We start from the raw sequence: 53403 nt of genomic DNA on the forward strand, positions 1-53403 counted from the left end.
ATCATTCATGTAACCCGGAAGCGGGACGGAGAAATAGCGGTGCGCATCGGAAAAGATACGCCCGCCGGTTGCCAGGCTCTCCCGGAAGACCGGATCCACCTTTTCCAGATAGTCTCCCTTATCCGGCAAAGCCGCCCGGACAGCGGCGAACCCCTCCGCGACCAGAAAGCAGCGGCATCCCCATTCGATCGGCGGTATCAGCTCCGGAGGAAACTCGGATTTGCGGAAGGAAATCCCTTCCAATGAAAGATGCCAGGCACGTACCCGTTCATCGCCTTGTGTCATGTAGGTAAGCACGGTATCCATATCCACCGCCATCCACCATGCGGCCATCGAGGCCGCGAAGAATACCTGGTTGTTCTCTTCCTCCGCATGGACGAGGTTATACCTGCGGCATATCTTTTCGTATGCTTCCATGTCCTGTTCATCCGCTGTCTCGGGCAGTTCCCCGAGCATGGCATACTCCTCTGCCGCGGCAAAATCCACCAGGTTGTCTATAGCTGCAATCAGGATGTCACGCTGCTGCCGTTCCCTCTCTGTTGTAAAGGAGTTGTGATTTTTCAGTATCTCCAATGCCCGGTCCATATCGATTCGCAGACCTGTCAGCGCACGGTCTATGAGGAAAGAGGCACGCAGGGTGATGATGTCCTCTATAATGTCGAGACGTTCCGCGCTGTTCTCCCAATAGAGGATCAGCCTGCGGAATGCATCGAAAATGACACGATACTCCTTTTCCGTATCGGATTCCGTGGTTGCAGATGCCCTGACAGCCCTGAACGGAGCGTTGTCCGGGAGCGGAAGACGGGCTTCTATTCCGCTCCCCGCAGAAAATTTCCGACCTTCGCCCCCCGGGGGCGTCCGTAACGCCGGAAATACTCCTCGTCCGACATGATGCCCCGGTCGTTGTGGCTGAGACCGGATGAGCCGCCTTCGGCTCCGAAACCTAATCCCGGGATAACATTGAGCTGCCGGCCCACATTGATACCGAACTCTTTCTCGATCTCATCGGCCGCCACTTCATATTTGTCCGTGATCAGCGAATAGAGCTTGATGCGGTCCTCGTTGCTCATCTCTATCCGGTTCGAATACCGGAACTCCAATCCTCCGGGGATATACCCGATAGCCACCAGGCGGGGGATTATCTCCTCGTTCATGACGTTTTCGATATACCGACGGTAGACTTCGATACGGTCGCGGAAAATGTCCTGGTGTGCTTTCGTGGAACCCACGTACGACTGCATCCCTCCGGCCATCGACTCGGAGCCGAGCACGAGGTTGGCAACTTCCTTGTTCACAAACTCGATAAGCCCGGTATATATCTTTTCCGAGTTGGACATGGTGAATGTCTTGATATCGACCTCGTCCTCAATGCCGGTAACCACCACCTTGTTCTGTGCCGCGTTGGCTATCTCGTTAGCCAGCCTCTTGCGGTCGGCGTTGCTCTCGCTGACCGTCTTTCCGTGGATAATCGGCTGTCCGTAAGTATGGGAAAAGTTCACATAGTTGGCCACCGTGAATTTCTTGGCCAGTATCAAAGGGGTCGTGGCGGAAAAAAGTCCCAAGTCGCCGGAGTTTACCAGTACATAACAACGGTAATATGCCGGGTCATGTAAATCCCAATGCGGCTCCCACAGTCCCTGCCGCTTCAGTACCGTTTTCTGGTCCGGCAACACATTACGCCGTTCGATGATGTTGACTTCCGCCAGCCTGCCCGTTCTGGGGTCAGTATGCGGCATGATTTCAAGCAGGGTGTACCCGTAGAGCTTGGATTCCACTATGCCCTTGATTATCTTGTCGAACTGCGAACCCTGTATCTTCAGGGAGTTCGCCACGTCCTTGATGTATTTTCCCTTTTCGTTTACACGGGCAAGCATATAGCGGTCGCCGAGAATCTGGCTTTCCAGTGTCTCGACAACGGAACGTATATGAGCGTCCTGTTGCAGGCAGGCTTCATACAGGTCAATGAGCCGGGCGCGGTCATCGAGAATATATCCCGAGCCGGTATCCTGACGGCATGAACGGTAGCGGTTGTTGCGCTCGATTTCGCGGACATACTCCTGAATTGTCTTTTTGGAGGTCTTAAAAATACTCTCCAAGAGTTCCCCGTTAAATGATTTGTCCGATGTAGCCATAATTTTTTTGTTTCTTGTTCAAAGAGTAGAGACAATCCTCAAGAGAGGTTTTTACGGCTAAAAGAATATATGGAGAACGGGACTCTTAATGCTTGATTTACAAACCGAAATATACAACTTAAATATATAGATATTTCGGTTTTATTTGTGTTGTAAATATCTTATTATCAGTGATTAACAATTTATTAAAAGTGTAATTTATGTATATATTTATAGTGTATTTCATATTAAAAAGATATATCTTTGCACCACGTTAGATACAAATCCAAGAACAATGAAAAAGAGAACATGAAAGCTGAATTCAAGTTACAAATGCAACGGAATTCATATTAATAATTTGTTTAAATTTTTCGTTTGGTGTGAGGTATCCAAGTCTTTTACGAGGTCTATTATTTAGATTGTTTTCAATCCATTTAATACGCTTGTTGGTTACTTCACTAAAGTCCGTACCCTTTGGGATATACTGCCTGATAAGACCGTTAGTATTTTCATTGGCACCACGCTCCCAAGAGTGGTATGGCTTACAAAAATAGAAATTAATATCTAGTTTTTGTGATATATCCTCGTGTTTTGCAAATTCTTTTCCATTATCAGCCGTTATTGTGTGTATTAAGTTTTTTACTTTTCGCAATGCCCATACTGTAATCTTTGCTACAGGGATGGCTTCTTTCCCTGATAGCTTACGTATCCAGACTCTGCTTGTTGCTCTATCATTAATGGTTAGAATAGCACCTTTGTGATTCTTTCCAATAATTGTATCTATCTCTAAATCACCAAATCTTTCTTTTTGCTCTACTATTGAAGGTCGCTGGTCAATATCAACCCTATTGGGAATAAATCCTCTACCTGCGTTTTTAGAACCACGCTTTGAATATTTTCGCCCTTGCCTTCTAAGATATTTATGGAGATCCCCACCTTGTCGTTTATCATTCCATATCCAACAATATATAGTTTCGTGAGATACCATAGCTATATTTTCTACTTGGCTTCTGCCCACTATCTGCTCTGGGCTCAAATCCTTTCGTAGAAGCTTTTTTACACGCTTCTTCATAGCTTGTGTAAACACCTCCTTTCGCTTCTTTTCAACCTTACGTTTATCTGCCTTTCTTTGAGCAAGATCAGGGTTGTATTTTCCACTACGAATATCGCAATTGCGTTTTATTTCCCTATAGATACTACTTTTATCAACGCCAATAGCTTCAGCTATATCTTTTTTACTCATAGGAACTTGCAGCATCTTAGAAATTGCATACCTTTGCTTTTCGGTTATATGTTTACTCATCTACAACTTTTATTTCTTTGGACGGACAATAAAAACAAAGATAGTAACATTATCCATTCAGCAGAGAACAGAGGGATTTGTCTCTCTTTTCTCTCTGAAAAAATATTACTTATGCAGCTATTAATCCTGTACCAAAAAGTTGCATTTATAACTTGAACTCAAGAAAGAAGAAAAGATTCCCTGCCGGATAATCCGGTACAGGGAGTTCCCCGATCTGCTTTTCGGAACGTTACGGGAAGACGGACCGGTCTATTTCGACGCGACACGCTTCATCCAGGCCAAAGGAGATGCACGCCGGCATAATGTCCGTGATTTCCGTGTCGCTTTCCATCACTGGGCAACGGCGTTGGCAGACGCCTACGGAATAGACAGGGAAAAGATGATCATCCGTGACGAGGCGTCGGGACACCTGTTAATTGATGAATGTCTGGCTCTATTATTTGTCGTTTACATCGATCCCGCGTTCGGTGTCTACCTTCTGGAGCGCGTGGACGAACTGCTGTCCGGTGGATTTACGGTTTCAGACACTTGGCTGGTACAGGCTGCCGGTCTTAGATTTACAAAGGAGGAATTAACGCAAATTTTAGAACAACATGAGACGCAGCACATTTAAACGACCCAAGATGGTGCTCATCTTCAACGGGGCACAGGTTCTTGTAGCGGTCACGCGCTCGCTGCACAGCGCGGCGGAATTGACAAAAGGCAACTTGCAGGCTATCTCATTCTGTTGCACGGGCAAGTATGTATGCAGCGGCGGACTCTATTTCAGGCATCTGCATCCGGATGTGGAAATCGAGCTGGCCGACCTCGGCACACTGATGCTGAAAGATTATGACGCCCTTTGCGGCGAGAAACGCACGTACTATCCGGTGCGCAAGATGGCACATAAGAGAGCCTTGCTTGAAAACAAACGTAAGTCTGATAACCAAAAGAAAGGAGGAAATACCTATGAGGGAAAATAGGAATGTTCCGTTCCGGGACTGGAACATAAGGGTTTCCCGGAACCATAACGGCCAGCTCCATATCTGCGCCGTGGATATATGCGATATACTCAAGCGGGACGAACTGCTTGAAAACGGCGCCATCGCCCGTGTTTGCCCGACGGCATTGAAAATCAGTTTCCGGAAAAACGGCAGGGAACAGTGGGGTTTCCGTCCCATCGATATGCGCCGGCTTTTACAACTGGTACGCAAGGAGACTATTATACCCCGTGACCTGCTTGATGAATTGGAAGTGTGGGGCAACAAGCTTCTGGAACTGGAAGCCGGGGAGCTGCACGCCGTCCCGCAGGACGACATCGTCATGCACTTCGAGGAAGGGTTCCCCGTCACGTTCCGGCGTGTCGGCGACAAGCTGATGGTCAACGCCACGCAGATCACGATGCACTTCGGGAAAATCCCGTCTGAATGGCTACGCATCGCTTCCACGGATATGCTCCGCAGGGAAATGGCCGGCAACGGACATACCGGGAAATACGAGTCGCAAGTCTTCACCACACGGGGGCGGGGGCACGGTGCGACCTGGTTGGAATCACCGCTTGTCATACCGTTGGCCAGATGGATCGCCCCTGACCTGTCTTTGGCGGAATGGTTGGGCGAGGCTATCGGCAAACTCTCCGTGAAACGAGGGAAGACAATCGTACGCGAACGCCCCAGGGTGGCGGCACCCGGTCTGCCCTGTATGGATTGTCCCATGCCGCAGGATATGGAATCGGCGACGAGACTGATTCTGGAACTGCGGAAGGTGGTGAGTGAATCCCTGCCGAAAATCGTATTCTACGAGGAGTTTATCGAGAACAGGGACTGGTTCAAGAGCACGCGCATCGCTGACGAACTCGGCATATCGCCGCGACAGTTGCACCAGTTCCTTGCCGAAGAGGGCATCTGCAAGTACGAGAAGCGGCAATGGGTGGTCTTTCCTTCCTGCCGGGCCTGGCAATGCGATGTGCCTTACACGTGGGAGAACAGCCGGGGCAAGGTATATACTTTCGGATCCACCAAACGATGGACACAGGCCGGACGGGAGTGTATCATAGAACTGTGGCGCAAGAGGAACCCTGAATACTGCCCACCGGGTGCATAGCGATGGAAACGGCATTACAGCGGATCATCCGCAAGACAGGAAGACGGCCGGTAGAGTGCCGTTGCCGTCTGTGCAGGCAGCAATGCCGGATACCGTGCCTCGGTACGCCGGAAGACATCCTCCGGTTGCTGAAAGCCGGATACAGGGAGCGTCTTGCACCCACTCGGTGGGCGGTAGGCCTGCTGTTAGGAAAAATCCCGTATATCGTGCCGATGGTACAGGCGAAACAGGAAGCAGGCGGGTGCACATTCTTTCAGGACGGACTGTGTGAACTGCATGCGGCAGGGCTCAAGCCCACTGAAGGCAGGTTGTCGCACCATACCATCACCATGGAGAACCTGAAGTTCGGAATGTCGCTCTCGTGGAACGTGGCCAAAGAATGGCTGGACGAGCGGAACTTCGACACGATACGGGAGATTGTCCGGATAATGGGAAAATAGATGAGGGACGGTTTCATGAATGAAGTATCAGTATAACCGGTTGATTCCTCCTTTGCCGATTTCATGGAACCGCCTCTTATTAATTCATACCATTTGCAAACAGTTCGTATTAGTCGCGGCTATCCTTTATCAGGAAAACATTTAAACGCGAATGATATGAAACTGAAAAGCAGAATGACCGTCGGGGAGATGTCGGAACACCTGACGGAACATACCGGCAAGTTCGCCAACCGCGTATCCGTGGGGCGTTACGCCAAAAAACTGGGATACGCCGTGTATAAACCGATGATAAACGGCAGGATATGCCAGTTCTATGTCAATCCGTCGATTAAGGATGACGGGGAAGCGGAAACATTACGGACGAACGAACGCGAAAACGGACATGAAAGGGAATGACGACAAAAGGCAACACGTGATACCGTTTATGAAATGCTTCACCGGGCTGGTCGGCGCGTTCACCCCGGAAGAGGTCATCTTCATGCTGTACATGGCAGACCGTACACGCCTGCGTGAAAAAGGTTACGACACCTTGCGCAGCAAGCGGTACTACATGGAGAACATGGAGATGGGTTCGCGGATTTTCGACAAGTGCGTGGAAAAGACAACGCGTATGGGATTGCTTGAACGGGTGCCGGTCAGCGGGATGTACGATTACCTGTGGCACATGGATTCCTACAACCGGCTTGTAGGGATATTGGCGGAACTTGGAAATCCTTTTTCTACCAGGGCATTCTGTCATCGGATGTTCGATGTGGAAAAAAGGACCGTGGCATCCGTCTCTGACGAAGAGGTCAGCCAATGGAAAGAGAGACACCGAAAAGTTTGAGCGTATCTGTCCACGGAACGTAAATGAATAAAAACAGACGGCATCGTTGTGATTTGCCGTCTGTTTTTGTGTTTTTGCGACATAAAATCCGATAAAACCGGAAGGAGGTGGTAGCCGGGTACAATATTATCCGGGCAAACGACAGAATATGCTAAATATACTTATTCAGTTCTTCCACAAGAAGATGCACCGTTGTCGAAGATTCCGCCTGTGCCGGCGGTATTCCCTCCATTCGGCGCAATACGGCTTTTGCGTTCGTGATGGCCTGAGCCTGTTTACCGCCCAGCTCCCTGAAAACACGACCGCCTGTACCGGCTTCCTTGTTGTAGGAGAAGCCCAACAAGCCGGATAGCTTTGTTTCATACTGATTTCTGTGCATCGGGCCTTGTACCAGGTTATAGTGCAGCAAGAACCAATACTCGAAAGCCTGGTTGCTGTATGCCACCCTCATGCCACCGGCTTCCGCCATACCGATAGCCCGGTTGAAATCCCGATCGGGAAAGTCATCCTTGTCAAATACCACCCAGCACTGGTCATACTCGCGTCCTTTCTTCCGCTCTTCTTCTTTCATCCGTAAAGCCTTTTGGACAAGACCTACCGTATTGAGTCCCTGGCCTACCGCTTTAATATTGGCGGAAGTCAGGCGAAATGCATTGAAATAATCCGGTTCCGTATTTACCCCCTCGCAGATGATCAGGAAGGATTGTTTGACCTCACGGACAAAACTGATACGCCTGAGTGTCCGTGCCGCGCGTGGATCACGCTTGTTCGTCCGTGCTGCCATATTCTTCCTCCCTCAGGTCAAATAACCGTTCAAACTGGCCGATGACAGGGATACCGCCATATTTCCCCATCAGGTACTCCTTTTCGAAAGGTGCACTGTTGCGAACCTTGTATTCCGCCAACGAATAGAGTTCCGAGGCTCCAAACGAATCTTTCTGTGTAAACCAGATCTGATCCCTGCGGAACAGGCTTGCATTAAGCAGGTTGGTGTCATGTGTCGTGAAAATCAACTGTGCATTCCTGGGATTTGTCACTCTGGAATTGAACAGCCCGATGATGCGACTTGTCAACAGAGGGTGCATTTTCGAGTCGAACTCGTCGACAACCAGCCTTTTGCCATGATCCAACGCGTCGATTATAGGATAAGCCAGCGAGAAGTATTTGATCGTACCCTCCGATTCGTTTACGCGGAACGGGAAAGTGACCGTCTTCGTGGCGTTGCCCTCCTCGTCATATTGCTGGTGTGAACTGATGACTGTATTGTCAACCTTGCGTATGTCGTCGATTCCGAAGTCTGCAAACCGGGCAAACTCCACAATACGCCTTTTCATGGACGGATCATCGATCTGGGCTATCGCCATTTCCCAAATCCGCTCGTCGCTGCTGCCAAGAACAATCGTGGTGTTGGCCAACCATCCCATGATTTCCACCGAGACGCTTTCGTTGAACTGTGCTGCCACGGAAAGAAGCAGCGCATTGTCGCGCACCATTTTTTTGGCGACAACCTCTTTGCCGACCGAAAATTTGGGATGCAGTTCATACTCATCGCCGTCACGCAGGAACAGTTCCACCTCCTTTGCCTTGCGCTTGTTGCCCTTTTGATAAAGCCACTCCCGGTGTACACGTTTTTCATCGACTTCGAACCCATAGCGGTATTGGACCGTTTCGTCGGCAAAGACCGCCTCAAAATAACTGGGCTCCTGTTCCGTCCTCCGGTTGAGACGGAAACTTTCCACCCGTATGCTTTCGCCGGACTGCACGCCTTTGGAGGAATTGATGACAAACCATTTGAAGAAATCGAGTGCTTTGACCAGATTCGATTTCCCGCTGGCATTGGCCCCGTAGATGACCGCACTCTTCAGCAAAGAGAGGTTCGTACCTTCAAGCTCAAAAACAATCTCATCGGACCGGGTCTGTTTTTCTTTCAGCGCGGAAGCAGCCAAAGACAAGGTCGCCGGCTCCTTGAACGAAAGGAAATTTTCGACTGTGAACTGAATAATCATATTATATCGCAGTTATATGTAAATTTTATGCAAATATAGGGGATATTTTTCATATATAGATGTTTTATCGGATCTCTTTTTGCGGTTATTTTCCTGCACGTGAAAATCAGACCGTTTTCGTTCTTGCAATGCTGCCCTGCAAAAGGCGACTGCAATTTTCCGAAGCGGCAACATCGGCTTGCGATTCATGCTCCCGATAGTGGAATTTGGGTGGAAAGACGCGAAATTCGCCACATCTTTCCCCTCAATGTGGTACAAATGTACCGTGTATCTGACAGGAGGGGTGTTACAAATGTAGCAACAATACTATAAGTAGTATTATACAAGAAGAAAGAAGAAAGATGTACTTTTTTCTTTGACGCAAAGAAAAAAGATACCAAAAAAGAAACAAATCATGACAGACGGCACGCCGTCTGTTTTTTTGTTTTTTTGAATCGGAAAGTGTTGAAAACGGATAAGATGAGGATTAAAGGACCACTTCCTCCCCAGATACAAGAGAGAGAAACAGAACGAATACCTTATACCGTCACCCTCTTACCGTCTGGCATCCTTGTCGCGGTTCAGCCTTACGACAGAGCGCACGCAGTCACGTACCAGTTCGGCATCCCTCCGCTCCATGAAATAGTTCCCGCATTCCAACCGTTTCCTGTCCGCCGGCCTGTTGTTGTCCCTGCATTCACGGATTTCCAGTATGTCATTCAGGTAATAGTACTTGTCACCGCGTCTGACACGTGTTGCCAGCCGTTCGAGTTCCTTCAGCCGTCCGTTCCATGCAAGCCCTTTCTGGCGTAGAGCATCGGAAAGCCTGCTACGGCCACTGGTTCCGATAGGCAGTATCTGGAGATTCACCGCGTACCCGACTGTTTCATGCAGGGAATAGCGCAGGCTCCCGTCTTCGTCCAGCAGGCAATACAGCACAACACGTCCTTTTGCGTCGATTTCCTTGAAAGCCCCCAGTATTACATGCTCATCCAGGATACTGAGTTTTACCAACTGTCCGTCTTTGGGAGCATAGAGAGATTCCGAACATACACCCCGGCGCTTGTCCCATGCAAGATGGCCTTCGTTCAGCAGGCGTTGGAGGGCAATCTTTTGCTCTGCGCTCGCTTCCCGGCAATCATTCAGAAACATGACCGCGTCATCGGTAACGAGTTCTCTGCCCGCAGTCATCCTTACCGGAACCGACACGCAATTACCCGTGACATCTCCCACAAGTCCGGTTTCCGATGTCCCACCGTTGAAGACGACCATTCCCTTGCGAATGGACGACCCACCCGTGCTGTCTTTCGGAATACTCCCGATTTTCTTCTTATGATATGATTCCATTCTTTCGATTCTTTATCCAGATATTTCCTGTAACAGCAAAATGCCATACTTCATACATAAGTGGATACAATACGGCAAATATACGTATAATTCACCAAAAAGGCAGGTGACTGAACCCCATTTCTTCTGCATTTCCACGGTTTCCTGTATAAAGTCACAAAAACCGTACAAATAAGTCGGAATCCATGTGGATAGCTTCGTTCTGTATATTCTATATGATTAAGGAACAAAACATTACAAGATTGTCCGATTGTGAAAAGCATATCCGAACATACTGAATGACAGGAATACACATCCTCCTTTTCCGTCGTCCAATCCGGTTAAGAACAGTCAATATACCGACGTGTCTCTATATATTTTTTGATGCGTTTTCAGCGTATCTAAAAAACAACTTCAAGCCGGAACCCGGAAATCGTGCAGAAAGTCTGTACACCCGTGAAAATTGAAAGGACAGGCATCCACAAATGAGAATATTTCAAAAATATGGGACATGGTGAACACCAGCACCTTAAGCAACCATGATAAATACAAGTACTTTACTGTATATTTTTTGATACCTGCTTACAGTTTCAATCCGAAAGCCGCATTTTGAGCCATTTTGGAAAACCGGACTTGAAAAAACGGCCCGAGGACAGAGACCGAATCCGCACCCGAGGGTACACCCTCCCTAATCTTTTTATTTTTATTACACCATTGAATATCAATAATTTATTAGGTTTACTTTTGTATAAAGTAAGCCTAAAAACGTCTTTTACATTATCTTTGCTTACAAATTGAAAGTAAAAAAATCTTTTCAGTCCTATTTTATCCATTTTAAGCAGCTAATAATCTGATAATCAATAGACAAAACTGATTTTGATTTTATACATACGTTGAAACGGGGCTTTTTTGATTTTTGCAAAGGAAAAATTTTTTTCAAAGAAAATCATTTTTTCTATTTTATTGATATTCAACTATTTACAAATTCACTTCGCGCGCGTGCGTTCCATATTCGCAAAAAGGCTGTTTTTGGAACGTTCCAAATTTTTTTTCTCAAAAAGTTTTGCAGTTCTGAAAAACGGTTTTATAATAGTCATGTACTCGAAAGCCAAACAAACGGCAAACAAGTACGGAGAAAAACGAATAAAAAAATAGATAGTAAAAAACAGAATTAAAAAACAGAAAAGCAAAGACCGCCGAGAGCGAGAAACAAAAACGGCGTTTACACGAAAGTGAGTTGTTGAGCCGTCAAAGGGTAACACCCGAAACAACACCGTGTGCGTTTAGGTACGCTTAAAGAGTGCGTTAAATAACCACGCTTCGCACGGGGCAATAATACCAGTATTGCCAACCTACGAAAGTAGGGAAATTTATGGAACGGGATAAATCGTATTTATTCCGAGTGCCGGAAATACGTCAAGACTTTTGCAAGTCGCTGGGAGTATTGAGAATACCGCCACTGAAAAGGACGTGCAAGAATAATGCCATAATTGCGCCCTTGTGCGCACGGAGATAAAATGCACGGTAGCGGAAAAACAGTCCGCACGGAGCTTGAGAAAAGAGCATTGCCAATGTTATGCCCATAATCACCAGCCGCCCACCGCCTTACTGTTAGCTGCCGGATTGGAAAAGATCCGGAACGTGCCAGAGAAGCGTCTTGCCGAAATTGGAGTAAAGCAGCGCAGAGCCACGACACGATGAGTAGAACTCGTGCAAAGATACGATATGCCGAAAATGCGCTCATTTGGATAGCTCTGCTATGGGGTACGTTTTAAGTGCGACAAAGTTACGAAAAATTTTGCCGTGCAGGGTGAAATGCACGGCAAATTTTTGGGCGCGTGGCAGGAAATGCCACACTTTGCGCTATGGTGCAAAGTTCGGGGTTCGACTCCCCGAGTGCCCGCAATGCGTGATTTTGCGCAGTGTTTCTAAAATTTTATCATTATGGCAACTTCTAAATTGAACAAGGAACAGTATGCAAACATCGGTTCGTTTGCAGGTATCATGTTGGTTTACAACTCTACCAACAAGGACGGTGAACTCGTGCAGACGGCACAGCACTTTTTCGGTGCGGACTTTGAGCCTGCCGACAAGTCGGACAACGAGATTTTCCGTGTGATTAAAAACATGGTCGCAACTATGTGGCACACCATTGCGGAGGAAAAGAAACTGCGTGCCGATGCCGACGGCATACGCTCGAAATTCCGTGCCACAACCCCTGCGGAAATCATCATCTGCGAGAAGTCGGGAAATCGTATCAAGAAGTACGACCTTACCGACAGCGTTTGGGCGCGTATCGGTCTTGTGCCGACCAAAGTAGACCTCGAGAAGTCAAACCGTGATTTCCAAAAGACAATCCATGCCGCTGCAAAGGCTATCCGCAACGCCATGGATTTCGCCCCGAACCTCGCCAGCCTCGAAAAGCCAACCGAGAAAACGACCAAGACCGGCAAGGCTGAAAAGGTGGCGGAACAGCCTGCCGGAACGGTTGCCGACGAAAGCAAAAAGGCGGCATAAGGGCAACGGAGTAACTGAAACCTGCCCGAAAAAGGCAAAAGGACGGCAGGCAGCCCGCTGAACGTGTGGGACTGCCTGCCCTTTTCGTATCTGCCGTCGTAAGCGCGTGTTCTTGTGACGTATGCCACGGATACGCGCTTTTCATTTCGGGCGAAAGCAACTGTAACGTGATAGGCGAAAAGAATTTCCCGGCAAAAAACGGTGCCGGGACTGTACCTCCGCCGCAGGACGGGGAGTACACCGTGGACGACCTGAAGACCGCTCTGGAAGAGTCCGAGCGGTCGCTGCATGATGCCGTCTTCATAGCCCGCCAAGTGTGGGAGAAGGACTGCGATGCCGTGAAGTTCGACATCGACGACCTTGTGCAGATAGAATCGGCATTGCAGGAGATATGCAACATCACCGCAGGAATTGACAGCGGGGACGATGGCGAGTGACATGACGCGCACACGTGCTGCGGAAACTGCGGGGCGTGCGCGCTTTTTCGGGCATTGATATACACTGTGTCAGGATTGCACCCTGAAATGCCCGCACTTTTCTAAAATTCCCTCCGATATGACTTCCTTGCGCCGTGAGGCGTTGTGCCTACCTTGTATATAACACGGTTAAGCACGGTCTGGCGTTCTGCGGAACCGCCTGCCGTGCTTCCGCTGTTATCCTGTGCGGGGAAGCGGAGAACGGATGTGCCAATAATAAAACGAATAAATATGATAGAAGTGTTTGACGCAAAGCGCACCCGCAGTTACGGGTGCTTTGCCAGTTTCAAGGCTGCCACCGATACGCTTGACAGCCTTGCCGCGACGGGACAGCTCGGAAGTGTGCCCGCTGTCAGCGTGGCGGCGTATTGCAGCGGCGTGTTACAACGGGAATATGAAGCGGTGTTTGTCGGTGGGAAATGGCGTGTGCCGAAATCTCCGAAAAGGCGGATGCCGGAAACGAGACCTGCCCGTGGGAGACGTCGGCGGAAATGGTGCAAGGAGTACGCTACGGCGGAGCTGATGTTCCGAGAAGGGTTTCCCGACCATTTGAACCGCAGTTATCCGCTCTCGGCGGACAGCCTGAGACGGTGCAACCGGAAATGCAGAATTTATATGCAATAATAAAAACGCAATGAGTATGAAAACATTAGCAGACGTGAAACGGAAAATGACGCTTGGCTCGAAGTGGCGGTGTGTCCGGCTGTTCGAGGGCGGAAAAGACCTCGGCGTGCGTGAGGTCGGGAAAGTGCAGGGTAATGCCGTGGCATTCCTCAAACCCGACGGGAAACTCTCGTGGCTATGGTGGCCAAAGGCAAAGGACGTGCAGGTGGAAGAAAACGCCTTCACCGTGCTCCAGAACGGAGTGCCCAAGCTCAAGTACATCTATGCCGGATAGGTGTTCCGGAAAAAATCATGCAAAATAATATGAATTAATAACAACTATGGGGGCGGAATGCCCCTATGCTTTTATAAACGGATAAAGAAAATGACAGAAATAACGAGAAAGCAGATATCTGGTCTGCGGGTAAAGATGTATTAACGGCTATGGGAGAGGAACATAGAATCAACGAGATAAAAGGTGTCATCATCAGCCGTGCCCTGCTCAAGGAATACGGGTATGATGGCGATATGCCCACCGACAAACAGATGCAGGTCATCGGCAACGGGTTACTTGAATACTGGGGCGTAAGCGACGGTTTCAAGGAAGCCCTCGCCAGTACAATGGAGAACATGTTCGGTGTAAAAGCAAAAGATTAGGTCTATGGAAACGAAAGAACTTACTACCCACCAGCGTGGTGTTATTCTACGCGGCATCTGCGGCGGGGCTGCATTGAAAGACAAGTCGCCGCAAATATCTGAAAACAATACCGTCATAACCTGCGCCGGAGGGTTGGAGATTTGGGACATCTGCTGCATCAGCAGTGATGCCGAAGCCTTCGGCCTGAAACCGTCCTTCGGTTATGACGGGCACACGAGAATCACTTTCACCCCCAAAGAATAAGCGGAATGAAATCATATTACTACTTGGACTACCTGCACCGTGAAATCTTCCTTGAAGAGGAGGATATTCAGACCGTTCCGGAATCAGGCAGGGCGGACGATGCCTGTTCCGCCATTGCCGAAAAGCCGTATGTCGTGGAGCAGTTCATGGCGGACTCTTTCCGGACACTCAAAGATGTGGCCAGCCGCCTGTGCGATTCCCCTGATATTAAAAGCCGCCACGATGCGCTGATGTATATCGTGTGGAGGGTGGCACTGGACATCAAGGAGTGGCGGACTCTGAGCCATAGCGAAGCCGCCGTCAAGGTAACCCGTGAGGACGGTTTCGTGTGGCTGCTTGTATCGGCGGAAAATGCCCGGAAGCTATGGGAGGCAGACGTATTCTCCCTGTACAGGCTTTATGCCGATGATTCGGAATCCCTGATCGAAAGCGAGGCGGAGCTGGAATCGACTATCAAGGGCGGATACCAGATAGGTATCGAGGTGGGGTTCGCCTCTGTAATGGACCATGCCGCCCGGATGAAGCAACAATAAAAATCGGAAACAATCAAATAACGAAATCAAGAAGAAAGGTATGGAAACAACATTATTGACAAAGGAAAATGCCCATCGTGTGACCATGGTGCGGCGTGTGGATGCCCCGGAAAGCGAACCGGTAGCGTTTCTTTTCAGGGGAAAGAGACACGGGTATTGCAGCTATTCCCATCTTGTAGGGAATCCGGGCAAGGAAGAAATCCTCGCCCCGGCGGACTTCAAGGACTGGGAAGTTGTGGAAGTGGCGCACCCGGGCTATCTGGAAGAATATTTCAAGCAGGCGTGCAGCTCCTACAACCTCACCTCCTTCTCACCCGACGAGCGGGGTGAGTCAGACATCGCCTCGCACGAAAAGGAACTGCACGAGGATTTGCAGTCGATGCCCGAGCAGCAGCGGGAACGTTACATGGAAAACTACAAACGCTATTTCTCTGCCATGATCGCCGCCAACAGCCGTTGTGCCAGCGCGATGATTACGGGACCTGCACGCTTCAACACGGGCCGCAACGAAAAGGCCTGCAACAGCCACGCCAAGAGCGTCACGGCGTTCCGGGAATGGCGAGAACGTGCACTCGAAGCGATTCGCAAGGCTACCGAAGCGGCCAAGCCCGAAGAACAGCGTCTCGAGGAGGAGTGGCAGAAGGTCAAAGCCTTTATCGACGATGCCGCCTCGACCATTCACGGTATCGATACGGGTACGGCACGAGGCTATAGCCGGGCTCTCTTCGTCAGCAACCTCGCCGGGCGACTCTCCACCTATGTCAACCATGGCAACGTGGAAATCATCGACCGTGCCGTCGCTCGTCTGCGAGAGTGGAACGACAAAGTCAAGAAACCTGTCGTCACGGCACGCCATTCAATCTTCAAGTATCCCGAACTCGTCCGCAAGGTGCGGGAAAAGCAGCAGGAACGGGCAAGCCGTGAAAATCGTGAGATTCCGTTCGATGGCGGCAAGGTGGTCTACAACTTCGAAGAAGACCGCCTGCAAATCCTCTTCGACAAAATACCCGATACCGATATGCGTACAACCTTGAAGCGTAACGCTTTCAAGTGGGCGCCACGCAACCAGGCATGGCAGCGCCAGCTCACCCGCAATGCCGAATATGCCGCCGGTCAGGTGTTGAAAATAACCATTTAATCCAGTGCCCATGAGATACATCATCGATTCACGTTATTTCGACGGGACATGCCTCACGTCGATGTCGGATGACATGCACAGCGACTACGGCGGCGAGACGCTGGAAGCACTGCGCGAAAGGGAGAAGAACCCGTACCTGGTCGCTGTATCACCGGTACGCATGACACTGCTTGTGAAGCGTTATACCCGGGCACTTTGCAAGCCCTTCCATGAAATTACGGAGGAACGTTATTACGAACTGCTGGAATGCCTGCCTCCGGCCCGCATGCAGAGCGACTGGTTCTTTGTCGGGGAACCGTATTACCGAAACCTGTACGCGCTCTGTTTCGAGTCGGACGGCAGGTATTTCCGGGCGGAACGTCCCATACGTCTTTCCAATGCGGAAATCTACCGCCAGATTCGGGAACACATGGAGAAAGTAAACCTGCATCCCGCCATCGTCAAGAAGGCTTCCTTTGTCAAATATGTCAATTGGTACAAAAAGACGGTCACCTACATACCGTACTATTTCGAGTATGGAGGTAAAATATATTTCCTGAAGAACCTCGCCACTCGGACGGGATCCGAATTTGGCGACCGCCGGGAACGGAACGAGATGGCGGCATTGCTGAGGAACCTGCGCGGAAACCGCTACGAATACTGCACTTTCTACTCCCAAAAGAAGGACATCTTCGAGTTTTTTGACTGGCTACGGAAGAACAAATACACGCTGGAAATCCAGGGCGACTTGTTCGACTTTGCGGATGACCGCTCCCACGTGGACTTTCACGGCAATGTATGCGAGTATTCGGCTGTGTTCCATTATCGCATCTATTCACGCGAGCTTTTTGGCCATATCATTAACCAGCTACGCACCGTGAAACGGTATCACGCGTGGCATAAAAGGAGGGAAATACGATGAAAATCTCAAATGAACCTACCCCATACCTCCTGCTCAAGGCAGGAACTGACAGTGCATGGGATTGCTGCGACTTTGCAATCGTGTACCTGTCAAAAGAGTGGAGACAGACACAGTCCGGCAGGCTGGAAGCCGTCAAGCCATTCAAGGATGACATCAGTTTCCAGTCTTTGAACTTTTATGACATATCGGTTGGTTTTTACCAGCCGGACGAGGACGGGATACTGGGCAGCGAGGACTTGCCGGAAGACAATAACTGGTGCTTCGTGGAACTGACCGAAACGGAACTGGAAAGGTTGGTTCCGCCGGACAATGTGCTGGTCAGCCATATCTTGGCGGTATTTGCAAACGGGGAAGCCAGATACCGGGCGTACGGCAAACATACCGACGAGCGATTCTATACTGAAAAATTCCCTTTGCAACAGATTTTGGATATACTGGCGAGTCATGAATCTTAAAATTTCAAAGCAACTATGACAGAAATCATCAAAACGGACGGAACACGCCAACCCGTGCAGCCAGCCAATGGCTCAGACTTCACGCTGGAGGAGATGCAGGCGATTGTCGGCGGCTACATCGAACTGGTGGAACTGGACGGGAGCACGACAATGGTCGTCAACGAGGAAGGCAAACTTATCCCTCTGTCCCTCAATCTTGAAGCGAGCAGGATATTCCGTGCTCATCACCCGGCGTCGAAAGACTTCATCGTTGGGGACGTACTTGTGTGCAATAACAATCAAATCAGATAAAATTATGGATAAAGAGAAAGCAAAAGCGCTCAGCAAGACCCTCGCATGCTACAAAGAATTACAAGAGAATAACAGTGTAAACCTGATCGAGTTCCATACCGCTGACGGGCAGAAACACGGTATCGGCAACCCGGAAGCCATCAAGCTGTTGCTTTCGGTGGCCGTCATCGAACTGGAACGCCAGCTCCGGACCGCACAGTTCGGTGATATTCCGGAAAGCCTGGAGAACAGCCGCGAGTACAAGGCGGCCAAACAGCTGGAATACGCCATGAACGATTTGGGATTCAAGTCCGAACGTTTCGCCCAGGCTCTTCCTTATTTCCACAAGACACTGGAACAGACATTCTTCAGAACGGTAAAGGCTTCCATTACCGCTATGGCAGGGCGTGATTCACGCTGCATTGACGACCGCAACCGTGCTTCATACGAGATGTGTCAAATGCTGGCCTCCATGCTGGAAGATACCCGTCTGCCCTTTATCTAAATGCCATGTTCATAGACGAGAGGACACAAAACCGCCTCCATGCCGTGCCGGGAGAGAGTATCTCCCACGGCACGATGCGCACGCAGGACCTGATTCCGGCGTTCTTGGACGTTATCCGTGACACACCGGAGTACGTGCAGGTGATGAATGCCATCCCCGCCCATGCCATGGAGGACAAAGAAGCAGACTGGTGGAACAGCGATGACGCGGCGGGATTGCTGGAATCGCTGTTCGACACGCTCGATAGTTACTCACCGGAGGGGTACTATTTCGGTGCTCATCTCGGTGACGGGTCCGATTACGGATTTTGGAAAATGGACAAGTGAATGTCGGAACATGGTACGGATTACAAAAGACAAGCGGCATGACATTCTCAAAGACGGGATTTGTATCGGGCAAATCTATCTTGCCCGTGCCGAAAGCAGGAAATTAAGATACTGGGCAATCTCTTGCATGAGTGGAATCGGCTTCAACACTTTCAATGAAGCCCGCAGTTATGCCAAGGATTTCCTTTAATAAAAGAATCGCATGAAAAATTGGATACAACAGATGCTTTTGTGGCGTAAAAAGACGGACAAGGGCAGAATGACACTCGGAAAGGTGCAGAAAGAGTATCGCGAGAATGACGTATGCATGGGAGAACTCCTTGATGCCCTTCCCGCCGACGGCCTTTCCATAGAGGAAGCTTTCGAGCTGGCTATCACCGCCAAGAAGTGGGCGGACGGAGACCGTTTCTACCGGAGTATCAACGATGGAGAACCGGAAGAATTGTAAGGTAAATAACAATAAACAATAATGACAAATGAGCAGATATGATTTTATAAGATTCGGCGGCTTTGTCAACTGGGCGGACGAGGACACGGACACGTTCCGGAAAATGAAAGTCTGCCTGCCGGTAAAGGAGCCTGTCGAAGATGACACGAAAATAGGACTGATTTCCACGGACGAGGACAATCCGGAAGAAATCGCGGTTTCCTATTCCGTCAGGGCAGCCGAACTCATCCCTTGGACGGACTCATTCCAGGAAGGATACTGGAAAGCCCTGATAGTGGCAGAGGCAAACGGAGCAGGCACGGACGTATTGCTGCCCATGCTCAAAGATGCCGGACTATGCCTGATGGAATGTGTCTTCCTGATGCTCCGGAGCGATGCCTGCAAACTGTTTCCGGTCCTGTGCCGGCTGTTCCCGGAAGTGGAGGAAATGTTTGAGATTATCACATGGAATGACAGGGAATATTTTGTCAGGGAACTGACGCTGTTCCGTGGAACGGGCGGGGAATACAAAACCCTAGTCTCTGTAACGGGTCTGCAAGACGTGCTGGTCGGCAAAGACGGCGCACCCATATCGGACGAGGCGGAGGCCGTGGACCGGAAAATCTGCTATTACTTCACGGACGAGGAGTTCCTGCTGCCGGAAGAGCGGCTTGTAGCCCTTGCGGAGGATGCGTGAGAAATCATAATGTATGTACAAAGACCAGAAAATGAATAAAAGAATGAACAAACAGCAAACCACTCCCGTTACCGACACTTTTAAGGGGATGCTACTTATGTCAATGGGTGTCCCTGTAGGAAACATCCGTCCCTACCGTTTGAAGTCGGCACCTTCCTGCCTCGGCGGTTTCGAGCGCATGAGCGTAGCGGCAGCACGAGCCTCGGGAATGGATATCCCGGAGACGGAGAAAGAGAACGATGAAGTTTACATATGCCGCTTGGGACCCGCCGTCTTCCATAAATGGATGCCTGTCTGGATGTTCGAAACCGCTTTCGAACCGGTTCCCGAGCAGAGACGCGGTGACCGCATCCGAACACTTACGGAAGAGATGAACAACCATCACGTGGCGGAGAAAGCCCTGAATGAAAAATGTTACGCCCTGTCCGTGGAGCTGCTTTCCGAGTGTGGCGGCAGCCTTGATGACAACGGTGAACAATCCTCGACCTATCTCCATGTTGTGGACCGTGACCCCGTGGAACTGGTCATCACGAACGCGTCGCTCCGGAAAGACGGGAAAATCTTCATCATGGGTTACAGTTACTACACGGGCGAGGAGTACGAGCAGGAATGTGACGTAGAATCCGGCATGGACATACTGAATTTTATCCTTTCCCAAAAAAGTTTTGAGTGCTATGAATGAAGACAAGATATTGCAAATGTTCTTCGACATAGGCCAGTGGACGAAGGCCATTGAGAAAGGCGTGCTGAAAGACATTAGGAAAGACCAACTTATTCGGCTGACCGACGAGCATACCCGTATGGCGATGGCCTATGCCATGCGCCGGGGAAAGTACGAGATTTCCCCTCCCCACACGGCGCAGATACCCAAGGACAACGGTGAGTTCCGCACAGTGTACGTAAACGAGCCGATGGACCGCGTAGTACTGGGTATCGCCAACGACCTGCTCTTCGAGTTGATGCCGGAGATGCTGCACTCTTCGTGCAAGTCCTACCAGACCGGTATAGGGTGCGGCAAGGTAGTTACGGAAGTCAGCCACCGGATGACAGAAACCGGCAATAGCGGCTGTCTGGGCTGGAAGTCCGACCTTTCCAAATACTTCGACAGTGTTCCGATACGGTTCATCGACGAGGCGTTCGACAAGGTGGAGGCCAAACACGGCCAGTCTGCCCTGATAGACGTACTTAGGAAATATTACCACTCGGACCTCTATTTCGATGAAGATAACCGGTTGCAAAGCAAGTATCAATCCTTGAAACAGGGTTGTGCTGTGGCTAGCTGGCTGGCGGATGTACTGCTCTACGACCTAGACAGGGAACTGTCACAAATGAACGGCTACTACGTCCGGTATTCCGACGATATGCTTTTTATCGGCAAGGATTATGAAAAAGCGATGGACACACTCCAAAAACGCCTGGAAGATAAATCCATGAAGCTAAATCCCAAGAAAGTGGAATACCTGGCAGCCGATGTCTGGTTCAAGTTCTTAGGATTCAGTATCAAGGGCGGCATGGTCTCGCTCTCGTCATCACGCATCAAGACCTTCCAGCACGAGATCGAGCGGCGGACAATCCGCTGCCGGGACACGACACTGGCAAAAGCCGTGGACGCCGTGAACCGTTACCTGTACAAGGGCGAGTTCAGCTGGGCGATACAGGTATTGCCGGTCTGTAATGTGAAGAGTGACCTCAACGAGCTGAACAAGTTCGTGATGGACTGCTTTAGAGCCATTCAGACGGGCAGGTGCAAGATCGGCGGTCTGGGATATGTCCGAACCAAACCGGATGGCTGCATCGTCCGGGGACGGGGACGCAACGTGAAGGCCAACCGCGATAAAACAGACCGGGACATACCGGGTTACCTGACTGTCGGCTGCATGCGTAACGCCCTTCTGACCAGCCGGGCGGTGTACAACACGCTGGTGGCATCGCTATAAGTTACGCCGGGCACACGGCAGAACGGGTGGACGGGCAGGCTATTCAACGTTACAGGCTTATAACCAGAATCCATATCGAGATTAACCGGTCTAACACCCGGTTAATCCCATCTCGATTCTGGCTGCGCCTGTAATGTATCGGGAAATTAAAGTCATGTGCCGTCTGTCCCGCACCCGTTACCGGAGCACACCGGGAAAGTTCAAGGAATAGGTTTGGGCATCCCGCGTACCAACGTCTTCTTTCCGAGTCTGAAGGCGGCTGACCGTCGCCTTCGGACTCCGCAGAAGACCCATACGCGGGATACATCGGAAGCATAAAGCCATGTGCCGGTATTATGAGAACTTTCAGTCTGTTCCAGCACGGGAACGTGCGGTTCGGGGGAATGGATTCAGCCTGCTGTCCCCGATAAGCCCGTCTCGCGCCGTCGTATCCCTAACGTTATACGACGGCGCCATTCCGGCTTCCGCCACAGCAGACATCGGACCTGTAAAGGAACGTGCCGGCATTCCGGGAACCGCAAAAAGAACAGCACAGGGCAAAGGGGGCAAGGCCGGGATTTCAACAGAGCCGCAATTCACACGGCTGGAGCCTGTGTCATCTCCTGCTAACACGACAGATGACACAGGTTCCAGCTGTACTCGCGGCCCGTATCAGGTTTTTAAAGGGATGTGCCGTCCGGATGAGTCCCCTGAACAGAAGGTAGCGCGACCGCATATGCACGAGGGACCCAAATTCAAGATACAGTATTCAAGCTTGGTCCTGAGCCAGGCAACTACCTGGTTCAGGACCGAAGTCCTACTGTATTTATCAGGACTATAAAGATACGCGCTAGGGGTTTGAGTGCCATTAATTGTAAACAGGTGAGAAAATGGAAGATATTTACCGAGAAACCGTCACCGCCATAGAAAACGGCGCAAATTTCCGGATTGATTTCCAGTCCAGAAGTTTAAAAGTAAACGGGAGACACATGATACGGAACGGCAGGTATGATGGCGCTCCGTGGTTGCCGGAGTACGGCTGCGGGGATTTTTTCACGGATGTGGAGGAGCTGTACCGCCGCTATAAACATTCGATACCATCGGAGCGCAGCCAGAGCAAGTCCCGCCGGTATTTCATGGCATTGCCCGAAAGTGACCTCGAGGACGGGGACATGCTGTACGGGCAACACCGGGATACCGCGCAATTCGAGCTGGAATTCTATATCCTCTGCCGGATTATAGGCGGGTTCACATGGAATCCCGAAACGATGGGCAAATGGTTCTGGCAAAGCGAAAAAGACAAGGACCTGGTGATACTCAGAAAATGGGTGGAACCCGGAAGTAATCAACTATTAACAAATTCACAATGAGCAGAAAGAAACAAGAAACAAAAGTCCTGTGCCCCGGATGCGGCACGGAATTCGCCATCGCGGACAAGGAATTTGCCGCCACGGGCACCGTTATCGGCAAGAATTCGGATTTGGGCACCGTCTATCCGGTGGTGGCCGGCCATAATTCTCCCGCCGGACTTCCCAAAGGGGCGCGGGAGCGTATCGAGGCACTCCGCGGTGCCGGTGTGGACGTGAGCTGCCTGTTCGCCATGCAGGGAGCCGAGGGCGGCGAGTATATCGCCTCCAACAAAGACGGGAAACTTACCATCCTGGATGACAACGACCCGATATTCGGCAGCATCATGGCACAGGGTACCGTTCCCAACAACCGACTCTTCCGCCGGTGGGTCATGGCACAAATGTTCCATATGATGTCATACACGCATTACCGTGAAAAAGAGCCGGCAGGGGTGACCGAGATGATTCACCGGAAAGGCTATGATTACCAGTGGAAAATGCTCTTGAACGAGCTGCACGCCCAGATGAAGATGGAACACAAGGACATCACGGGTTTTGCCGAGAGAAACCGCTGGTTCAACCGTGATGTGGTTTTGGCCATCGCGAGCGACTATGTCAACGCGCTGAAAAAACACGTGGGCAACCTGGAAACAAGAAAATGCAAGGGAGTTCCCTACAAGCGTATACACGGCCGTAATATTTTCGTGGAGGACCTGCAATCCAAACTGTACTACCCGCTTTCCATCGCGATAACCCACATCAGGCACGCGTTGGACGCCACACAGCTTTACAACGCGGTCAGACAGTTCAATGACCGTCGTATCCGGCTGCCATGGGGCACTCCTCAAAGCAAGGCATGGATGGATGCCTATAAGGGAGCCGGGGCGTTCTTTACCATGCAGAACCTGATTCGTTTCCACGGTTGCACGGCTGTCAATGACCGGGGTCGGCGTCTGGACAAGTACCAGTCACTGGCGTTCCTGTCAGCCAAGGCGGAAGAGTATAAAAACGGAGAAGGCTGGCGGTTGCTGGCAGTCCTGAAAAAAATGCTGGCGGACAACAATATCAACATCAAAAAGAAGATGGCGGCATGGCGTAAGAAATAGGCCGTCATCTCCATCCGCCCGGTAGGCGGCACGGTGTGGCGGGTCAGAATAAATTAGTACTCCCTCCATTGAAATGATGCTCATCCCTGTTAACACAAGATGAGCATCTTTCAATGGAGGCATTACATCGAAAACGTAAAGAGATGCCCCTGTTTGACGACCACACCGCTATTCTAATCAAAACGACATAATCCTTTATACGATGAGCAAGAAACAACTACGACGCAGGGCCTACCTGCTGTACCGGTTACGAAAACAGGGTATCCGATGCCTGACACGTTGCCGGACCATCTTCTACCCTTACGGGGAGGATCCTAAATCAGTACCGCAGATCTGCAGCCTGATAAGCGAATTCCATTTCCATGTCCAGTTTGAAATACCCGCCTGACATGAAACCGGGAGACATTGCAACGCTGAAAGTGCCCTACAAGGGCTATCGCCGTATAGAGCTGTTGGAACGGCTCCAATACACCTGGCTGGTACGCATCTGCGAGAGCGGGAAGGAGATCGAGGTCTATGAAGACGAGTTCGAAACGGATTAAAGGCACGGAACAATGAAAGGAGAACAACAGGAAGAACGCATACCGAACTTTATCGGCAATGCCGTCATTATCCTCACAGCCGCCCATCTGGGCTGCGAGGTGGAGATGCTCGCCACCGCACAGGAGGTGTGGCGGACGAAACGCCTGCCCGAGGCGGTACTGCTGGGCATGTACGAAAAGGCCGCATGCGATGCCGTGTCGGCTGTCCGGAAGAGAGGTCTGGCGGAACAGGCTGACCGTCTCGGAGAGATATTTTACAGGACGGGGGAATTTCCCCCGCCGGAAGAAGACAATACATAAAAAGGAGTAACAAATGAAAACAAGGACTTTTCAGGAAATATATGATTTCTGCCGTACGGACGATACCTACCGGAGCTATTTCGAGGCATCGGACGAGTCCCGCATTACCGGAGCAAGGGCAAGAAAGTACTATTACGGCGACATCCGCCGAGGCCAGTGCCGCGTGGGGACATTCATCTACTGCCAGTCGATGCGGCAGCTTGAAAGGTTCCTCGAGGGCGCAAGGCAGGACCACTACATCCATGTTGACCCGCCGGCCTGCCGGGAAGTGAGCCTCAAGGACGATATGTTCCCCGGCCAGACCGCCTATATCGTGGTACATGTCAGGAGGCAGGGTGTGCAGATTGAAATCGAACACCCGTTGCATGGTGGATGGGTGCATTTCACGGCACGCTCCCACCGTCCCTTCACCAGGGAGGGAATCATAGCCGAGGCGAAGTCCTACATTGACAGCCACATCCTGCTGGCACCGGGAAGATACCGGGACTTGCAGCTGGAACATATGGTTTCCAAGGAACAGTTCCCCGCATGGTACAGGCAGTATAAAATGAGGCTGCACGACCGGGCGGAAGCCGAACATCGGGATATGGTGGACAGATACAGGCACAGGAACGACCTTACCTACGGAGAAGCCCGTGACATGCTCGCGGCTTCGGGTATATTCTTCGACCTGAACTGCGACGAGTTCGAGCGGGACGAGATTACGGAACAATTTGTAAGACTTTGTAACAAAACATAATACCCAGGCAAATGAATCTATATAATCAAATCAAATATAACGGGTATCGCATCAACATCTATTATGATGATGACGCCCGAAGCCCGCGTGAAGCGTATGACAATCTCGGTACGCTTTATACGGCACATCGTCGCTACCGCCCGGAGAAGGAGTTTGATGACCACTTCGATATCGACAAGGTTTTTGAAGGGCATATCGGAAATTTCCGGGAATCGTTCCTGAAGGAATATATCGCCCTGCCGGTCTACCTCTACGACCATGGCGGCATTACAATATCCACCTCGCCGTTCAGCTGCCCGTGGGATTCCGGATTTTTCGGAATCATCGCGGTACCGTTGGACAAGGTGCGCCGGGAATACGGGTGGAAGAACATCACCGCGAAACGCAGGAAGCGGATCGAGGGATACCTGCAAGACGAAATCAGTACCCTTGACAACTACTATACCGGGGAAGTTTTCGGGTATCGCATCATGCCGGAAAGTGACGATGACAATGAACTGGACAGTTGTTGGGGATTCTATGGTACGGAATGTATGAAAGAACTGGAAGCCGAATGCAGGCATATTATCGACGGGCAGAACAAAGCGGCAGCATAAAATAGAAAAATACGCATAATAACTGGAAATACAATGAAGACATCATACGGACTTGAATTTGACACGGTAACAGAAATCAATCCTGAATGGAGCGACTATGACAAGACGATAGCAGGATGTCACCTGGCCAATGCCAGGGTGGTCATCGTGGATACGGAATACGGGCAACCGATAGACAATGAGCATGACCTTGAAGAAATCTACCGGATTCTCGAAAAGAAAAAGACAGGCCATACTAAAAATGAACGACATGGAAGAAAAACGAGATAACAAGGAAATCAGGGTACGCCTGCACCATATCGACCGTGGAAACTGCACGGAAGTATGGGAGGTGCAGACAGAGAAGGGGAAGCCCAGACGCTATCTGGGACGTGACGACGGTTATGGACCGAAGGAGTGGTACACGCTCTGCGATGCTCCCTACGGCTATTGCGAACGCGACTGCCATGTGAGGGAGGACCTCACCCTCATTGTCTGCGACAAAGATTGGAACGAGGTGTTGCGAGACGGAACGGACAGGGAACGCTTTCCTGAAAGTTTCCCTTCACTGGATGAAGCCTGCAACGAGGCATGGAGCAAGGTCGTGAAAGTGCTTCCGCATGTCACGCACAAAGGTTTCGGGCAGTGGATCACCAAACAGTCATTCCTCCCGCTCAGCCAGACCGAAGAATTGAATTGGCGGGATAGCTACTATGAGGAAGAAGCGAGTGAGATACTCTCACGTTTTACATGGATCGGTGAAGAGTATGCCATATTCAAGGTTACCCAGAGGCACACCAAGTGCGACGCCCAATGGTACGAGTATTACGCGGGGAAGACAAACCGGCAGGAACACGAGTGGTATACCCGTTTCTTCGGTTACGAGTACCATGACCGGCATATCAGCGACGTACTCCGGACACTCGGAAGGCGGTGCGACGACATCATCCGTACTGCGGTGGAAACCCGCACGGACCACTATTACGGGCGTACGGTTTCCTGTTTCATGGACGAGTTCATCGGTTACGACCTGTCCCATGAACAGGTCCGTGACGCCAAGGAATGCAGATTGCGCAAGGCACGGGAAGACTACGACGAAGCGAACGCCTACTATTACAAACTGAAAGAGAATGAGGAAAGCATCCGTGGTATCGAATTGATGCTGCACTGCATAAGACAACAAATCCGAAAAATGAAAAGATAATGGCCAGAAAACTACATGTAGCCAGAGTTTGGCAAATCGAATACAAATATCCGGGTATGTATGGCGGGGACGGTCAGGATATCTTTTATGATATCCTGACAATGTTCGAAGTTGATAACTCCGCAGAAGACGCCTATACCGATGACTTCGAAATAGCCCGTTCGGGTCTGCAGCAGCTAAGAAAACATATCTCAGAACAGGATGAAACCTTCCGGCAGAATGCCGAAGAATTTTATTCCTGCCTGGCAAAGGTCGGGATGGACCGGGAAAAGTTTATCGAAGTACTCGATTGTCTAATCAACGGCAGTGACCAAAGCGATGCCTATGTGCATGTCTCATGGTTTTAATGATATGCCATGAAGGCGTTTCGAGCAAACCTGCCGTAACATCAAACCTGTATGAAACCTAAAGATAACGGGCTGGCCAACCTTCATGACCGGAAACGTGAGGAACGCGGTTTCTGCTGCATGCAACTGATCATATTCCTTACAGACAATGGAGTGAAGAGCTGGGATGAATGGCACCGGGCGCATACCGACGCGGCCCGGGGCGAATGCAGATACCGCAAGCGGTGCCCGGTTTATGGACGTAGCAAACATTTAATGAACAATAAATAATATGGTACTTAATATTGTAAAAAACGACCTGCCTGCCTCATGCATTGCAGAATATGTAAGATGCGTATTTGACAATGCCAAAGTAAACATCAAAGATGAAAATGCAGTATCCGTCGACATCGAAGTGACCGGAAAGAACGAGCTGCACTCTTTGGAAGGATTAAAAGAGTTGGAATACTATTTTAAAGATTATGACATAAGAATATGGTGACCGCCATGCAACGGGCGGCAAACCGGAAATTGTTCAACTACAGATAAAAAACAAGCAACATGGAACAGGAAAAACCTACAAAGCCGGAAACAGACAGAACCTTTCCGGAAGACGATGACACACTTTACCGTGAAATGACAGTGCACATGCCCCGCTGCTATTTTCCGACTTCGCTAGGCGAGAACAGTATCCTCAAATTTGCCGGAGAGGAATTCCGCCGCGTCAAGAATATTGTCTGCCGGCGCTACAACTTTAACGAGGACAAATATATCCGGGAGAACGCCGGCGTATCCCCTTTCGACTCTGTTCGAGGCAACTTCGAGCAGGAAGTGTACAGACGTCTCCGTAAGGATTATGCGCACCTCAGTATCATCTCCATCAGAAGATCACTTATGGAGAAAATCCGCGACGCCGTGAAGAAGGAGAACAACATCATCGGCACGTTCTACCGCAACTGCGGCGTACATTACCGGGAGGCGGAATCAGCGGAGTATGAAACCTCCCCGATAGTGGTGGTCCACAATTCCGCTTTTTACGGATACGGCGGTTATGAAAGTGCGACCGTTTATGAACTTTTCATCGACGGGAACGGCAAACTGCTCTGCACGCTCAACGGCGAAGCCGGCGAGGATTTCGATGAGCCCATCGGACAGGTACAGACCGAGGGATTGCTTGAGATTGCCCACTGGCTGGAAGAACACGGGTTCATCTCCGCTGATGTCAATGACGACGAGATTGTCGTATGCGAGGGGTGCGGTTCAGACAATATACAGACCCAGGCATGGGTGGATCCGAATGCCCGTACATTCATCGGTACCACGGGTATAGACCGCTATGATAACTGGTGCGACGAATGCGAGGACCATCAGCCATTCTGTACTTTAAAAGAGTTCAAAGAACGCATGGAGGAATGGTGGAACTCGTTGGACGCAAATCAAATGGAACAGATCACGGGTTGCCGTCAGGACAAGTGTCCGGCCGGAGACAACCATCAGGGGTTTGCCGAAACCTGCAATGAATGGTGGGAAAACAAGGGCTATGACGAGAAACGTAAAATCTGGAAAGAACATAATGACTGCTGATTATGATTTACAATCTTCTTAAACGCATACAGAACCTGTTGGCTTCCAAGCCGTCCGGGACAAAGGAGGAACAGGAAATCCTGAGTCTGGTCAGCCAGGCGCTTCCTGCAATGCTCAATGGGCATGATACGGAAACACTTGCCGCCAATGAGCTGCTGGTACGGATATGCCCCGACACCAAACGGCCGGTCCTCGTATGCCATAACGGCAACGGGCAGTGCCTGTGCCTGCACAATGGGACGACGGAAGAGGATGCCGTCGACGTGGACTTATGGCTGCGTTCCAACGGTAGAGAGTGTAACGGCTACAACAAGTTGCAGGAGGCTGTCGTGGACCTTGCCTACAATGCCGGGGCGGACAACCTGTGGGAGGACAGGGACTCCCGTGCCGTCAATGCCGAGATCGTCCAGTGGGCGGAAGAATTCGAGACTGAGCATGCGGGCACTGATTGGGATGCGGAGGACTACTTCCTTGCCATCGACAGGTTTTACAAGGAAAAGACAAAACAAATGAATCCGGTTACAATACCGGCGAACTGAAAAAATGGCAACCGAATGGACAAGGAAATTGCAGAAGAAATCATCCGGGAAAACCGTTATCCGTCCGGATATGACATACAAGACTATCTGTTTGACAATGAGGATACTGTGCTTTCTCTGGAGGACGGAACGGAGCTGCTTGATGACTTCGACCTCTGGAAAGAACGTTCCGACCTCGAACTTGAAAAAATCATGGACCGGAACTACTGGTCCTCGACTGGTGGATATTAGATTAAAAACAGGAATATAATTATGGTAAGAGAACTTTATCAACGGCTCAGGGAATATTTCAACAACTTACCCGAACCGACAGAAGAGGAAAGACAATTTATCCGGGAGCTGAACGCCGGGTATTTCCCTATCACGTCCGTCCACCGCGATGACCTGGAAGGACAAGGTTTCGATGTGGAAAAGATCAGCGATGACGACATGCAGAATCTGGCGGAAAAGATGGCCGACGATTACTGCGAACAGTTGTTCTGGCCCAGCATGGAAATCATTGCCGGAGAAATCCTGAGTTTCCCGAAAGTAAAAACAAAAGACATTATCTGTCCGAAATGCAATTCGGAAAATATCCGTTATGATATTCACGAAAGTCGGTTCCACTGCGGCGAGTGTTCCCTGGCATGGGATGACAAGTTATATGCACTCGTGGAATTTCCCGAGGAAAGTGCTCCTTTCGAGGAAGAAGGAACCGGTTATCCGGCATGGGGAAGCGGGGAGAACGGGGCGCTTTACGTGCCCGAGGAAGACTATATACGCCATACCGGCAAATCTCCCGAACGGGACAAGTGTTACCGTGCCGTGTGTTGGCCGGACTCCCAGAAATACATGGGAACGAAAGGTTGTGAACCCATACAGGATGAAAACGGGATACGGGATTTCGGCACATCGGCATACTGGGTGCCGCTGCTTCTGACGGAAGAAGCGGCAGAGCGACGAATGGACAAGAAAAAGGTACCGGTATGCCCCGAATGTGGGGGCACAGATATTGACATTCTGAGTGACGAGGGCGTGGCCGTATGCAATGACTGCTGCCTTGAATGGCCTTACGCGGAGGATTGAGAATGGAAACGGTAGATGTTTATACGGAACGAGGCGACCTGGTCACCTGTTCCGATTGCGGCAAGGTGATGCTCCTGCCGTATGGAGCGGATAAATGTCCCGCCTGCAAGAAAGAAGGTTGCCTGGTATGGACGGACGAAAGCTTGCGGGAAGCCGACATCGACTCCCTGCTCGAGAGGCACTGTAACCTGCACCAGAAGAGCGAACTGCAACCGGAGGAGTATCTTTCACTTTCCATACTGGTGACCGAGTATATTCCATATCTGGCCGATAAACCGCAGACAGCGCGTGAAACCCTGTTCCTACTCCTTGAAACCGGCTCTCTTTTCGAGAAATACTGGCGGGATACAAGATGCTTCCAATCCGAAAATATCTACACGCCCGCCATCAAGACACTGCTTGACAAACTGGACGTGAAACTGCGAGAGGGCGACACGATTCCGGTAGAATACCAGGATTGCCGCTCCCTGGAGGACTTCTTCAGGGTCGTTGCCGGCGAGCGTCCGGCAAAGGAAGAGGTATCGTTTTCTTCAGATAAGGAGGGAAACTATTATTTCAACGGACGCAAGGTCAAGGTGGAAAATTCTGACGAGTACGCCTACCGCCTGCTGAAAACCAAAATACAGACGAGCTACCGGCGTCCGGTAGATTTTTACTTCCGCTTCCTTGCCCGTTTCGGACCATACGGAACTTATGGCAACGTGTATTACCCGAGTATCACGGACCTGATATGCAGGCGTTACCTGCCTGAAACCGCAAAATGAATTCCGGAAAGGCGATGGACAACGGTTCACCGCCTTTCTTATTGTATAACTTTTTTAATATCAATCATTATGGCAACAGCATTAGCAACAACGGCCGCCCCCGTGCAGTTCGATTTCCAGAACAACAACGTCGAGGTGATGACGCTCGACACGCTCCGGCGCACACACAAGGAAAATGACATCTATGGCAACCCGCTCAAGGGAATCTACCATTACGAGGTGATAGAGCGCATGGCGGACATCTGCCAGAAACACAACCTGAATTACGAGGTGGAGGAAATCTTCGCCGCCCAGAACAAGAACAAGGCACAGCCCGGCGTGGTCGTCCTGCCCCAGGTGGAACAAAAGTACGGGGCGATGGCCGTCGAGGCGCATATCCTGCGCCGCGTTTATACGACCATCCGCATTAAGGAATGGGAAACGGACGAGCTGACCACGACGCTTGTCATCGCCTTCCATCAGGACGGCATCCAGGCGGCCATCGGCCCGTGCGTCAGGGTGTGCCACAACCAGTGCATCCTCTCCCCCGAACGCAGTGTGTCGAACTACGGGAAAGACAAAGTCACCACCGAAGAGCTTTTCGGTCGTGTAGACGAGTGGCTCTCGAACTTCGAGGTACAGATGAACGAGGACAGGGAACGCATCCGCCGCCTGAAAGCGAAAGTAATTACCCCGGTGGAGATGTACGCCTACATCGGATTGCTGACAGCATTGCGCGTATCGCATGACAGTTCCGACAAGCGTCTTTCGTCCAAGGTGGAGACCTATCCCCTGAACCAGTCCCAGATTTCCATCTTCACCGAGGACCTGCTCAAACTCACCGAAGAGAAGAAGACGCTCACGGCGTGGGATATCTATAACGTGGCAACCGAAATCTACAAGCCCGGACGTACGGACATTCCGGCCATGATTCCCCAGAACGGGGCGCTGGCCGAGCTGATGCTCTCGGAAGGGTTGCCGGAATCTTAAAAGGCTGCCACGTGACAAGAATCAAGGGACAACTGACGACAGCCGACTACCTGCCCATAGCGGAATATAACAGGCTGGTCCGCGGGCTTGAGAAGGACGGCGAGTACCTGTGGGAGACCTACTGCTGGCTGTCGTTCTGCACGGCATGCAGGGCCTCCGACGTGAGGACCCTGCGCTGGAAAGACATCTTAGGAAAAAGCACCATGACCCGCATCGAGCAGAAAACAAAGAAAAACCGCCTGATCAAGTTCAACAGGGACGTGCAGGAGAAGAACCGTTTCCTGTACGAGATGCTCGGACAACCCGCCCCCGAACAGTACATCTTTCTCAGCCCGCGTACCGGGAAACCTTACTCGCTGGAATACATCAACAGGCTGCTCAAGGTATTCAAGGTAAGGTACAGGCTGCCGATCAGGGCATTCTCCACACATACCTTCCGCAAGACTTTCGGGCGCTATGTCTACGAGCTGATGGGACGCTCGGCCGAGGGCCTGATCCTGCTCAACCAGATATTCCGCCATTCCAACCTGGAAACCACCCGGCGCTACATCGGGCTGGCGCAGGAGGACATCGACAAAGTGTTCGATTCCATACGTCTATGAGAATATTTTCAACGATGCCCGGAACCCGAGCGGGAGGTTCCGGGCTATGCTTTATATAACATATCAAAATCAGAACTGTAAATGGACACACCGATATATATCGACACATACTTCCGCGTCGAGTCCGGCTATGACGGCGGTCGCATGCCGGAAGAGAAAGCCGGACGCTTCTTCGACGAGGTAAAGCGCCTTTTCACGGAAACAGGGTTCAGCATCAAGGAAAACAAATACAAAGACGGTTGTCCCGAGGTGTATCTCGGAAAGACATGCCTGTACTGTCATCCCCAATCGTTATCGGGCCCTGTTCTTAAAGAGCACATGGAGCTTATCGAGAAGATTCTGGCACAAGGAACGACCTTCCGGTACCTACGTACTGACACTTACGGCGAGATTCTCGACCTGACGGAGGAGGAAGAACTCGCGTATTACCACAAGACTCATGACATGACTATCGGGGGTGTCTTTCTCGACGCCTTCCGCACCAAGCGCCGGAACCTGTACAAGAGCCGGGAGCAGGTGCTGGAAATACTCGTCGAAAAGCTGCGTGTCAAGACACTCCGTGGGAAGTCCGTTTATTCGAACACCTCCCCGGCATACCGTTATATCAGGGAAATGTACGGGAAAATGGTGTCTGAAGGACGGCTCGTCGAGGGATGCAAGCAAACCGCTTCCGGGAAACTGCCGCTCTGCCGCACGGCAACCGGCAGGGAACTGAAAATGAAAAGACGGGAAGACGACAGGACGGAATGACACGCGGTTCCGTACCGGACATGGCCGGATACCAGTCCGAAGACTTCTGTAAATCATAATTTTCAAGCCGGACTGTCAATCGAAAGAAGGACGACCCGGCTATACTTCAACAACAAGAGATAGCACTATTATGAGCATACAAATCGGAAAACTGTTGCCGGACGGCAGTGTCCGGCACATCAAGGCGCTCCATGAGACGCTTTCAAAAGACCTTGTGAGGAAACTCCGGGTGTTCTATCCCAATGACAGACGGGTAGATGCCCTGCTGTCGCTGGGCGACATACAAAAACTGGGACCGTCACCCTATGGAAAATGGACAGGAACCAGCGATACCGTCCACTGTTTTTCAAAGATCCGTGACGGACGGGAAACACCGCGGCAATCCGCATCACGCATCGCGGACAACGCAGACATTTTCGGCCGCATGGAGGACACGTGCCTCCTGTTCGATAACGGCAGATGGCATGTCATGGACAAGGGAGAATACTGTGAACAGCCGCTCTTCGTCGAAGATACGCCCTCCCATGACAGCATGAAACCGATCACGGTATATGTGAACAACCATGTCCGACTCGAAAAGATAAATACACCGCAGCACTGGCAGGGACTTGAGGAACTCGCCGAACGGGAATCCAGGATACTCTATGTCTACCGGGGGTGCCGCCTTGTGAGAATCGTCCGTTCGTCCAACCTTAAAAAGAAACTGTATGCGGCACAATAACATCGTATCGGCCATAGAATGGCTGCCGGAACACCTGTTCACGGAAGAGATCGTGGAAGCAGCCGTCGAAAGCAAGGAAATAGAGGTGCTGAGCCATATTCCGGGACGTTTCCTCACACCCGGACGTATAGAACGAATCATCGCGGGCAGCACGGAGAGCTGGCACAGCTTCGAGCTGCGCAATATTCCGGAGGCGTACCGTTCGGGAGCAGTCTGTGACTACGCCATGCGCAAAAAACCGAAGAATATCACGGCCGTTCCCGAAGCAATGGTTACCCGAGAAATGGCAGAAGCGGTCATCCGAAACGGACGCGGGGATTTCGACATTCTCGCCTTCATACCTGAACGCCTTTGGGATGCGCAACTGGCATACCTGGCCTTGCGCAGCTATATTTACGACCCGTATTACACGGACAGCAGGACAGACGCCGTCATGAAAACGGGGCTTATCCTCGGATATGTCCCCGTTGAGGTAAAGACTCAAGAGTTCTATTACGGGATGCTCGACGGGATGAAAATATTGAGCACGGTTACCGATGCCGTCGTGCCGTCCCGTTTCAAGACTGCGGCATACTACCGCAAGATGGCGGAACATGACCTCTCGCTTGTTCCCGCCCGGTTCTATTCCTATGAGATTCTCCATGCGGCTGTCTGTTCGACCGAAGGAAAAAACTTCATCACAGACCCCCAGTTTTTCAAGCCGTTGTCGGTATATCTGGACGACATGCTGGCGGACCGGCTGATGGAGAAACACCCTTACATGTTCGGGGAGTTGCCGAAGCGGTTCAAGACACCGGAAAGACTGGTCATTGCCATCGATAACAGCAAACGGGAGACGAACTGCTATATCGACGAGGAAACTGAACAATCCCTGCTCTCGGTGGAAGTGTGCAAGGCATTCATCCGAAGAAACGGCAACTGTCCCGAATTTCCTGAAAATGTATGGACGCGGGAATTTGTCGACTACTGCATGGAGCACGGGACGAGTTTCCGCTGGTTCCGCCAGATGCCCAAAAAGTTCCAGAGCTCCGCGAACACGCAGGCGGCGTATGATTACGGTCATTACCATATCTGTGACTTTGCCAAACGGTTCATCACTCCGCAAATGGCGAAGGAGTGCTACCAGGAGCGCAGTTATGCACATGCCATCCCCGGACATTTCCTCACGGAGTTCTGCCGACAGACCGGACTGCCCGAGAAGTTCTACGGCGGGGAAACCACGATGCTGTCGCTGAAAAACAGCCGTGACGACTATACTTACTGCAAAGTCGGCAATACCTGTCTGGCCTTTTACCTGAAAGAACAATACGAGCCGTCCTCGGCACATCTGATGATGACGCGGTCGGATTCAAAATACTGCACGCCGGAGAAGGTGTTCGACGTGCCTGTCGGAACCTTCCACCGCACGTGGCTGGAAAAGATCGTGGCGGAAAACGACCCCCGCTTTGTCAAACCCCGTGTGGACAAAGCGTTGAAAGCCGTACAGGCGGTCTGCTATTACGGTGTCGAGAAGTTGAAGGACCTGAACCGTACGGAAATCTTCCGCAACACCTTCATGGGTGAGACCATCGGTTACTGCGCCCGCCGCAGGGACCTGACCTACCACAGCGACAACTGCGGGACCCTTATCGAGGGCTTGAAGTTCAAGATCCGGGGAATGGCTGTCCCCGTAACCTTGGCGGAAGACATGACTCCTTATACGGCCGACATGCTGCACCGGAAGTTCGGCTTCTGCTATATCGGAATGACGGCATTCGCCACGGACTACGGCCTGGACATGGAGAAGGCATACACCTTTGCACAGATGCGCCAGATCGTAAGGGAGAAAGGGCACAAGCCGTCATTGAGAAACTACAAACGTGAACTGAAACAAATAAACATCATACAATGAAAAAATACCGGATAGCTATCGAAGAGACGCTCCGTAAGGTCGTGGAGATCGAGGCAGAAACGCCCGGTCTGGCCGTCTGCAGGGCGGAAGACGAATACAATGAAGAGAAACACGTGCTGTCAGCCGACAATTTCGCAGGAGCTGACATCGCGCTCTCGACTGATGACAGCACGGTCATGGAGACTCTGGAAGACGTGGATTTCATCGGATACGTGCAACGCCGTTTCGAGGAATGCCGGGAGTCCATATCCGTCGAAGACAAAGTCCGGCTGGCATTCGGAAGTTTCGACAACGCCCTGTATGAGTTCGGCGAATACCGTAAGGAGGCGGCCCGGAACCGCCCGCAGGTCTACCTGCTGTACCGGAGCGATGCCTGGCACAACCGTTCTTCCATGGAGCTCATAGCCCCGTTCTCCTCCCTCGAAAACATGATGGAGTACCTGCGGCGTAAGAAGAAGGAATTCCGCCTGACGGAAAGTGATCTGGAAGAGTTCAAGAACAACCGGCAGACGAAGGGGCGCGACGAAAACTACCTGTACGAGTCGGATTATTTGGATGTGCTGCCGGAACAGGAACCCGAACTGCCGCCGAAAGATGACGCTTTCTATGACAAGGTTTTCACCTGCGGGCAATCCGAGCTGTCACGCAGGGAGTTGGAATCTCTGCCGGAGCCGTTCGATACCTACCATGTTACGGACGAAGAAATGGAACAGATTGTGTACGAAACGGAAATGGAGACACGGGACCGGCTGCGGCTCGGTAAAAGAAAGCCCATAGATTTTGACAATGACCGCCATAGTGAAATCTGGTGGGAAGAAATGGAAAAAGCAGTGGTAAGGCACGGCGTACCGTACTACGAGGCCGAATAACGAAAATAGAACCTGTTCATCACATGCCATAATGATGACGGGCCGTCGCGGCTACGGCTGCGGCGGTCTTTTTTTTCAAAACGAGGTGAGTATTCCACCCCTTATACAAAACGATTACCTACTCTTAAAAAAACGGATTTATGAAACAGACAAGACAGGATTTCTTCACGGCGAACGGGGAAGGAATCAAAATCATGACATTTACGGAGTTCGCCCGGCATATCCTGCGTATGGAATGCGGGGAAAGTCTGGAACTGTATGCCGTTGTGAACCGGCAGACACGGGAATGCTCCCGGCCGCTCTCTGTCAGAAAGGAACAATGGAACGGTACGCCCTTTTACCTGCTCGGCGGGCACGGGCAGGAAGTCCGTACCATCAATTTTGCGGGTCGTCCGAAAGAGGAGTTTGAAACGACCTGCCATGATGTCTTGGACAGCTACGATGCCGTGGAAAGTATCGGGGCGGTCGTGTCAAGACTGCGTGAATTATCTCCTGAAGAACTGCATAAGCGGATTGCGGAAGAGATGAAGACCGGCTGTAAATACCTGTTGGTCTACCGCAGCGAGGAGGAGATGACGGCCGCACTCGACGGCAAGATATACGCCATCAGCGATACGGACGGCAAATTCCTTTGCGACCTGTATCAGCCGGATTATCTCCATCTGGAAAACGGGGGCGATATTGTGGACACCGCATCCATTCCGGACATGCATTTCCATTCCGATTGGGCAATCGCCAACCCCACGGTACGCGACAAGGTGCTCTCCTCCCGGATGGTGATTATATATACCCACGAAACGGTAACGCTATGATAGAGATTGGCAACAGGATAGAAACGCCGGAAGGTGTGTTCTATGAACTGGAATACGGAGGGGAAGGAAACATCTACAAGAACGAGGATGCCTTTCTCAACCGCCCCGATGAAGTGTGCTATGTACCTGAATACGCGGCAGAAGACCGTGAGGACTGGCGTGTGTCGGAGAGCAGTGACGGCTGTTTCACGCATAACTCACTGCTCGCCCTGTGCAAGGGTAATGAAGAGGTGTGCCAGGATCTGTTTTACAGCCTTGAATGGACGTACCCGACCACCTTGCTGGAAGAATGGGACTCGAACGGCTATTTCGATGAGATCGAGGGCTGGTATGACAGTAACGATTAAATGGAACGGCATATCATGGACAGGAAATACAAAATCACATACTCGGGAAAAATCACGGGCAAGACCCCGAACTACATATTGAGCCTGCGGGCGCATCTGAAAGGCATCTTCCCTGAAATGGAACGGTATGGTAAGGAAGAATTCGACCACGTGCTTCATTGCATCAGCTCGTTCATTGATGATTTTACCTTCAAGGTACGCAATTCCCGATACCGGGGAGACATCCTGAAAAGGACTATCAGTAACGACTGCCTGAAAGTGTTCAACCTGGGTGACGAGAAAGTGATACTGACCGTCTCCTTCACCCCGCTGGAAACATGAAACCAACAATATGACAGATATGGATAAAATACAGAAAGACAATGCGGAGCCGGGCAAAGCCCCGGACAAAATGAGCGCCGACAAGCTGCATCTGTTCGCCACCCAGTACGCCTTTATCGACGGACGGCTGCACGAGGCCGAGCAAGCCATGCTGAAATTCATGCTGGAGTTCCTGGCACAATATGGCCGCGTATCACTCGGCCTTACAGAAGAGGAGGAACTCGATGACAACAACTTCCCCGTCACGACAACCTTGTACGGGAAGCACGACACGCCCCGTATCAAGCTTACCGATGTCTACCTGACGGATGACGGGGAATATCTCCTTGCTGACGGAATAGATGCGGAGACCGGGGAAAAACGGGACGGATTCTATATCTACAGCGAACAATACGCCGATATCTTCCAGTTCGTCGGCCACGCTTCGGAGATGAACTGACGAATGAGGAACAACCATAAAACGAAATATCAATGGACTGTATCAAAGATTTACAAGACGCCATCCGCAACATTCTCGTGAACAACGGCCTTACGGAACTCTGTCTGGGAGAGCCTGACGAACTGGACGATCCCACCTATATCATCTGGTATGACAGGCACTGTGAGCCTCACGAAGACCCGGTATTGAAGGTTTACCTTGAAAATGAGGGCATTGCCGTTGAGGTCGAAGCCCGCAGTTTCGGGAACACGATAACCGTCTACGATTATGACATAGACCGTATTGAATGGTGGAAAGGCATTCATGCCAATATTCTGGAAGTGCTGGAGCGTGACGGCAAGCGCCGGTGTCCGGCCTGTGGCAGGACGGTCAAGGGGAAGCAGCGGTATTGCGGTGCCGGATGCCGTGATTTCATGACTCCCGGACCGACAGTGGAGCAGGTCGCGGAAAAAGCCAACCGGAATATCCGCAAACTGGCAAGCCTTGCCGCCGGAAAAGACAAGGCGTACCGGAAGCGGCTGATAGAGAAATATACCGTCGGTCCGTCATAAGCCGGCTTTGTTACACTAAAAAATGTATGATATTATGGCAACAAGAACCATTTACCTGACCGTACGGCTCGATATCGACAACCCGAAGGCTGATGAAATAACGGACGAAGAGGTTGACGAAATTATCAGCGAAGTGGACTATGAATTCAAAAATTACGGGGACTATGAAATCGACACGGAAATCTGCGGGAAAAATGACGAAGGTGGTCTTTAGACGCTATCCCGACGGACAGGTCATCGCCCTGTTCCCGGACATACCGTGGAGCGGACGGCGGGGTGAAATAACCTCCTACATGCATGTCGGCCAGCATGGCGCAGCCGACTATGCGGGCGTGATCGCCATGACACGGCCAGCCCATGAAAAGGAGTACCGCAACCCGCTTTCCGAACTGAGAGCCATCGGTTACGATGACCTACACATCATGCGGCGTGCAAGACCGAAATTCATAAACAGCTAAAAACAAATCTTATGTCTCATAAACCGAATGCCGTTCCTGTCTTGCAGGAGGGAACGGTCTATACAATTATACTTGACAACGGACGAAAGGTCCACGACGTAATCTATCATGCCTGTGTCGCCTCCGGCAAGTCGTATTTCGCCAAAGGCGATAAGACCTATCCCGCCGAAAAGGTGCGGAACCATTCAATCACCGGACATGCCGCATCGGACGGCTCTAGAAGGAACGGCACACCCAATCCCGACCGCTTCGCCATCACGGATGAAGTGTGCGAGGTCGTTGATGTAGTTACCACGCCGGAAACCAATCCGGAAATGTTCCGGTGTCGTGTCAAATGCCTGATGTATTCAGGCCTGTCACAAGCCGAGGCTGAGAAAGTCATCGCTTCAACGCCACTAAAGCTGGAACTCTTCTACGACGTAGGCCGTGGCAGTTTCGCTATTGACGCCGAGGCAGTTGGCAACACACCGCTGTATAATCCTTACACGGGAAAGGAAATCCCGGATGAAACCTAAGCCGAACTACATCGAATATGAGAGAACTATATATCAAGAATCTCTGCATCGAGATTACCCGACGTTGCAACATGCGCTGTACCCATTGCATGCGGGGAGATGCCGAATCCGTGGATATCCCTTTGAAACATATAAGCAACCTGCTGCGGCATGTCAGGCATATTCACCATTTCAACATCACGGGCGGCGAGCCGTCGCTTAACGTCCGGGCCATCCGCCATATCCTCGAACGGGTACGCGCCTACGGTATTACTGTCAATGACTTTTATATCGTAACCAACGGCTCTGCCACATCCCGTTCGGAGGAATTCATAGAAGCCTGCGCCGCACTGTACGAGTACCAGGAGGAAAAGGAACAGGACTCCGGCCACATGCTCGAAATGAGCGACGACCGCTTCCATGATCCGGCAGAGCATGCCGCCACGCTCGCGGCACTTTCCCCGTATCCCTTTTTCGGAGTCCGGGGACAGGCCGAGCGTATCTTCCTTTTCCGGGAAGGCCGCAGCACGGAGGGGTTTCCGAACCCTGTTCATGGGATTTATCTTACGGAGGAGAACTACGTTTACGGCGACCTCTGTCTCAATGCTGAAGGCATGGTTCTCTCCAACGGGGACCTGAGTTATGCCCGCCAACGGGAACATGCCCTGTGTCCCTGCGGGAAACTGATGCAATATCTCCGGATGACCTTGAAAAAGCGTCAAAAAGAAAGATTGTACGAATAAATACACAAATCAAAAAACTTATGTCAATCGTATGCAGTATCTGCGGCGGCACTGGAGTGAAATGTACCGCCGTCATCGACCCGAACACCAGACAGTTCCTCGAATTTACCCGCAACGCCTTGTCGGACGGCCGGTGCAGCCAGTGCGGCAACGTTGCCCTGACCGACCCTGACGAAGTAAAAGCCGGGCTGGACAAGCTTTGGACGGAATATACGGCGCGGCATCGTGCCGCCCCCAACTACACCTGCTGCGACATTGTCCGGCATGGTGATTACGACGGGTGTGAAAAGGCGTATATCCGCATCGGAGGCCCGTCAGACGTGGTCGAGAAGTATCCGGTCGTGGCCGTGTGCCGCGACCTCGAAGAGCTCAAATCACTTGCGCTCCCTGACCCGACGCGAGAATTTACCCTCATGGGAATTCAAGGGTTCGAGTTCCACGACGTGTTGGAAAACAAGACCTACGAGATCGGGGTGGACGACCTGAAAATTCCCGTCACGACGAAAGAGGTGCTGGACTTTTACCCGGCGGAACATCGGCTGAAAGAAACGGACATCGAACAATATGCCGCGGCTTACACGGCCCGTATCAAGGCGTACAGGGAGTATACCCGTCAGCTCGACGCCACACTCGTGCGGCGGCTTCTCGACAAAGAGCGGCTGATGAAAGTCGGCGAGAGCGACGGTTTCCGCTTGAAACTCCATTTCGACTGGTTTGTCATTTTAAAGCGGGAGAACGAAAGGATGTACGCGCCTTTCAAATACGCTGTAAATGCTTATTGTCTGGATAATATCCAAACTTTCGACCGTCGTTATGTCACGCTCGAAGATGCCTTGCTCCACTGCCTGAACGGTTTCAACGAGAACGCGAACATTCCTAACCGTTACAAGTCCATCGGGCATTACCTGTCGGGGAAATCCTGACGACGGGCAGTGTATCGACGGGTTACCGGAGGCCACGGGTGCTTTCCCCTTGACCGGAATACCGTCGGAACAAGTAACAATGTAACCAAAGAATAAAAAATATGATGAATGATTATAAAATCAAGAACATTCTCGAATCCCTGAAAGAGGAGGTCGAGAACGGGAAGGTATCCCTGCGGGAAGCTGCTGTCGAACTTCATAAAGCCGGCTGGACGAATTTCATCGACATCGACGCCACGAGGAACCTACTGAAGACCCGGAATGTAACGGGGAACGGAAATGTCCCGGGAGTTTCCGACATGATGGGAAAATACCGCGAGATGAAAGCGGCGCACCCGGATGCCCTGTACATTTTCCGAAACGGGGAATCTTGTGAATTGTATGAGGATGATGCCATCGCCGCTTCCGGCATTTTGGGCATTGCCACCGCCGAACGCGTCGACGGGCAAGGGAAAGGCGTCAAGGAACTGCGGTTTTCTTTTCGTGACCTGGACGTGTATCTCCCCAAACTGATACGCGCCGGAAACCGGGTGGCTGTCTGCGAACCGAATCAAACCGGTTCGGGCAAACGAGTTTGATAACCATTAAATAACAAATATTCAAAACCCAAAGACACATGATAAAGATAACAACGATTTTCGGCGAGGACGCCGTACGGGAATATGAAGAGAACAATGAACTGCCTTCTGAAGAATGGCTGGCGGATAACGGGGGCGTCGTGGACGAGAAAGAGTTCGAGACTGAGGCGGAGTACAATGCCTACATCGCCGGGGTAAACGATGCCGACGGATGGAGTGATTATCATATCATACGCCACCGGTCGGAAGAGGCGGACACCTCGAGAGAGGAAAATCTCTGGCTACGTCTCGGAATTAGCGTCCGGGGCAGCCGGGAGGACATCGAAAGGATTCTAAACGGGGACACCGAAACCCTTCGGAAACTGCTCGATGCCGGACGTTATGGGATTGGCGGAGAGACCTATGTCCCTGGTTCGACCGTCGAGGGGTACAACGAGGACCACGACACGGAGTTCGAGGAGGAAGACGTGGAGTTCCATTTATAATAAAACCACACCATCTGCAATAATGATAACAGTAAAAGTTCTACTCGGTAAGGATACTGTAAGCATATACAGGAAAACCGGGGATATCTCGTCGGTGGAGAGCACGGCCGAATCCGGGGGATATGTGATAACCAGACATTTCGAGACCGAAGCTGAATACAAAGCCTACGCAATGGCTGTGGAAGACCTGGACGGACATGAAGACTGGCAGATGCTGGCTCCTGCCGTTACGCCGGAAGCTCCGTTCCGCAAAGGGGAATTTGTCCGGCTGACAGACGATGCAATTAAGCGGATACGTGAAAGTTTCGGGGACGGACCGGCTGACTACAGAAAGGAAATGATTTTGGAGGTGATTGCCTGGTGCCGCTATGAAGGCACATGGATCATTGAAGTCCGAGATATCCGTGAAGACGATACTCAGGAGTTCGATGCCGTTTTTCTGCGCCCCTTGACGGCACGGGATCTCGTGGCTATTTCCGCACCCCGACACCCGCTATCCACTGCGATATATCCTATTCACATCCGATAACTTAAATGATGCATGATGGAAAATATATTCATACTGCCCGGAAACGAACAGGAACTGTTTAACCGGTATTTAGATAACAACGAATACGGCCCTCTGAAAGAACGGCTGGAACTGGTCAGGAAAGCCTTGAGCAACAAGCTTTCCCCGGATGAACGCAATAAGCACGGGCTGAACGTGGGTGTGCATGAACTGTCCATGGAACGTAAGGAACTGGAAAGAAAGATATTCCAAATGGCACTCAAATCCTTTGCAGAACGGGTTTGTGACGAGCAACGCGCTCTTTGCGAACAGGGGTTCTGGCAGGCACCGTGCGGCAAAGAGGCGGAATATATCTCCTCCGCTCCGGTTCCGGACCTTGTAACGGACGTGAAGCAGTACAAGACCATTTGCCGCTGGTGGGAGAAGCTGTCCGATACCAGGAGGCTGAAGGTAGCGGCGATGTTTGCAAACGAACTGGGACCGATATACGGGCACGACACCGAAACGCTGGAACGGATTTATAGCCGCTGGTTTCTACTCTCCTTAGATGGCAAACAACGCATCTACCATTCATGGACCACAAACGAAAAACAGACTTCACTATGCCATACAAAAGCTCGGGAATAATCATCAGCGGGACACAATATGACCGCAGGCAGAAGCTCACTCCTTTTCAGAAGGCTGAAATTTTCCACCGTTACATGACAGAAGCTGTCAGCCAGCGCCAGCTTGCCCGGGAATACGGTGTCAGCCGCAGGCTGATAACCTTCATTGTGAACCCAGAAAGCGAAGAGCGGAACAAGGAACTGCTGAGAGAGAACAAGGCAAAAGGCTTGTATAAATATGACCGGAAGAAACATACCGAAAATATACGCAACCACCGTCGTTACAAACAGAGATTATTTCAAGAAGGTAAAATCATACTAAAAGATGGATAGACAATGAGAATACAGGAGAAACAAAAAGCGTTGGAACAGGAAGTTATAGCCAACCTGTGTGCGATACCGAAAATGCCGGAAAATATGTTGCCCCATACGGTATATGTCGAGGAGGAAGGGGAAGACGGGTATGGGCACGGGATACCGGTATACACCATGTACCGGTTGGAGGAGATACGCACGGACGGAAGCTGCACGCTTTACAACGCGGAAAGCCGGGAGCGTTTCACCTGCCGCCACCTGCATGAGATTAACATGGACTGGCTGGTGACAGTCTGGGAACGTTATCTGGAACTCTGTGTCGAGCAGGATATCTGGAAAGGGAATGCCGTTGCATTCCTGAAAGACCGTACCGGCAAACCGGAAGAGGAAATCATTTCATTCGTGGAAACCTCGTGGGACAAATGCCAGGCTTATACAGACAACCTCAAGGCGTTTCTTGGGGAAGATAAAGACCGGGAAATATGGATATTCTCTTTCCCGCTGGACGAATTTGAACGTGACGTTCCGGCCGGGAAAATCATCGTTGATTACGAAAATAACCCCGCAACGCGGGTTGAGAAGATGATACCGCTGGAATTTACGGCCAACATCAATGATGAATGTTTTGATGACCGGAACAATTGGGTAAGAGCCATTGAACTTCCCAAGCAGGAATAATAAACTATTTGAATCAATAAATATGATTACAAAAGAAAACATTGGCAACGAGACCTTTGAGTCTATGACCATCAATGACACGCCTGCATTGTTTACGGATATGCGGATTGACCGGAATGCCGTTCCGGAGGGACTGTACGCATACGATATCCGGGAGTCGGATGACGGGGACCGTCTGGCGACCATCGAACCGACGGTGATGGTAAATCATGGCGGAACCATCCTGACCAGGAAAGAGTTTATCACGGAAAAGGACGGCTATGTACAGATTGACGAATACGGTTTCGAGGACTCCATGACACTGGAAGAGTGGCTTGAGGAAAACAATTAAATGTATAAAGGATATGGATATTAAGGAACTGACAGAAAGGTATCGGGATCGTTTCGATGCCCATTACCTGCAAGACGATAACGGAACCGGCAGAAAAGGTCGGAAACGGAAAAAGGAAGTTGAGACCCCGAATTTTCTCAAGGATGTCATCCGGCCGATCCTGGACACTTTGCCGGACTTGTTGCTGGAGTACGGGTTCACCAAAACTACGGATGATTACGCCATGTACGGCGAGTATTACCGTATCAAGGCGGGTATCGTCCTCGTGGGAGGTTTTTCCATCGATGAGGATTTTAACCTGTACTTCACGCCATTGTTCCATGGCAAAGCCTGCGGTAAGAGTCAAAAAATCGACAGCATCGGACAACTCGTTGAAATCATCCGCGAACAATTTGAAAGAAGGGAGGTGAAGATGAAAGGATAGTTTCATGCAATAGACATGGGTCGTTCCGTAATTTATTGTATATTTGTCAGATGAAGAAAGTCTGTATATGTATTTCGGACGAAAGCCCGGCAGTTGAACGGATTACAGGCACTTTCATGTTTGGCTGACATCAAACCTAATATATCTATTTGATATGAAAAAGGAAGAGATTATTCGCCGCTGTTACGGCGGCATGAAGGAAAGGCATGGCGTGGAAACCATCATCCTTTTCCATGTCGGAGATTCATTCGAGGCGTATTTTGATGATGCCGAAACGATTACCCGGATCACGGAAGTGCCCCGGTTCAAGATGACGGCGGCGGGTATACCTGCCATCAGGATTTCCGACGCCGCCTTGGAAGAATGTAGAAACCGGTTGCTGGATGCAGGATGCAAGGTATGCGTGTCCGAGGTCCGGGGGGTATCCGGCCGCCACATTCTCAAAATCAATGAAACAAATACGGAAACGGGCCGATGAATTGGTATTGATAGCGGCAGCAATAGGTCCTTGGACACTGTTGGTGGTAGCGGTATTAATCATCGGAACGCTGAAATGCTGTCTGACCACGGACTCGGACAGCATTGACGAAAGTATCAACAAATCACCGGGGATAGTCGCGCATGTCATGGTACTGGACAGTACGGATAATGGTTTTCGGGTGGTTTATGCGACGGCTGAGCCGGTAACGGATGAAAGGTTTGCCGAGATATGCGACAGGCCGGGTATTCTGGAGGGGTTCGAGAACCTGAAACGGAAAGCTCCCGAACACTTTGGCGGCAACCTGCTGGAAACCGACATCTGTGACTTCGCGTTGTACGCCTACCGGTTTCCTATCGATAAGGACGTACGGATACACAATATCTTTGTCGCCGGTAAAGAGAAAATGGACTTCTATGTCCGGAACAACCCGGACCTGCCCGGGTGCGCTACATGGATGCACCACGGTACGGAACAAGGGAACCAATATCTGAATGCTGACGATATAAATCACTGTATACCCAACGGAAGGCGGATTTACCGTTATTGGAAATGCCGTTATCTACTGCAAACTTCTGATACTGACGAGCGTTTCAGTCATTTTACAGAGGAGGAAAGGCTGTACTGAATGCAGCCTTTTCTCTATATATATTACACATAACCATCTGAAAATTAATAACTAAAACGTTTTGTTGGCGTGAAAAATTGGCATATATTTGTATGGAAAAGTGACCCATTGAAAACAGATTGTCAATTGAAAGCAATAGATTGAATATGAAAGAACAGTAATATGACATCGGAAAAATCGCAACTGAAGTTTGCGAGATCGGAAGAGACGGGCGAACTGATAGGGTTCGTTTCGCGCCATTCCAAGACACGTAAATTGATGGGAGTCCGTGAAGACTCAAGATTCGGCAAGCAGATTTGTGTCCTTTCGGAAGACCTGAAAGGAACTCTCGAGCCAAACATACTATACTCGGTAGAGTTGAAACCCATGCACAAAGCCAACGGGTATGTAGTCGTTGCCGCTACCCCCGTGTTATTTCAGGCGCATGTGGAAACAGTGATCGTCCCGAAGACATTGTATCAAGTAACTGTGACGTTCGGCAACAAAAAGATTTTCTTCGACCCGAAAGACGGCAAGAGCGTAATGAGCCGCACAATAGACGGTGTGCTGGAAATCCTCAAGGGACGCAAGGATATCAAGTACAAGGAAGGTGTCATCACCGACTATCTGAATCAGGCGCGTGCTCTGGTACGACGTATGGAATCCGACGGGTTCATCTATACGGGAGACAGACATCAGGGAGGAATTCAATGAAAGAAAAACCGGTCGTGGGTATTGCGACCGACGGTGCCCATTCTGCAAAAGAGAGGTTGACACGCTTCCGGGCTGTCGACCTCTCTTCAGGAAAAGAACTCTTTTCCAAAGCTATCGGTAACTGGACGAACAATATCGGGGAGTTTCTCGGCATTGTCGAGGCGGTCAGATATGTCATGGAACATCCGGAAAGTCCGCGAACAATCTACTCGGACAGCATTACAGCCATCACGTGGTATTGTAACAAACAGACAGCCTCTTCACGCAGATGCCCGGCATTGCAGAAAGCGGAGATATTCCTCAAAGTGATGGAGGCAAGAATCAAGGACATCGAAGTGCTGCACTGGGACAACCGCCTGTGGGGTGAGATTCCTGCCGACTTCGGAAACAAATAACAACATCAATATGGCAAAATTAAAATCACAGTCACAGAAATATGTTGAGCTGAAGGAGGAAGACTACCTGCTGCTCATCGAGAATACCATCAAGATGGAAGCCCTGAAGATTGCCGGTATCGAAAAGATGCCCATATACAAGGCTATGGAACATATCCTTGAACACGAGCACATCGACCTGCTCGTCAAACCCGTTTCAAGGAGATATTCTTGATTTTTTTAGGTGGACAATAATACACCCCACAAGCAAAATCAATGCTTATCAGTACCAAATGATAGTATATAATAACAATTAATGTAAATCAATGCAAATCAGATGATTAAGAAAGTGGCGCATGTACGGAATTATCTATACCATACATGCGCCACTTTGCTCTATACACTTTTTGATTTCCTTGATTGATAAAAGAAGGTTCTTTTCCAGTGTTTTACAATCCGACTTTTTTATATACTTTTGTCTTCAGTATCAGTTGGTTATTGAAACCCTCTATGTATGCTTATAAGTAGAGATTAGCTTTTTTAAGCGAAACTAACTACTGGTTATCAATCAATTATCAAACAAAAAAAGTTTGCCGTGATGGTCTTCTTCTTTTTCTACATAAAGCTTGAAATCGTTGTTTTCGTTCAGGATGTTGTTGCTGAACGTGATTCCGAGCGTGGAAAGCTGCTTGTTGATTTCGCGCAGGCGGGCTTGTTTGTCGGCCGGAAGATTGGCGCCGGAACGGACAAAACCCTTATAAGTCTTTTCCAGCAGTCTTTGTTGCTCACGGGTCAGACCGAGAGCATCTTTCTGATTGTAGACAGCATCTATTTTCTTGAAAAGCTCCTGATTGAGTGAGATGTTGTCTTCGTGTTCGGCCAATGTCGGGGCCAGTTTCATGGAAAGGGCTGTCAGTTCATCGGTAGTTTCGGCCTCCGTCAGGTTGAAGAATACACCGCCTACACGGTCCAGAGTTGGGGAGCTGTTGTCGAGAGCAACAACGACATTTTCGAAAGTGGGAGCTTCCGTATTGGCAATGATGGCTTGGATATTGGCATTCTGCTCTTCTATACCTTTCTGGAATGCGGGTTCATAGTGCTCCAACTTGATTTTATCGAATGGAGGCACTCCATTGGGTGTTTGAAACTCGGTAAGGAACGGATTGCTTTCCGTCTGGGTGGCACAGGAGTACATCATACAACTTGCTGCTAAAATTAGAATACATTTTTTGAACATTGTTTTCTAAGTATTAAATGTTAAGTATTAATTCTCAATTCTTTTTGGTGATATAACACCATATCGGATAGTGGTCTGAATCCTTGATGGAACGGTCTACTGTACAATTGTAGGCTTTCAGGTTCTTGCTGGTCAATATATTGTCTATCCGAAAATAGAATCTGTTCTGATTGTAAGAAATTCCTAATCCCCGTCCTGATTTGGTGAATGCATCGTCCAGATTTTGGGCGATGGTACGATGAGTATAAGAGATGGGGGTGTCGTTGAAATCGCCACATACAATGATACAAGGATGTGGTGAAGCTGTTATTTCGTGTGCAATCGTGTCAGCTTGCGGTGCGCGGATGGCTGATGCCTCTGCTAATTTACGTATGAGCAGGCGCATACCGCTTTTCACCTTTTCTTTTTCAGGGGATTTCAGCATGTTTTCGTACACGGCTTTATCGGCTTTGGTCAATTTGTTGGACTCCAAATGATTGTTGATGAGGGTGACTGTATCCTCTCCTATTTTTACTTCATACAGTACCGAACCGTTGTACTCGCTGGAATAATCTAGTACACGTGCCGAGAGAATCGGATATTTGGAATAACATGCTATCTTGTTGGTATGCCCTTTTTCCCTGCCCACCGTGTTGATGCGGTGATATGGATATGCCTTGAGTTCCTGTTCCACATCTTTTTGCGAAAGGTGCCGGGATGATTCTGTCGTGGAGTATTCTTGGAGGCAGAGGATATCGGCATTACTTTCTTTTAAATAAGTCAGTATGGGATTCTTGCCATTCTGCTTGATGGCTCCGTCAAATCCCATGATGTTGTATGAGAGTAATTTGAAACTTGTTTCAGGCAACTTGTTTGTATGAAAGTTGATGGGCAGATAAGTGCGTGTCTGTGAATAACAAAGTAGTAATCCTATCAAGGGAAGCAATGCGGTTTTGTAACGCTGGATGACCAGCCAAAAGATGAAGAAGCCTATATTTATCATCAGAAAAACGGGAAATGTCAGTCCCAGGCACGACTGCACCGGATGTGTGACCGGCTGTATGTGCGGACTATAGGCGGTAAACAGTAGCAAGCCCGTAAACAAGGCATTGACCGCCAAAATCAGGAGGGCGACAAAATTACCTAAATACTTCATTATAATAATTGAAAATTGAAAGGTGAAAACTGAAAATAAGAGTGGCGGCTATTTTCTCATTCTCCATATTCCACTTTCCGTTTTCCATTTGTTTAACGTTTACTTGCGTCGAACAAGCTTTTCTTTTCCTCCGTAGTAAGGCTTTCGTATCCCGATTTCTTTAATTTGTCGAGAATGCGGTCTATTTCGTCGGATTGGGCTTTTTTCCGTGCGTTGTAATCATAATCTTTTTGTTTACTGGTACCGTAATGTACTTTCATTTTCGGCTTTCGGGGTTTAAAGCTGACGATGGAAACTAAAGCATCCAGACATTTGTTTATACATGAGGTCAGGTCACTGCCTTTGCTGAGGCTGGCAGCAAACCATAACCCTGCCAGCGCACCTCCCAAATGTGCGATGTGTCCACCGGCATTGCTGGAGGTAATGAATAGCAAATCGGTGCCTATAACGATAAGCGCCAGATACTTCAGTCGGATGGTTCCGAAAAGAAATAGATGTATCGGATAGTTGGGCTCACGATAGGCTGTGGCAGCTACGATGGCAAGCACGGAAGCAGAGGCACCCAGCATGAAAGAGTAATTTATCATGGGGTGGAAGTACGGGAAAATATGATAGGCGGCAATATAGAGCAAACCACCGCAGATTCCTCCCAAAATGTACACACCACGCAGATGCTTTGCAGAAAAGAAGTTCAGGAATAGTGCTCCGAACCAATAAAGCCACAGCATGTTGAAAAGAATGTGCATGAATCCTGCATGCATGAACATGTACGTCAGCAGTGACCACGGTTGCAAAATGAAGCGTGAAAGTGATGCCGGTAATTCCAGCCATTCGAATATTCCCATCATACTCCGATTGAACAATTGGAGCATGACTTCAGTCAGAGTGGTGAATATGAATACCGCTGCATTGATGTAAATCAACTGGATATAGATATTTCCTCTGCGAAAGTTTTCTTTCAAATCAGTTATAATAGTAGCCATTTCCTCTGTTCTTTTTTCTCCAATACATAATCAAGATAAAACCGAATACCATACCGCCCAGATGTGCAAAGTGTGCCACATTGTCTCCTGCGTTATTTGCAAATCCGGCATATAGCTCAATCAGGGCATATCCGATAACAAAATATTTGGCCTTGATGGGAACCGGTAGTGGGAAGATGAACATTTGCTGGTTGGGGAACAACATGCCGAATGCCAGCAGAATGGCGTATACTGCTCCCGAAGCTCCCACGGTAGTCATCATATTGAGATATTCCTCCATCGGGATGATGGCCATGCCGGTATTTACGCTGTCATAGGCGGAAAGTACTGTCTCATAATGAATATACTGTACCACCTCCTGGATAATTCCGGCTCCTATACCGCACACCAGATAGTAGAACAGAAATCGTTTTGGCCCCCATACCTGCTCTAAAATACGTCCGAACATCCATACGGCAAACATGTTGAAAAATATGTGCGCGAATCCGGCGTGCATGAACATATATGTTATCAATTGTGCTGCATTGAAATCTTCGGCAAGAAAAAAATGCAATCCCAGATATTGGGCGAGGTCGATGCCGTAGCTTTGGGCGACGATGGTACCCAGAAACATCAGCACATTAATGATTAAAAGGTTCTTGGTTACAGTAGGTATAGTATTCATAATCTGTTGTTTCAATTCATTTTACAGTTCAAAAACAGTTGCCTGTTTTTGCTTTCTCCGGCAAAAATACGAATAAATTCTGTTCTATAACAGAAAAAGCAGATTCTATTCCTTCTTTTTCGTTGTTTTCCAATATTTTTTTAATGTTTTTATTTGATATTCAGAAATATTGCTCTATTTTTGTGGAGGTTTGTGATGAAAAGTAAAAATATCTTTTGTGTAACATATTAATTAATTTTAAGCATTATGAATAAGGCGGAACTTATTAGCGCTATGGCAGCGGAGTCTGGTTTGTCAAAGACTGATTCAAAGAAAGCATTGGATGCATTTATCGCATCAGTCACTAAGGCAATGAAGGCCGGTGATAAAGTATCATTGGTTGGTTTTGGAACTTTCAGTGTGGTGGAAAGAGGAGCGCGTATGGGTATCAACCCCTCTACTAAAAAGCCTATCGAGATTGCTGCAAAGAAAGTTGTTAAATTCAAACCAGGTGCAGAATTGACAGCTGAATAAAAACAGTATACTCAACATACAAAGAGGGGACGTTTTGCAAAGAGCGTCCCCTC

80 protein-coding genes and 1 pseudogene (1 of these 81 running past the window's edge) are annotated in these 53403 nt (G+C 50.0%); 70 read left to right on the top strand and 11 right to left on the bottom strand.

Annotated elements, in window-relative coordinates; genetic code table 11:
* From DWY57_RS06675 to DWY57_RS06685, 3 genes are all read right to left on the bottom strand, one after another.
* Positions 1-585 carry the 5' portion of a phage minor head protein gene (locus DWY57_RS06675; protein ID WP_008142943.1) on the bottom strand. It extends 51 nt beyond the left edge of the window, so the window shows 585 of its 636 coding nt (coding positions 1-585); the start codon lies at positions 583-585; its stop codon lies off the left edge, out of view.
* A 224-nt stretch (positions 586-809) separates the two neighbouring features.
* Positions 810-2132, bottom strand: a complete 1323-nt coding sequence (locus tag DWY57_RS06680) for a DUF935 family protein (RefSeq protein WP_008142945.1) — start codon at positions 2130-2132, stop codon at positions 810-812.
* 301 nt (positions 2133-2433) lie between these two features.
* The gene (locus DWY57_RS06685; RefSeq protein ID WP_117917169.1) at positions 2434-3414 is read right to left on the bottom strand and encodes an IS30 family transposase; all 981 of its coding nucleotides are present in this window, start codon (positions 3412-3414) and stop codon (positions 2434-2436) included.
* Positions 3415-3793: 379 nt separating this feature from the next.
* On the opposite strand from DWY57_RS06685, the gene DWY57_RS21265 reads away from it, so the two are divergent.
* The 6 genes from DWY57_RS21265 (at position 3794) to DWY57_RS06715 (ending at position 6762) form a co-directional block, all read left to right on the top strand.
* A complete protein-coding gene (locus DWY57_RS21265) occupies positions 3794-4027 on the top strand; it encodes a hypothetical protein (protein ID WP_243634653.1) in 234 nt (77 codons plus the stop codon).
* A 10-nt stretch (positions 4028-4037) separates the two neighbouring features.
* On the top strand, positions 4038-4376 hold the full coding sequence (locus DWY57_RS06695) for a hypothetical protein (RefSeq protein WP_004303967.1): 339 nt from the start codon (positions 4038-4040) through the stop codon (positions 4374-4376).
* Entirely contained in the window at positions 4363-5496 is a 1134-nt protein-coding gene (locus tag DWY57_RS06700) for a phage antirepressor KilAC domain-containing protein (protein WP_004303966.1), read from the top strand. Before DWY57_RS06695 ends, DWY57_RS06700 begins: the two co-directional genes overlap by 14 nt.
* A gap of 2 nt (positions 5497-5498) precedes the next feature.
* The gene (locus DWY57_RS06705; protein ID WP_004293615.1) at positions 5499-5936 is read left to right on the top strand and encodes a hypothetical protein; all 438 of its coding nucleotides are present in this window, start codon (positions 5499-5501) and stop codon (positions 5934-5936) included.
* Between the two features lie 156 nt (positions 5937-6092).
* On the top strand, positions 6093-6332 hold the full coding sequence (locus DWY57_RS06710) for a hypothetical protein (protein ID WP_004293616.1): 240 nt from the start codon (positions 6093-6095) through the stop codon (positions 6330-6332).
* The gene (locus DWY57_RS06715; protein ID WP_004293617.1) at positions 6319-6762 is read left to right on the top strand and encodes a hypothetical protein; all 444 of its coding nucleotides are present in this window, start codon (positions 6319-6321) and stop codon (positions 6760-6762) included. The genes DWY57_RS06710 and DWY57_RS06715 overlap by 14 nt, the downstream gene beginning before the upstream one ends.
* 151 nt (positions 6763-6913) lie before the next feature.
* Here DWY57_RS06715 and DWY57_RS06720 read toward each other — a convergent pair whose 3' ends face one another.
* From DWY57_RS06720 to DWY57_RS06730, 3 genes are all read right to left on the bottom strand, one after another.
* The gene (locus DWY57_RS06720; RefSeq protein WP_004293618.1) at positions 6914-7546 is read right to left on the bottom strand and encodes an RloB family protein; all 633 of its coding nucleotides are present in this window, start codon (positions 7544-7546) and stop codon (positions 6914-6916) included.
* Positions 7521-8768 (bottom strand): ATP-binding protein, encoded by a 1248-nt coding sequence (locus DWY57_RS06725; RefSeq protein ID WP_004293619.1) that lies wholly within the window; start codon positions 8766-8768, stop codon positions 7521-7523. Before DWY57_RS06725 ends, DWY57_RS06720 begins: the two co-directional genes overlap by 26 nt.
* 534 nt (positions 8769-9302) lie before the next feature.
* On the bottom strand, positions 9303-10094 hold the full coding sequence (locus tag DWY57_RS06730; protein WP_004293621.1) for a hypothetical protein: 792 nt from the start codon (positions 10092-10094) through the stop codon (positions 9303-9305).
* Between the two features lie 1923 nt (positions 10095-12017).
* Between DWY57_RS06730 and DWY57_RS06745 the strand changes: the two genes are divergently transcribed.
* The 18 genes from DWY57_RS06745 (at position 12018) to DWY57_RS06830 (ending at position 21759) form a co-directional block, all read left to right on the top strand.
* Entirely contained in the window at positions 12018-12590 is a 573-nt protein-coding gene (locus DWY57_RS06745; RefSeq protein ID WP_004293623.1) for a hypothetical protein, read from the top strand.
* A gap of 65 nt (positions 12591-12655) precedes the next feature.
* Positions 12656-13027, top strand: a complete 372-nt coding sequence (locus tag DWY57_RS06750; protein ID WP_004293624.1) for a hypothetical protein — start codon at positions 12656-12658, stop codon at positions 13025-13027.
* Positions 13028-13297: 270 nt separating this feature from the next.
* Positions 13298-13690, top strand: a complete 393-nt coding sequence (locus tag DWY57_RS06755; protein ID WP_004303960.1) for a hypothetical protein — start codon at positions 13298-13300, stop codon at positions 13688-13690.
* Positions 13691-13706: 16 nt separating this feature from the next.
* Positions 13707-13964, top strand: coding sequence for a hypothetical protein (locus tag DWY57_RS06760; RefSeq protein WP_004303959.1), 258 nt, complete (start codon positions 13707-13709; stop codon positions 13962-13964).
* A gap of 149 nt (positions 13965-14113) precedes the next feature.
* A complete protein-coding gene (locus DWY57_RS06765) occupies positions 14114-14326 on the top strand; it encodes a hypothetical protein (RefSeq protein WP_004293628.1) in 213 nt (70 codons plus the stop codon).
* A 4-nt stretch (positions 14327-14330) separates the two neighbouring features.
* Positions 14331-14570 (top strand): hypothetical protein, encoded by a 240-nt coding sequence (locus tag DWY57_RS06770; RefSeq protein WP_004293629.1) that lies wholly within the window; start codon positions 14331-14333, stop codon positions 14568-14570.
* Positions 14571-14575: 5 nt separating this feature from the next.
* Positions 14576-15103 (top strand): hypothetical protein, encoded by a 528-nt coding sequence (locus DWY57_RS06775; protein WP_004293630.1) that lies wholly within the window; start codon positions 14576-14578, stop codon positions 15101-15103.
* Between the two features lie 40 nt (positions 15104-15143).
* Complete coding sequence (locus DWY57_RS06780) at positions 15144-16241, top strand: hypothetical protein (RefSeq protein WP_004293631.1); 1098 nt, start codon at positions 15144-15146, stop codon at positions 16239-16241.
* 10 nt (positions 16242-16251) lie between these two features.
* Entirely contained in the window at positions 16252-17142 is an 891-nt protein-coding gene (locus tag DWY57_RS06785; protein ID WP_008860787.1) for a hypothetical protein, read from the top strand.
* The gene (locus tag DWY57_RS06790) at positions 17139-17597 is read left to right on the top strand and encodes a hypothetical protein (protein ID WP_008143016.1); all 459 of its coding nucleotides are present in this window, start codon (positions 17139-17141) and stop codon (positions 17595-17597) included. Before DWY57_RS06785 ends, DWY57_RS06790 begins: the two co-directional genes overlap by 4 nt.
* A 93-nt stretch (positions 17598-17690) precedes the next feature.
* The gene (locus DWY57_RS06795) at positions 17691-17888 is read left to right on the top strand and encodes a DUF3846 domain-containing protein (protein WP_229076194.1); all 198 of its coding nucleotides are present in this window, start codon (positions 17691-17693) and stop codon (positions 17886-17888) included.
* Between the two features lie 4 nt (positions 17889-17892).
* Entirely contained in the window at positions 17893-18372 is a 480-nt protein-coding gene (locus DWY57_RS06800; RefSeq protein WP_004293635.1) for a hypothetical protein, read from the top strand.
* A 5-nt stretch (positions 18373-18377) separates the two neighbouring features.
* On the top strand, positions 18378-18698 hold the full coding sequence (locus DWY57_RS06805; protein ID WP_004303957.1) for a hypothetical protein: 321 nt from the start codon (positions 18378-18380) through the stop codon (positions 18696-18698).
* A gap of 10 nt (positions 18699-18708) precedes the next feature.
* The gene (locus DWY57_RS06810; RefSeq protein ID WP_008143020.1) at positions 18709-18888 is read left to right on the top strand and encodes a hypothetical protein; all 180 of its coding nucleotides are present in this window, start codon (positions 18709-18711) and stop codon (positions 18886-18888) included.
* Between the two features lie 12 nt (positions 18889-18900).
* Entirely contained in the window at positions 18901-19146 is a 246-nt protein-coding gene (locus tag DWY57_RS06815) for a hypothetical protein (protein ID WP_004293638.1), read from the top strand.
* Positions 19147-19174: 28 nt separating this feature from the next.
* Complete coding sequence (locus DWY57_RS06820) at positions 19175-19822, top strand: hypothetical protein (protein WP_004293639.1); 648 nt, start codon at positions 19175-19177, stop codon at positions 19820-19822.
* A gap of 43 nt (positions 19823-19865) precedes the next feature.
* A complete protein-coding gene (locus DWY57_RS06825; protein WP_009316558.1) occupies positions 19866-20504 on the top strand; it encodes a hypothetical protein in 639 nt (212 codons plus the stop codon).
* Positions 20497-21759: an RNA-directed DNA polymerase gene (locus tag DWY57_RS06830; RefSeq protein ID WP_008143026.1), complete on the top strand. Its 1263-nt coding sequence runs from the start codon at positions 20497-20499 to the stop codon at positions 21757-21759. Before DWY57_RS06825 ends, DWY57_RS06830 begins: the two co-directional genes overlap by 8 nt.
* Positions 21760-22104: 345 nt before the next feature.
* Here DWY57_RS06830 and DWY57_RS21075 read toward each other — a convergent pair whose 3' ends face one another.
* Entirely contained in the window at positions 22105-22266 is a 162-nt protein-coding gene (locus tag DWY57_RS21075) for a hypothetical protein (RefSeq protein WP_207805154.1), read from the bottom strand.
* Positions 22267-22628: 362 nt separating this feature from the next.
* On the opposite strand from DWY57_RS21075, the gene DWY57_RS06840 reads away from it, so the two are divergent.
* The 45 genes from DWY57_RS06840 to DWY57_RS07065 all read left to right on the top strand — a co-directional run bounded on the left by DWY57_RS06840 (position 22629) and on the right by DWY57_RS07065 (position 49053).
* Positions 22629-23108 carry a hypothetical protein gene (locus tag DWY57_RS06840; protein WP_004293642.1) on the top strand — a complete coding sequence of 160 codons (480 nt, stop codon included), beginning with the start codon at positions 22629-22631 and terminating at the stop codon, positions 23106-23108.
* Positions 23105-24193 carry a hypothetical protein gene (locus DWY57_RS06845; protein WP_008143029.1) on the top strand — a complete coding sequence of 363 codons (1089 nt, stop codon included), beginning with the start codon at positions 23105-23107 and terminating at the stop codon, positions 24191-24193. Before DWY57_RS06840 ends, DWY57_RS06845 begins: the two co-directional genes overlap by 4 nt.
* Positions 24194-24555: 362 nt before the next feature.
* Positions 24556-24735 carry a hypothetical protein gene (locus tag DWY57_RS06855; RefSeq protein WP_004322731.1) on the top strand — a complete coding sequence of 60 codons (180 nt, stop codon included), beginning with the start codon at positions 24556-24558 and terminating at the stop codon, positions 24733-24735.
* A gap of 12 nt (positions 24736-24747) precedes the next feature.
* Positions 24748-25035: a hypothetical protein gene (locus DWY57_RS06860; RefSeq protein ID WP_004322729.1), complete on the top strand. Its 288-nt coding sequence runs from the start codon at positions 24748-24750 to the stop codon at positions 25033-25035.
* Positions 25036-25048: 13 nt separating this feature from the next.
* Positions 25049-25774 carry a hypothetical protein gene (locus DWY57_RS06865; RefSeq protein WP_008860791.1) on the top strand — a complete coding sequence of 242 codons (726 nt, stop codon included), beginning with the start codon at positions 25049-25051 and terminating at the stop codon, positions 25772-25774.
* Positions 25775-25785: 11 nt separating this feature from the next.
* Positions 25786-26370 carry a hypothetical protein gene (locus DWY57_RS06870; RefSeq protein WP_008143037.1) on the top strand — a complete coding sequence of 195 codons (585 nt, stop codon included), beginning with the start codon at positions 25786-25788 and terminating at the stop codon, positions 26368-26370.
* 33 nt (positions 26371-26403) lie between these two features.
* A complete protein-coding gene (locus DWY57_RS06875) occupies positions 26404-26640 on the top strand; it encodes a hypothetical protein (RefSeq protein ID WP_004322721.1) in 237 nt (78 codons plus the stop codon).
* Positions 26621-27553, top strand: a complete 933-nt coding sequence (locus DWY57_RS06880) for a hypothetical protein (RefSeq protein ID WP_008143040.1) — start codon at positions 26621-26623, stop codon at positions 27551-27553. Before DWY57_RS06875 ends, DWY57_RS06880 begins: the two co-directional genes overlap by 20 nt.
* Entirely contained in the window at positions 27553-27900 is a 348-nt protein-coding gene (locus DWY57_RS06885; RefSeq protein ID WP_008143041.1) for a hypothetical protein, read from the top strand. The genes DWY57_RS06880 and DWY57_RS06885 overlap by 1 nt, the downstream gene beginning before the upstream one ends.
* Positions 27901-27951: 51 nt before the next feature.
* On the top strand, positions 27952-28170 hold the full coding sequence (locus DWY57_RS06890) for a hypothetical protein (RefSeq protein WP_004293651.1): 219 nt from the start codon (positions 27952-27954) through the stop codon (positions 28168-28170).
* Position 28171: 1 nt separating this feature from the next.
* Entirely contained in the window at positions 28172-28381 is a 210-nt protein-coding gene (locus DWY57_RS06895) for a hypothetical protein (protein ID WP_004293652.1), read from the top strand.
* A 59-nt stretch (positions 28382-28440) separates the two neighbouring features.
* Entirely contained in the window at positions 28441-29463 is a 1023-nt protein-coding gene (locus DWY57_RS06900; RefSeq protein WP_004293653.1) for a hypothetical protein, read from the top strand.
* Positions 29464-29465: 2 nt separating this feature from the next.
* Positions 29466-30002 carry a hypothetical protein gene (locus DWY57_RS06905; protein WP_004293654.1) on the top strand — a complete coding sequence of 179 codons (537 nt, stop codon included), beginning with the start codon at positions 29466-29468 and terminating at the stop codon, positions 30000-30002.
* Positions 30003-30017: 15 nt separating this feature from the next.
* Positions 30018-30233, top strand: a complete 216-nt coding sequence (locus DWY57_RS06910; RefSeq protein ID WP_004303944.1) for a hypothetical protein — start codon at positions 30018-30020, stop codon at positions 30231-30233.
* A gap of 21 nt (positions 30234-30254) precedes the next feature.
* A complete protein-coding gene (locus DWY57_RS06915) occupies positions 30255-31067 on the top strand; it encodes a hypothetical protein (RefSeq protein ID WP_004293656.1) in 813 nt (270 codons plus the stop codon).
* A complete protein-coding gene (locus DWY57_RS06920; protein WP_004293657.1) occupies positions 31046-31831 on the top strand; it encodes a hypothetical protein in 786 nt (261 codons plus the stop codon). The genes DWY57_RS06915 and DWY57_RS06920 overlap by 22 nt, the downstream gene beginning before the upstream one ends.
* Before the next feature lie 69 nt (positions 31832-31900).
* Positions 31901-32800: a DUF932 domain-containing protein gene (locus DWY57_RS06925; protein ID WP_004293658.1), complete on the top strand. Its 900-nt coding sequence runs from the start codon at positions 31901-31903 to the stop codon at positions 32798-32800.
* Positions 32801-32811: 11 nt separating this feature from the next.
* A complete protein-coding gene (locus DWY57_RS06930; RefSeq protein WP_004293659.1) occupies positions 32812-33402 on the top strand; it encodes a tyrosine-type recombinase/integrase in 591 nt (196 codons plus the stop codon).
* A gap of 81 nt (positions 33403-33483) precedes the next feature.
* Entirely contained in the window at positions 33484-34152 is a 669-nt protein-coding gene (locus DWY57_RS06935) for a hypothetical protein (RefSeq protein ID WP_004293660.1), read from the top strand.
* 130 nt (positions 34153-34282) lie between these two features.
* Positions 34283-34873: a hypothetical protein gene (locus DWY57_RS06940; RefSeq protein WP_119193843.1), complete on the top strand. Its 591-nt coding sequence runs from the start codon at positions 34283-34285 to the stop codon at positions 34871-34873.
* Positions 34860-36764, top strand: a complete 1905-nt coding sequence (locus DWY57_RS06945) for a hypothetical protein (protein ID WP_008143046.1) — start codon at positions 34860-34862, stop codon at positions 36762-36764. Before DWY57_RS06940 ends, DWY57_RS06945 begins: the two co-directional genes overlap by 14 nt.
* Positions 36761-37633: a DpnD/PcfM family protein gene (locus DWY57_RS06950; RefSeq protein WP_004293663.1), complete on the top strand. Its 873-nt coding sequence runs from the start codon at positions 36761-36763 to the stop codon at positions 37631-37633. The genes DWY57_RS06945 and DWY57_RS06950 overlap by 4 nt, the downstream gene beginning before the upstream one ends.
* Positions 37634-37773: 140 nt before the next feature.
* Complete coding sequence (locus DWY57_RS06955; protein ID WP_004293664.1) at positions 37774-38445, top strand: hypothetical protein; 672 nt, start codon at positions 37774-37776, stop codon at positions 38443-38445.
* Positions 38442-38792 carry a hypothetical protein gene (locus DWY57_RS06960; protein ID WP_004293665.1) on the top strand — a complete coding sequence of 117 codons (351 nt, stop codon included), beginning with the start codon at positions 38442-38444 and terminating at the stop codon, positions 38790-38792. Before DWY57_RS06955 ends, DWY57_RS06960 begins: the two co-directional genes overlap by 4 nt.
* The gene (locus DWY57_RS06965) at positions 38793-39113 is read left to right on the top strand and encodes a hypothetical protein (RefSeq protein ID WP_004293666.1); all 321 of its coding nucleotides are present in this window, start codon (positions 38793-38795) and stop codon (positions 39111-39113) included.
* A gap of 19 nt (positions 39114-39132) precedes the next feature.
* Positions 39133-39552, top strand: a complete 420-nt coding sequence (locus DWY57_RS06970; protein WP_004303935.1) for a hypothetical protein — start codon at positions 39133-39135, stop codon at positions 39550-39552.
* Between the two features lie 32 nt (positions 39553-39584).
* The gene (locus DWY57_RS06975) at positions 39585-40103 is read left to right on the top strand and encodes a hypothetical protein (protein ID WP_004293668.1); all 519 of its coding nucleotides are present in this window, start codon (positions 39585-39587) and stop codon (positions 40101-40103) included.
* Positions 40104-40137: 34 nt separating this feature from the next.
* On the top strand, positions 40138-40317 hold the full coding sequence (locus tag DWY57_RS06980) for a hypothetical protein (RefSeq protein WP_004293669.1): 180 nt from the start codon (positions 40138-40140) through the stop codon (positions 40315-40317).
* A complete protein-coding gene (locus DWY57_RS06985; RefSeq protein WP_004303931.1) occupies positions 40268-40561 on the top strand; it encodes a hypothetical protein in 294 nt (97 codons plus the stop codon). Before DWY57_RS06980 ends, DWY57_RS06985 begins: the two co-directional genes overlap by 50 nt.
* Before the next feature lie 11 nt (positions 40562-40572).
* On the top strand, positions 40573-41076 hold the full coding sequence (locus DWY57_RS06990) for a hypothetical protein (RefSeq protein WP_004293671.1): 504 nt from the start codon (positions 40573-40575) through the stop codon (positions 41074-41076).
* A gap of 17 nt (positions 41077-41093) precedes the next feature.
* Entirely contained in the window at positions 41094-41798 is a 705-nt protein-coding gene (locus DWY57_RS06995; RefSeq protein ID WP_008672671.1) for a radical SAM protein, read from the top strand.
* A 20-nt stretch (positions 41799-41818) separates the two neighbouring features.
* The gene (locus tag DWY57_RS07000) at positions 41819-42721 is read left to right on the top strand and encodes a hypothetical protein (protein ID WP_004293673.1); all 903 of its coding nucleotides are present in this window, start codon (positions 41819-41821) and stop codon (positions 42719-42721) included.
* Positions 42722-42822: 101 nt separating this feature from the next.
* On the top strand, positions 42823-43299 hold the full coding sequence (locus DWY57_RS07005) for a hypothetical protein (RefSeq protein ID WP_008143055.1): 477 nt from the start codon (positions 42823-42825) through the stop codon (positions 43297-43299).
* 38 nt (positions 43300-43337) lie between these two features.
* Positions 43338-43784 carry a hypothetical protein gene (locus tag DWY57_RS07010; protein WP_004293675.1) on the top strand — a complete coding sequence of 149 codons (447 nt, stop codon included), beginning with the start codon at positions 43338-43340 and terminating at the stop codon, positions 43782-43784.
* A gap of 22 nt (positions 43785-43806) precedes the next feature.
* On the top strand, positions 43807-44313 hold the full coding sequence (locus DWY57_RS07015; protein WP_008143058.1) for a hypothetical protein: 507 nt from the start codon (positions 43807-43809) through the stop codon (positions 44311-44313).
* A gap of 12 nt (positions 44314-44325) precedes the next feature.
* Positions 44326-44919 carry a hypothetical protein gene (locus tag DWY57_RS07020; protein WP_008143060.1) on the top strand — a complete coding sequence of 198 codons (594 nt, stop codon included), beginning with the start codon at positions 44326-44328 and terminating at the stop codon, positions 44917-44919.
* Entirely contained in the window at positions 44895-45230 is a 336-nt protein-coding gene (locus DWY57_RS07025; RefSeq protein ID WP_004293678.1) for a hypothetical protein, read from the top strand. Before DWY57_RS07020 ends, DWY57_RS07025 begins: the two co-directional genes overlap by 25 nt.
* Before the next feature lie 3 nt (positions 45231-45233).
* Positions 45234-45890: a hypothetical protein gene (locus tag DWY57_RS07030; RefSeq protein WP_008143063.1), complete on the top strand. Its 657-nt coding sequence runs from the start codon at positions 45234-45236 to the stop codon at positions 45888-45890.
* A gap of 22 nt (positions 45891-45912) precedes the next feature.
* A complete protein-coding gene (locus tag DWY57_RS07035; protein ID WP_008143065.1) occupies positions 45913-46221 on the top strand; it encodes an LPD28 domain-containing protein in 309 nt (102 codons plus the stop codon).
* 13 nt (positions 46222-46234) lie between these two features.
* Positions 46235-46645: a hypothetical protein gene (locus DWY57_RS07040; protein WP_087393883.1), complete on the top strand. Its 411-nt coding sequence runs from the start codon at positions 46235-46237 to the stop codon at positions 46643-46645.
* A 154-nt stretch (positions 46646-46799) separates the two neighbouring features.
* Positions 46800-47123 (top strand): hypothetical protein, encoded by a 324-nt coding sequence (locus DWY57_RS07045; protein ID WP_004293682.1) that lies wholly within the window; start codon positions 46800-46802, stop codon positions 47121-47123.
* Positions 47095-47751, top strand: coding sequence for a hypothetical protein (locus tag DWY57_RS07050; RefSeq protein WP_008143069.1), 657 nt, complete (start codon positions 47095-47097; stop codon positions 47749-47751). The genes DWY57_RS07045 and DWY57_RS07050 overlap by 29 nt, the downstream gene beginning before the upstream one ends.
* A 162-nt stretch (positions 47752-47913) precedes the next feature.
* Positions 47914-48444, top strand: coding sequence for a hypothetical protein (locus DWY57_RS07055; protein ID WP_004293684.1), 531 nt, complete (start codon positions 47914-47916; stop codon positions 48442-48444).
* Entirely contained in the window at positions 48441-48839 is a 399-nt protein-coding gene (locus DWY57_RS07060) for a hypothetical protein (protein ID WP_008143073.1), read from the top strand. Before DWY57_RS07055 ends, DWY57_RS07060 begins: the two co-directional genes overlap by 4 nt.
* 10 nt (positions 48840-48849) lie before the next feature.
* On the top strand, positions 48850-49053 hold the full coding sequence (locus DWY57_RS07065; RefSeq protein ID WP_004303920.1) for a hypothetical protein: 204 nt from the start codon (positions 48850-48852) through the stop codon (positions 49051-49053).
* A gap of 366 nt (positions 49054-49419) precedes the next feature.
* On the opposite strand, the pseudogene DWY57_RS07070 reads toward DWY57_RS07065, so the two are convergent.
* From DWY57_RS07070 to DWY57_RS07085, 4 genes and pseudogenes are all read right to left on the bottom strand, one after another.
* Positions 49420-50055 (bottom strand): annotated as a pseudogene (locus DWY57_RS07070) (peptidase M3); the annotation flags it as partial.
* Between the two features lie 34 nt (positions 50056-50089).
* Positions 50090-51190, bottom strand: coding sequence for an endonuclease/exonuclease/phosphatase family protein (locus DWY57_RS07075; RefSeq protein WP_117600125.1), 1101 nt, complete (start codon positions 51188-51190; stop codon positions 50090-50092).
* Positions 51191-51282: 92 nt separating this feature from the next.
* Positions 51283-52173 (bottom strand): rhomboid family intramembrane serine protease, encoded by an 891-nt coding sequence (locus tag DWY57_RS07080; RefSeq protein WP_117964656.1) that lies wholly within the window; start codon positions 52171-52173, stop codon positions 51283-51285.
* Positions 52154-52837, bottom strand: coding sequence for a rhomboid family intramembrane serine protease (locus tag DWY57_RS07085; RefSeq protein ID WP_165491367.1), 684 nt, complete (start codon positions 52835-52837; stop codon positions 52154-52156). Before DWY57_RS07085 ends, DWY57_RS07080 begins: the two co-directional genes overlap by 20 nt.
* A gap of 246 nt (positions 52838-53083) precedes the next feature.
* Here DWY57_RS07085 and DWY57_RS07090 point away from each other — a divergent pair, with 246 nt between their 5' ends.
* A complete protein-coding gene (locus DWY57_RS07090) occupies positions 53084-53350 on the top strand; it encodes an HU family DNA-binding protein (protein WP_117878811.1) in 267 nt (88 codons plus the stop codon).
* The last annotated feature ends 53 nt before the right edge of the window (positions 53351-53403 follow it).

This window comes from Bacteroides sp. AF25-5LB, assembly GCF_003602965.1.
Lineage (GTDB): Bacteria > Bacteroidota > Bacteroidia > Bacteroidales > Bacteroidaceae > Bacteroides > Bacteroides uniformis.

Bases quoted from the DNA above. Each gene is read 5' to 3' on its own strand.
- DWY57_RS06680 (WP_008142945.1), bottom strand. From the start codon at position 2,132: ATGGCTACATCGGACAAATCATTTAACGGGGAACTCTTGGAGAGTATT.
- DWY57_RS06685 (WP_117917169.1), bottom strand. From the start codon at position 3,414: ATGAGTAAACATATAACCGAAAAGCAAAGGTATGCAATTTCTAAGATG.
- DWY57_RS21265 (WP_243634653.1), top strand. From the start codon at position 3,794: ATGATCATCCGTGACGAGGCGTCGGGACACCTGTTAATTGATGAATGT.
- DWY57_RS06695 (WP_004303967.1), top strand. From the start codon at position 4,038: ATGGTGCTCATCTTCAACGGGGCACAGGTTCTTGTAGCGGTCACGCGC.
- DWY57_RS06700 (WP_004303966.1), top strand. From the start codon at position 4,363: ATGAGGGAAAATAGGAATGTTCCGTTCCGGGACTGGAACATAAGGGTT.
- DWY57_RS06705 (WP_004293615.1), top strand. From the start codon at position 5,499: ATGGAAACGGCATTACAGCGGATCATCCGCAAGACAGGAAGACGGCCG.
- DWY57_RS06710 (WP_004293616.1), top strand. From the start codon at position 6,093: ATGAAACTGAAAAGCAGAATGACCGTCGGGGAGATGTCGGAACACCTG.
- DWY57_RS06715 (WP_004293617.1), top strand. From the start codon at position 6,319: ATGAAAGGGAATGACGACAAAAGGCAACACGTGATACCGTTTATGAAA.
- DWY57_RS06720 (WP_004293618.1), bottom strand. From the start codon at position 7,546: ATGGCAGCACGGACGAACAAGCGTGATCCACGCGCGGCACGGACACTC.
- DWY57_RS06725 (WP_004293619.1), bottom strand. From the start codon at position 8,768: ATGATTATTCAGTTCACAGTCGAAAATTTCCTTTCGTTCAAGGAGCCG.
- DWY57_RS06730 (WP_004293621.1), bottom strand. From the start codon at position 10,094: ATGGAATCATATCATAAGAAGAAAATCGGGAGTATTCCGAAAGACAGC.
- DWY57_RS06745 (WP_004293623.1), top strand. From the start codon at position 12,018: ATGGCAACTTCTAAATTGAACAAGGAACAGTATGCAAACATCGGTTCG.
- DWY57_RS06755 (WP_004303960.1), top strand. From the start codon at position 13,298: ATGATAGAAGTGTTTGACGCAAAGCGCACCCGCAGTTACGGGTGCTTT.
- DWY57_RS06760 (WP_004303959.1), top strand. From the start codon at position 13,707: ATGAAAACATTAGCAGACGTGAAACGGAAAATGACGCTTGGCTCGAAG.
- DWY57_RS06765 (WP_004293628.1), top strand. From the start codon at position 14,114: ATGGGAGAGGAACATAGAATCAACGAGATAAAAGGTGTCATCATCAGC.
- DWY57_RS06770 (WP_004293629.1), top strand. From the start codon at position 14,331: ATGGAAACGAAAGAACTTACTACCCACCAGCGTGGTGTTATTCTACGC.
- DWY57_RS06775 (WP_004293630.1), top strand. From the start codon at position 14,576: ATGAAATCATATTACTACTTGGACTACCTGCACCGTGAAATCTTCCTT.
- DWY57_RS06780 (WP_004293631.1), top strand. From the start codon at position 15,144: ATGGAAACAACATTATTGACAAAGGAAAATGCCCATCGTGTGACCATG.
- DWY57_RS06785 (WP_008860787.1), top strand. From the start codon at position 16,252: ATGAGATACATCATCGATTCACGTTATTTCGACGGGACATGCCTCACG.
- DWY57_RS06790 (WP_008143016.1), top strand. From the start codon at position 17,139: ATGAAAATCTCAAATGAACCTACCCCATACCTCCTGCTCAAGGCAGGA.
- DWY57_RS06795 (WP_229076194.1), top strand. From the start codon at position 17,691: ATGCAGGCGATTGTCGGCGGCTACATCGAACTGGTGGAACTGGACGGG.
- DWY57_RS06800 (WP_004293635.1), top strand. From the start codon at position 17,893: ATGGATAAAGAGAAAGCAAAAGCGCTCAGCAAGACCCTCGCATGCTAC.
- DWY57_RS06805 (WP_004303957.1), top strand. From the start codon at position 18,378: ATGTTCATAGACGAGAGGACACAAAACCGCCTCCATGCCGTGCCGGGA.
- DWY57_RS06810 (WP_008143020.1), top strand. From the start codon at position 18,709: ATGGTACGGATTACAAAAGACAAGCGGCATGACATTCTCAAAGACGGG.
- DWY57_RS06815 (WP_004293638.1), top strand. From the start codon at position 18,901: ATGAAAAATTGGATACAACAGATGCTTTTGTGGCGTAAAAAGACGGAC.
- DWY57_RS06820 (WP_004293639.1), top strand. From the start codon at position 19,175: ATGAGCAGATATGATTTTATAAGATTCGGCGGCTTTGTCAACTGGGCG.
- DWY57_RS06825 (WP_009316558.1), top strand. From the start codon at position 19,866: ATGAACAAACAGCAAACCACTCCCGTTACCGACACTTTTAAGGGGATG.
- DWY57_RS06830 (WP_008143026.1), top strand. From the start codon at position 20,497: ATGAATGAAGACAAGATATTGCAAATGTTCTTCGACATAGGCCAGTGG.
- DWY57_RS21075 (WP_207805154.1), bottom strand. From the start codon at position 22,266: ATGCCGGCACGTTCCTTTACAGGTCCGATGTCTGCTGTGGCGGAAGCC.
- DWY57_RS06840 (WP_004293642.1), top strand. From the start codon at position 22,629: ATGGAAGATATTTACCGAGAAACCGTCACCGCCATAGAAAACGGCGCA.
- DWY57_RS06845 (WP_008143029.1), top strand. From the start codon at position 23,105: ATGAGCAGAAAGAAACAAGAAACAAAAGTCCTGTGCCCCGGATGCGGC.
- DWY57_RS06855 (WP_004322731.1), top strand. From the start codon at position 24,556: ATGTCCAGTTTGAAATACCCGCCTGACATGAAACCGGGAGACATTGCA.
- DWY57_RS06860 (WP_004322729.1), top strand. From the start codon at position 24,748: ATGAAAGGAGAACAACAGGAAGAACGCATACCGAACTTTATCGGCAAT.
- DWY57_RS06865 (WP_008860791.1), top strand. From the start codon at position 25,049: ATGAAAACAAGGACTTTTCAGGAAATATATGATTTCTGCCGTACGGAC.
- DWY57_RS06870 (WP_008143037.1), top strand. From the start codon at position 25,786: ATGAATCTATATAATCAAATCAAATATAACGGGTATCGCATCAACATC.
- DWY57_RS06875 (WP_004322721.1), top strand. From the start codon at position 26,404: ATGAAGACATCATACGGACTTGAATTTGACACGGTAACAGAAATCAAT.
- DWY57_RS06880 (WP_008143040.1), top strand. From the start codon at position 26,621: ATGGAAGAAAAACGAGATAACAAGGAAATCAGGGTACGCCTGCACCAT.
- DWY57_RS06885 (WP_008143041.1), top strand. From the start codon at position 27,553: ATGGCCAGAAAACTACATGTAGCCAGAGTTTGGCAAATCGAATACAAA.
- DWY57_RS06890 (WP_004293651.1), top strand. From the start codon at position 27,952: ATGAAACCTAAAGATAACGGGCTGGCCAACCTTCATGACCGGAAACGT.
- DWY57_RS06895 (WP_004293652.1), top strand. From the start codon at position 28,172: ATGGTACTTAATATTGTAAAAAACGACCTGCCTGCCTCATGCATTGCA.
- DWY57_RS06900 (WP_004293653.1), top strand. From the start codon at position 28,441: ATGGAACAGGAAAAACCTACAAAGCCGGAAACAGACAGAACCTTTCCG.
- DWY57_RS06905 (WP_004293654.1), top strand. From the start codon at position 29,466: ATGATTTACAATCTTCTTAAACGCATACAGAACCTGTTGGCTTCCAAG.
- DWY57_RS06910 (WP_004303944.1), top strand. From the start codon at position 30,018: ATGGACAAGGAAATTGCAGAAGAAATCATCCGGGAAAACCGTTATCCG.
- DWY57_RS06915 (WP_004293656.1), top strand. From the start codon at position 30,255: ATGGTAAGAGAACTTTATCAACGGCTCAGGGAATATTTCAACAACTTA.
- DWY57_RS06920 (WP_004293657.1), top strand. From the start codon at position 31,046: ATGGCCTTACGCGGAGGATTGAGAATGGAAACGGTAGATGTTTATACG.
- DWY57_RS06925 (WP_004293658.1), top strand. From the start codon at position 31,901: ATGGCAACAGCATTAGCAACAACGGCCGCCCCCGTGCAGTTCGATTTC.
- DWY57_RS06935 (WP_004293660.1), top strand. From the start codon at position 33,484: ATGGACACACCGATATATATCGACACATACTTCCGCGTCGAGTCCGGC.
- DWY57_RS06940 (WP_119193843.1), top strand. From the start codon at position 34,283: ATGAGCATACAAATCGGAAAACTGTTGCCGGACGGCAGTGTCCGGCAC.
- DWY57_RS06945 (WP_008143046.1), top strand. From the start codon at position 34,860: ATGCGGCACAATAACATCGTATCGGCCATAGAATGGCTGCCGGAACAC.
- DWY57_RS06950 (WP_004293663.1), top strand. From the start codon at position 36,761: ATGAAAAAATACCGGATAGCTATCGAAGAGACGCTCCGTAAGGTCGTG.
- DWY57_RS06955 (WP_004293664.1), top strand. From the start codon at position 37,774: ATGAAACAGACAAGACAGGATTTCTTCACGGCGAACGGGGAAGGAATC.
- DWY57_RS06960 (WP_004293665.1), top strand. From the start codon at position 38,442: ATGATAGAGATTGGCAACAGGATAGAAACGCCGGAAGGTGTGTTCTAT.
- DWY57_RS06965 (WP_004293666.1), top strand. From the start codon at position 38,793: ATGGAACGGCATATCATGGACAGGAAATACAAAATCACATACTCGGGA.
- DWY57_RS06970 (WP_004303935.1), top strand. From the start codon at position 39,133: ATGGATAAAATACAGAAAGACAATGCGGAGCCGGGCAAAGCCCCGGAC.
- DWY57_RS06975 (WP_004293668.1), top strand. From the start codon at position 39,585: ATGGACTGTATCAAAGATTTACAAGACGCCATCCGCAACATTCTCGTG.
- DWY57_RS06980 (WP_004293669.1), top strand. From the start codon at position 40,138: ATGGCAACAAGAACCATTTACCTGACCGTACGGCTCGATATCGACAAC.
- DWY57_RS06985 (WP_004303931.1), top strand. From the start codon at position 40,268: ATGAAATCGACACGGAAATCTGCGGGAAAAATGACGAAGGTGGTCTTT.
- DWY57_RS06990 (WP_004293671.1), top strand. From the start codon at position 40,573: ATGTCTCATAAACCGAATGCCGTTCCTGTCTTGCAGGAGGGAACGGTC.
- DWY57_RS06995 (WP_008672671.1), top strand. From the start codon at position 41,094: ATGAGAGAACTATATATCAAGAATCTCTGCATCGAGATTACCCGACGT.
- DWY57_RS07000 (WP_004293673.1), top strand. From the start codon at position 41,819: ATGTCAATCGTATGCAGTATCTGCGGCGGCACTGGAGTGAAATGTACC.
- DWY57_RS07005 (WP_008143055.1), top strand. From the start codon at position 42,823: ATGATGAATGATTATAAAATCAAGAACATTCTCGAATCCCTGAAAGAG.
- DWY57_RS07010 (WP_004293675.1), top strand. From the start codon at position 43,338: ATGATAAAGATAACAACGATTTTCGGCGAGGACGCCGTACGGGAATAT.
- DWY57_RS07015 (WP_008143058.1), top strand. From the start codon at position 43,807: ATGATAACAGTAAAAGTTCTACTCGGTAAGGATACTGTAAGCATATAC.
- DWY57_RS07020 (WP_008143060.1), top strand. From the start codon at position 44,326: ATGATGGAAAATATATTCATACTGCCCGGAAACGAACAGGAACTGTTT.
- DWY57_RS07025 (WP_004293678.1), top strand. From the start codon at position 44,895: ATGCCATACAAAAGCTCGGGAATAATCATCAGCGGGACACAATATGAC.
- DWY57_RS07030 (WP_008143063.1), top strand. From the start codon at position 45,234: ATGAGAATACAGGAGAAACAAAAAGCGTTGGAACAGGAAGTTATAGCC.
- DWY57_RS07035 (WP_008143065.1), top strand. From the start codon at position 45,913: ATGATTACAAAAGAAAACATTGGCAACGAGACCTTTGAGTCTATGACC.
- DWY57_RS07040 (WP_087393883.1), top strand. From the start codon at position 46,235: ATGGATATTAAGGAACTGACAGAAAGGTATCGGGATCGTTTCGATGCC.
- DWY57_RS07045 (WP_004293682.1), top strand. From the start codon at position 46,800: ATGAAAAAGGAAGAGATTATTCGCCGCTGTTACGGCGGCATGAAGGAA.
- DWY57_RS07050 (WP_008143069.1), top strand. From the start codon at position 47,095: ATGAAACAAATACGGAAACGGGCCGATGAATTGGTATTGATAGCGGCA.
- DWY57_RS07055 (WP_004293684.1), top strand. From the start codon at position 47,914: ATGACATCGGAAAAATCGCAACTGAAGTTTGCGAGATCGGAAGAGACG.
- DWY57_RS07060 (WP_008143073.1), top strand. From the start codon at position 48,441: ATGAAAGAAAAACCGGTCGTGGGTATTGCGACCGACGGTGCCCATTCT.
- DWY57_RS07065 (WP_004303920.1), top strand. From the start codon at position 48,850: ATGGCAAAATTAAAATCACAGTCACAGAAATATGTTGAGCTGAAGGAG.
- DWY57_RS07075 (WP_117600125.1), bottom strand. From the start codon at position 51,190: ATGAAGTATTTAGGTAATTTTGTCGCCCTCCTGATTTTGGCGGTCAAT.
- DWY57_RS07080 (WP_117964656.1), bottom strand. From the start codon at position 52,173: ATGGCTACTATTATAACTGATTTGAAAGAAAACTTTCGCAGAGGAAAT.
- DWY57_RS07085 (WP_165491367.1), bottom strand. From the start codon at position 52,837: ATGAATACTATACCTACTGTAACCAAGAACCTTTTAATCATTAATGTG.
- DWY57_RS07090 (WP_117878811.1), top strand. From the start codon at position 53,084: ATGAATAAGGCGGAACTTATTAGCGCTATGGCAGCGGAGTCTGGTTTG.